Source organism: Pseudomonas turukhanskensis (assembly GCF_027922365.1).
GTDB classification, from domain to species: domain Bacteria; phylum Pseudomonadota; class Gammaproteobacteria; order Pseudomonadales; family Pseudomonadaceae; genus Aquipseudomonas; species Aquipseudomonas turukhanskensis.
In genome coordinates this window covers 341177-395912 of record NZ_BSFN01000002.1, presented here as the reverse complement: position 1 = coordinate 395912, position 54736 = coordinate 341177, and the positions used below count along the sequence as shown (strand labels likewise).

The 54736-nt window shown below is 59.7% G+C and carries 59 protein-coding genes, 1 tRNA gene and 2 pseudogenes (2 of these 62 cut by a window edge); 39 read left to right on the top strand and 23 right to left on the bottom strand.

The genetic code is table 11. The features are described 5' to 3' along the window. The 5 genes from PKE98_RS05695 to PKE98_RS05675 all read left to right on the top strand — a co-directional run. Window positions 1–214, top strand: the final stretch of a protein-coding gene (locus PKE98_RS05695) for a 16S rRNA pseudouridine(516) synthase (protein WP_271194295.1). The gene continues 479 nt to the left of window position 1, outside the view; 214 of the gene's 693 nt are visible here — the last part of the coding sequence; its start codon lies beyond the left edge, outside the window; it ends in the stop codon at window positions 212–214. A gap of 233 nt (window positions 215–447) precedes the next feature. Continuing rightward, the gene (locus PKE98_RS05690) at window positions 448–1479 is read left to right on the top strand and encodes a L,D-transpeptidase (protein WP_373877810.1); all 1032 of its coding nucleotides are present in this window, start codon (window positions 448–450) and stop codon (window positions 1477–1479) included. A 111-nt stretch (window positions 1480–1590) separates the two neighbouring features. Next, window positions 1591–2283 carry a murein L,D-transpeptidase catalytic domain family protein gene (locus tag PKE98_RS05685; RefSeq protein WP_373877816.1) on the top strand — a complete coding sequence of 231 codons (693 nt, stop codon included), beginning with the start codon at window positions 1591–1593 and terminating at the stop codon, window positions 2281–2283. Window positions 2284–2698: 415 nt separating this feature from the next. Continuing rightward, window positions 2699–3571, top strand: a complete 873-nt coding sequence (locus tag PKE98_RS05680) for an alpha/beta fold hydrolase (protein WP_271194294.1) — start codon at window positions 2699–2701, stop codon at window positions 3569–3571. 98 nt (window positions 3572–3669) lie between these two features. Further along, window positions 3670–3743, top strand: a tRNA-Gly gene (locus PKE98_RS05675). Between the two features lie 596 nt (window positions 3744–4339). On the opposite strand, the pseudogene PKE98_RS05670 reads toward PKE98_RS05675, so the two are convergent. Together PKE98_RS05670 and pflM are read right to left on the bottom strand one after the other, a co-directional pair. Beyond that, window positions 4340–4567, bottom strand: a pseudogene (locus PKE98_RS05670) (tyrosine-type recombinase/integrase); the annotation flags it as partial. Next, window positions 4568–4810 (bottom strand): annotated as a pseudogene (gene pflM / locus PKE98_RS05665) (lysogeny maintenance protein PflM); the annotation flags it as partial. It lies immediately after the preceding pseudogene. Window positions 4811–5351: 541 nt separating this feature from the next. Here pflM and PKE98_RS05655 point away from each other — a divergent pair. The 6 genes from PKE98_RS05655 to PKE98_RS05630 all read left to right on the top strand — a co-directional run bounded on the left by PKE98_RS05655 (window position 5352) and on the right by PKE98_RS05630 (window position 8745). Next, window positions 5352–5621 (top strand): helix-turn-helix domain-containing protein, encoded by a 270-nt coding sequence (locus PKE98_RS05655; RefSeq protein ID WP_271194293.1) that lies wholly within the window; start codon window positions 5352–5354, stop codon window positions 5619–5621. A gap of 379 nt (window positions 5622–6000) precedes the next feature. Then, window positions 6001–6807, top strand: a complete 807-nt coding sequence (locus tag PKE98_RS05650; protein ID WP_271194292.1) for a hypothetical protein — start codon at window positions 6001–6003, stop codon at window positions 6805–6807. Further along, window positions 6797–7126: an STAS-like domain-containing protein gene (locus PKE98_RS05645; RefSeq protein WP_271194291.1), complete on the top strand. Its 330-nt coding sequence runs from the start codon at window positions 6797–6799 to the stop codon at window positions 7124–7126. Before PKE98_RS05650 ends, PKE98_RS05645 begins: the two co-directional genes overlap by 11 nt. An 11-nt stretch (window positions 7127–7137) precedes the next feature. Beyond that, on the top strand, window positions 7138–7671 hold the full coding sequence (locus tag PKE98_RS05640; protein WP_271194290.1) for a hypothetical protein: 534 nt from the start codon (window positions 7138–7140) through the stop codon (window positions 7669–7671). A 24-nt stretch (window positions 7672–7695) separates the two neighbouring features. Continuing rightward, a complete protein-coding gene (locus PKE98_RS05635) occupies window positions 7696–7956 on the top strand; it encodes a hypothetical protein (protein ID WP_271194289.1) in 261 nt (86 codons plus the stop codon). A 444-nt stretch (window positions 7957–8400) separates the two neighbouring features. Further along, on the top strand, window positions 8401–8745 hold the full coding sequence (locus PKE98_RS05630; RefSeq protein ID WP_271194288.1) for a putative signal transducing protein: 345 nt from the start codon (window positions 8401–8403) through the stop codon (window positions 8743–8745). A 119-nt stretch (window positions 8746–8864) separates the two neighbouring features. On the opposite strand, the gene nadS is transcribed toward PKE98_RS05630, so the two are convergent. From nadS to souR, 3 genes are all read right to left on the bottom strand, one after another. Next, window positions 8865–9152, bottom strand: a complete 288-nt coding sequence (gene nadS, locus PKE98_RS05625; RefSeq protein WP_271194287.1) for a NadS family protein — start codon at window positions 9150–9152, stop codon at window positions 8865–8867. A 5-nt stretch (window positions 9153–9157) separates the two neighbouring features. Next, on the bottom strand, window positions 9158–9472 hold the full coding sequence (locus PKE98_RS05620) for a type II toxin-antitoxin system RelE/ParE family toxin (protein ID WP_271194286.1): 315 nt from the start codon (window positions 9470–9472) through the stop codon (window positions 9158–9160). Between the two features lie 78 nt (window positions 9473–9550). Then, complete coding sequence (gene souR, locus PKE98_RS05615) at window positions 9551–10558, bottom strand: transcriptional regulator SouR (RefSeq protein ID WP_271194285.1); 1008 nt, start codon at window positions 10556–10558, stop codon at window positions 9551–9553. A 209-nt stretch (window positions 10559–10767) separates the two neighbouring features. On the opposite strand from souR, the gene PKE98_RS05605 reads away from it, so the two are divergent. The 3 genes from PKE98_RS05605 (at window position 10768) to PKE98_RS05595 (ending at window position 13441) form a co-directional block, all read left to right on the top strand. Continuing rightward, entirely contained in the window at window positions 10768–11661 is an 894-nt protein-coding gene (locus PKE98_RS05605; RefSeq protein WP_271194284.1) for a LysR family transcriptional regulator, read from the top strand. A 99-nt stretch (window positions 11662–11760) separates the two neighbouring features. Beyond that, window positions 11761–12159: a hypothetical protein gene (locus PKE98_RS05600; protein WP_271194283.1), complete on the top strand. Its 399-nt coding sequence runs from the start codon at window positions 11761–11763 to the stop codon at window positions 12157–12159. Window positions 12160–12298: 139 nt separating this feature from the next. Then, window positions 12299–13441: a hypothetical protein gene (locus PKE98_RS05595; RefSeq protein WP_271194282.1), complete on the top strand. Its 1143-nt coding sequence runs from the start codon at window positions 12299–12301 to the stop codon at window positions 13439–13441. 106 nt (window positions 13442–13547) lie between these two features. Here the strand turns inward: PKE98_RS05595 and PKE98_RS05590 are convergent, their stop codons facing one another. Continuing rightward, window positions 13548–14303 carry a bestrophin-like domain gene (locus tag PKE98_RS05590; RefSeq protein ID WP_271194281.1) on the bottom strand — a complete coding sequence of 252 codons (756 nt, stop codon included), beginning with the start codon at window positions 14301–14303 and terminating at the stop codon, window positions 13548–13550. A 132-nt stretch (window positions 14304–14435) separates the two neighbouring features. On the opposite strand from PKE98_RS05590, the gene PKE98_RS05585 reads away from it, so the two are divergent. After that, on the top strand, window positions 14436–14924 hold the full coding sequence (locus PKE98_RS05585) for a DUF2846 domain-containing protein (RefSeq protein WP_271194280.1): 489 nt from the start codon (window positions 14436–14438) through the stop codon (window positions 14922–14924). Window positions 14925–14994: 70 nt separating this feature from the next. Here PKE98_RS05585 and PKE98_RS05580 read toward each other — a convergent pair whose 3' ends face one another. The 4 genes from PKE98_RS05580 to PKE98_RS05565 all read right to left on the bottom strand — a co-directional run bounded on the left by PKE98_RS05580 (window position 14995) and on the right by PKE98_RS05565 (window position 18699). Next, window positions 14995–15849 carry a tetratricopeptide repeat protein gene (locus PKE98_RS05580; RefSeq protein ID WP_271194279.1) on the bottom strand — a complete coding sequence of 285 codons (855 nt, stop codon included), beginning with the start codon at window positions 15847–15849 and terminating at the stop codon, window positions 14995–14997. A gap of 122 nt (window positions 15850–15971) precedes the next feature. Then, window positions 15972–16874 (bottom strand): alpha/beta fold hydrolase, encoded by a 903-nt coding sequence (locus PKE98_RS05575; protein ID WP_271194278.1) that lies wholly within the window; start codon window positions 16872–16874, stop codon window positions 15972–15974. A gap of 604 nt (window positions 16875–17478) precedes the next feature. Beyond that, a complete protein-coding gene (locus PKE98_RS05570) occupies window positions 17479–18009 on the bottom strand; it encodes a glyoxalase superfamily protein (RefSeq protein ID WP_271194277.1) in 531 nt (176 codons plus the stop codon). Between the two features lie 183 nt (window positions 18010–18192). Further along, window positions 18193–18699, bottom strand: a complete 507-nt coding sequence (locus PKE98_RS05565; protein WP_271194276.1) for a DUF4124 domain-containing protein — start codon at window positions 18697–18699, stop codon at window positions 18193–18195. A 347-nt stretch (window positions 18700–19046) separates the two neighbouring features. Between PKE98_RS05565 and PKE98_RS05560 the strand changes: the two genes are divergently transcribed. Beyond that, entirely contained in the window at window positions 19047–19634 is a 588-nt protein-coding gene (locus PKE98_RS05560; protein WP_271194275.1) for a flavin reductase family protein, read from the top strand. A gap of 4 nt (window positions 19635–19638) precedes the next feature. On the opposite strand, the gene PKE98_RS05555 is transcribed toward PKE98_RS05560, so the two are convergent. Further along, a complete protein-coding gene (locus tag PKE98_RS05555) occupies window positions 19639–20421 on the bottom strand; it encodes a DeoR/GlpR family DNA-binding transcription regulator (protein WP_271194274.1) in 783 nt (260 codons plus the stop codon). Window positions 20422–20558: 137 nt separating this feature from the next. Here PKE98_RS05555 and PKE98_RS05550 point away from each other — a divergent pair, with 137 nt between their 5' ends. The 5 genes from PKE98_RS05550 (at window position 20559) to PKE98_RS05530 (ending at window position 25769) form a co-directional block, all read left to right on the top strand. Next, window positions 20559–22406, top strand: a complete 1848-nt coding sequence (locus tag PKE98_RS05550) for a sensor domain-containing diguanylate cyclase (protein WP_271194273.1) — start codon at window positions 20559–20561, stop codon at window positions 22404–22406. A 98-nt stretch (window positions 22407–22504) separates the two neighbouring features. Further along, window positions 22505–23497, top strand: coding sequence for a DUF481 domain-containing protein (locus tag PKE98_RS05545; protein WP_271194272.1), 993 nt, complete (start codon window positions 22505–22507; stop codon window positions 23495–23497). A 156-nt stretch (window positions 23498–23653) separates the two neighbouring features. Then, window positions 23654–24055, top strand: a complete 402-nt coding sequence (locus PKE98_RS05540; protein ID WP_271194271.1) for a DUF3302 domain-containing protein — start codon at window positions 23654–23656, stop codon at window positions 24053–24055. A gap of 2 nt (window positions 24056–24057) precedes the next feature. After that, entirely contained in the window at window positions 24058–25017 is a 960-nt protein-coding gene (locus tag PKE98_RS05535; RefSeq protein WP_271194270.1) for an HlyD family secretion protein, read from the top strand. Between the two features lie 191 nt (window positions 25018–25208). Next, the gene (locus PKE98_RS05530) at window positions 25209–25769 is read left to right on the top strand and encodes a DUF3077 domain-containing protein (protein WP_271194269.1); all 561 of its coding nucleotides are present in this window, start codon (window positions 25209–25211) and stop codon (window positions 25767–25769) included. Window positions 25770–25796: 27 nt separating this feature from the next. Here PKE98_RS05530 and PKE98_RS05525 read toward each other — a convergent pair whose 3' ends face one another. After that, entirely contained in the window at window positions 25797–26249 is a 453-nt protein-coding gene (locus PKE98_RS05525; RefSeq protein ID WP_271194268.1) for a hypothetical protein, read from the bottom strand. 165 nt (window positions 26250–26414) lie between these two features. Here PKE98_RS05525 and csrA point away from each other — a divergent pair, with 165 nt between their 5' ends. Together csrA and PKE98_RS05515 are read left to right on the top strand one after the other, a co-directional pair. After that, on the top strand, window positions 26415–26588 hold the full coding sequence (csrA, locus tag PKE98_RS05520) for a carbon storage regulator CsrA (RefSeq protein WP_271194267.1): 174 nt from the start codon (window positions 26415–26417) through the stop codon (window positions 26586–26588). 16 nt (window positions 26589–26604) lie between these two features. Then, entirely contained in the window at window positions 26605–26847 is a 243-nt protein-coding gene (locus PKE98_RS05515; RefSeq protein WP_271194266.1) for a hypothetical protein, read from the top strand. Window positions 26848–26881: 34 nt separating this feature from the next. On the opposite strand, the gene PKE98_RS05510 is transcribed toward PKE98_RS05515, so the two are convergent. From PKE98_RS05510 to PKE98_RS05485, 6 genes are all read right to left on the bottom strand, one after another. Continuing rightward, window positions 26882–28834, bottom strand: a complete 1953-nt coding sequence (locus PKE98_RS05510; RefSeq protein ID WP_271194265.1) for a PhoX family protein — start codon at window positions 28832–28834, stop codon at window positions 26882–26884. Window positions 28835–28876: 42 nt separating this feature from the next. Further along, a complete protein-coding gene (locus PKE98_RS05505; protein ID WP_271194264.1) occupies window positions 28877–29680 on the bottom strand; it encodes an energy transducer TonB in 804 nt (267 codons plus the stop codon). Continuing rightward, complete coding sequence (tolR, locus tag PKE98_RS05500) at window positions 29677–30120, bottom strand: protein TolR (protein WP_271194263.1); 444 nt, start codon at window positions 30118–30120, stop codon at window positions 29677–29679. The genes PKE98_RS05505 and tolR overlap by 4 nt, the downstream gene beginning before the upstream one ends. Window positions 30121–30130: 10 nt before the next feature. Then, window positions 30131–30838 (bottom strand): protein TolQ, encoded by a 708-nt coding sequence (tolQ, locus tag PKE98_RS05495; protein WP_271194262.1) that lies wholly within the window; start codon window positions 30836–30838, stop codon window positions 30131–30133. 90 nt (window positions 30839–30928) lie between these two features. Beyond that, the gene (locus PKE98_RS05490) at window positions 30929–32863 is read right to left on the bottom strand and encodes a phytase (RefSeq protein WP_271194261.1); all 1935 of its coding nucleotides are present in this window, start codon (window positions 32861–32863) and stop codon (window positions 30929–30931) included. Window positions 32864–32929: 66 nt separating this feature from the next. Next, on the bottom strand, window positions 32930–35455 hold the full coding sequence (locus tag PKE98_RS05485; protein ID WP_271194260.1) for a TonB-dependent receptor: 2526 nt from the start codon (window positions 35453–35455) through the stop codon (window positions 32930–32932). Between the two features lie 463 nt (window positions 35456–35918). On the opposite strand from PKE98_RS05485, the gene PKE98_RS05480 reads away from it, so the two are divergent. The 13 genes from PKE98_RS05480 to PKE98_RS05420 all read left to right on the top strand — a co-directional run bounded on the left by PKE98_RS05480 (window position 35919) and on the right by PKE98_RS05420 (window position 48886). Beyond that, window positions 35919–36833 (top strand): GGDEF domain-containing protein, encoded by a 915-nt coding sequence (locus PKE98_RS05480; RefSeq protein WP_271194259.1) that lies wholly within the window; start codon window positions 35919–35921, stop codon window positions 36831–36833. A gap of 5 nt (window positions 36834–36838) precedes the next feature. Continuing rightward, a complete protein-coding gene (locus PKE98_RS05475; protein WP_271194258.1) occupies window positions 36839–37873 on the top strand; it encodes an AraC family transcriptional regulator in 1035 nt (344 codons plus the stop codon). A gap of 185 nt (window positions 37874–38058) precedes the next feature. Continuing rightward, window positions 38059–38337 carry a type II toxin-antitoxin system RelE/ParE family toxin gene (locus PKE98_RS05470; RefSeq protein WP_271194257.1) on the top strand — a complete coding sequence of 93 codons (279 nt, stop codon included), beginning with the start codon at window positions 38059–38061 and terminating at the stop codon, window positions 38335–38337. A 14-nt stretch (window positions 38338–38351) separates the two neighbouring features. Continuing rightward, window positions 38352–38639: a HigA family addiction module antitoxin gene (locus tag PKE98_RS05465; RefSeq protein ID WP_271194256.1), complete on the top strand. Its 288-nt coding sequence runs from the start codon at window positions 38352–38354 to the stop codon at window positions 38637–38639. 83 nt (window positions 38640–38722) lie between these two features. Continuing rightward, window positions 38723–39250 (top strand): GNAT family N-acetyltransferase, encoded by a 528-nt coding sequence (locus PKE98_RS05460; RefSeq protein ID WP_271194255.1) that lies wholly within the window; start codon window positions 38723–38725, stop codon window positions 39248–39250. Between the two features lie 186 nt (window positions 39251–39436). Further along, a complete protein-coding gene (locus tag PKE98_RS05455) occupies window positions 39437–39745 on the top strand; it encodes a DUF6482 family protein (RefSeq protein ID WP_271194254.1) in 309 nt (102 codons plus the stop codon). A gap of 97 nt (window positions 39746–39842) precedes the next feature. Beyond that, entirely contained in the window at window positions 39843–40706 is an 864-nt protein-coding gene (locus tag PKE98_RS05450; protein ID WP_271194253.1) for a LysR family transcriptional regulator, read from the top strand. Between the two features lie 143 nt (window positions 40707–40849). Then, window positions 40850–41905 (top strand): putative 2-aminoethylphosphonate ABC transporter ATP-binding protein, encoded by a 1056-nt coding sequence (locus PKE98_RS05445; protein WP_271194252.1) that lies wholly within the window; start codon window positions 40850–40852, stop codon window positions 41903–41905. Between the two features lie 11 nt (window positions 41906–41916). Beyond that, a complete protein-coding gene (locus tag PKE98_RS05440; RefSeq protein ID WP_271194251.1) occupies window positions 41917–43617 on the top strand; it encodes a putative 2-aminoethylphosphonate ABC transporter permease subunit in 1701 nt (566 codons plus the stop codon). 57 nt (window positions 43618–43674) lie between these two features. Next, the gene (locus PKE98_RS05435) at window positions 43675–44694 is read left to right on the top strand and encodes a putative 2-aminoethylphosphonate ABC transporter substrate-binding protein (protein ID WP_271194250.1); all 1020 of its coding nucleotides are present in this window, start codon (window positions 43675–43677) and stop codon (window positions 44692–44694) included. Window positions 44695–44882: 188 nt separating this feature from the next. Continuing rightward, the gene (locus tag PKE98_RS05430) at window positions 44883–46034 is read left to right on the top strand and encodes a TIGR03364 family FAD-dependent oxidoreductase (protein WP_271194249.1); all 1152 of its coding nucleotides are present in this window, start codon (window positions 44883–44885) and stop codon (window positions 46032–46034) included. A 414-nt stretch (window positions 46035–46448) separates the two neighbouring features. Continuing rightward, window positions 46449–47705, top strand: a complete 1257-nt coding sequence (locus tag PKE98_RS05425) for an OprD family porin (RefSeq protein WP_271194248.1) — start codon at window positions 46449–46451, stop codon at window positions 47703–47705. Window positions 47706–47893: 188 nt separating this feature from the next. Then, on the top strand, window positions 47894–48886 hold the full coding sequence (locus PKE98_RS05420) for an MBL fold metallo-hydrolase (protein WP_271194247.1): 993 nt from the start codon (window positions 47894–47896) through the stop codon (window positions 48884–48886). 2 nt (window positions 48887–48888) lie between these two features. On the opposite strand, the gene PKE98_RS05415 is transcribed toward PKE98_RS05420, so the two are convergent. Further along, window positions 48889–50235, bottom strand: coding sequence for a putative bifunctional diguanylate cyclase/phosphodiesterase (locus PKE98_RS05415; RefSeq protein WP_271194246.1), 1347 nt, complete (start codon window positions 50233–50235; stop codon window positions 48889–48891). A 178-nt stretch (window positions 50236–50413) separates the two neighbouring features. After that, window positions 50414–50755 carry a carboxymuconolactone decarboxylase family protein gene (locus tag PKE98_RS05410; protein ID WP_271194245.1) on the bottom strand — a complete coding sequence of 114 codons (342 nt, stop codon included), beginning with the start codon at window positions 50753–50755 and terminating at the stop codon, window positions 50414–50416. A gap of 127 nt (window positions 50756–50882) precedes the next feature. On the opposite strand from PKE98_RS05410, the gene PKE98_RS05405 reads away from it, so the two are divergent. Further along, the gene (locus tag PKE98_RS05405; protein ID WP_271194244.1) at window positions 50883–51827 is read left to right on the top strand and encodes a cupin domain-containing protein; all 945 of its coding nucleotides are present in this window, start codon (window positions 50883–50885) and stop codon (window positions 51825–51827) included. Between the two features lie 99 nt (window positions 51828–51926). Continuing rightward, window positions 51927–52196, top strand: coding sequence for a DUF1652 domain-containing protein (locus PKE98_RS05400; RefSeq protein WP_271194243.1), 270 nt, complete (start codon window positions 51927–51929; stop codon window positions 52194–52196). Here PKE98_RS05400 and PKE98_RS05395 read toward each other — a convergent pair. From PKE98_RS05395 to PKE98_RS05385, 3 genes are all read right to left on the bottom strand, one after another. Then, window positions 52193–52486: a helix-turn-helix domain-containing protein gene (locus tag PKE98_RS05395; RefSeq protein WP_271194242.1), complete on the bottom strand. Its 294-nt coding sequence runs from the start codon at window positions 52484–52486 to the stop codon at window positions 52193–52195. The genes PKE98_RS05400 and PKE98_RS05395 overlap by 4 nt on opposite strands. Further along, window positions 52486–52839 carry a type II toxin-antitoxin system RelE/ParE family toxin gene (locus tag PKE98_RS05390; protein ID WP_271194241.1) on the bottom strand — a complete coding sequence of 118 codons (354 nt, stop codon included), beginning with the start codon at window positions 52837–52839 and terminating at the stop codon, window positions 52486–52488. The genes PKE98_RS05395 and PKE98_RS05390 overlap by 1 nt, the downstream gene beginning before the upstream one ends. A 92-nt stretch (window positions 52840–52931) precedes the next feature. Further along, complete coding sequence (locus tag PKE98_RS05385) at window positions 52932–53528, bottom strand: DJ-1/PfpI family protein (RefSeq protein WP_271194240.1); 597 nt, start codon at window positions 53526–53528, stop codon at window positions 52932–52934. An 85-nt stretch (window positions 53529–53613) separates the two neighbouring features. Here PKE98_RS05385 and PKE98_RS05380 point away from each other — a divergent pair, with 85 nt between their 5' ends. Continuing rightward, window positions 53614–54736, top strand: the 5' portion of a protein-coding gene (locus tag PKE98_RS05380) for an aminotransferase-like domain-containing protein (RefSeq protein WP_271194239.1). It continues 212 nt past the right edge of the window; only the first 1123 of its 1335 coding nucleotides appear in the window; its start codon is at window positions 53614–53616; its stop codon lies off the right edge, out of view.

Sequence of the window (54736 nt, the reverse complement as noted above, 5' to 3'; positions counted from 1 at the left end):
CACCCTGCCCGCTGGCCTGGAAATCCTTACGCCTCACAGCGCACGGCTGACGCTGTATGAGGGCCGTTACCACCAGGTGAAGCGCATGTTCGGGCATTTTCAGAACAAGGTGGTGCGGCTGCACCGCGAAAGCGTCGGCCCACTGGTGCTCGACGCCGCATTGGCCCCCGGCCAATACCGCGCCCTGACCGCAGACGAGATTGCGCGGTTGTAGCTCCACGGCGTTTACGCGCCCATCGCCCGGTGCGCATAGCACACCCTACAAGATCAACAGCCGACCGATTTTCCGCTTTTGTAGGGTGTGCTATGCGCACCAAGGCGTACACGCGGTAATCGCCCGCTGCGCGGACCGGCCCACCCGACAAGAGCGGTTGGCCGACGAAAAAAATCGGGACTAAAGTCGCTACCAGGGGCTCCAACCCTAACCAGTCGTTGTGGAGGGCCGGTATGAAGGCGCTGTCGTTGTTTATGGGTTCGCTCGTGGTAATCAGCCTGATGGGCGCCGTCACCCTGCCGCCAACCTTGGCACCGCTGCCCTCGGCGCAGGACCTGCGCCAGCAGTTGCAAGACCTCAAACCGGGCCAGTTTCTCTGGTACCCACAGGTGTCCCCGCAAGGCCCCGTGACCGTGGTGGTGAGCCTCACCGAGCAGCGTGCCTACGTGTACCGCAACGGCATTGCCATTGGCGTCAGCACCGTCAGCAGCGGCAAGAAAGGCCGGGAGACGCCAACCGGCGTATTCAGCATTTTGCAGAAAAGCGTCGAGCACAAATCCGACCTCTACAACAGCGCGCCCATGCCCTATATGCAGCGCCTGACCTGGGATGGCATTGCCCTGCACGCCGGCAACCTGCCCGGCTACCCCGCCTCCCACGGCTGCGTGCGGCTACCGATCGAGTTCGCCAAGAAGCTGTTCGAGACCACCGGCTTCAGCTCCACCACCGTGATCGTCTCCGACGCCCATAGCGCACCGGTAGAGGTCTATCACCCCGGCCTGTTCGCCCCCTCCGTCAGCGACGGCAAACCGGTGGCCACGGCGGTGCTGAGCGGCGACACCTTCTGGAATGACCCCGGCGAAAGCGCAGGCCCCCTGTCGGTGCTGATCAGCCGAGCGGACCTGCGCACCTACGTGTTTCGTGGCGGCCAACTGGTCGGCAGTGCACCGGTGGTGGCGCTGGACAGCAACCAGCCCCATAGCGGCATGGCGGTGTTCTCGCTGCTGGAAAAACCGTCCACGAATGAGCTGCTGCCGGCGCAGCCGCTGCATTGGTCGGCCATTCAGGTCAGCAATCCGGAATACGGCAACTCGCCGCGCGAGCAACTGGGGTCCTTGAACGTGAACCCCGACTTTCTGAAAAACCTGCATGCCGCCATGGACGTGGGTACCACCCTGGTGATCACCGATCTGGCCTCCACCTCGGAAACCCGCAGCAACGGCAACTTCACCGTCATCACCACCGAAGCAGATAAAGGCAAATAACCGCTGGTCAAAAAATGATCGGAAGCATGCCGCCAATTGTGCACAATGCCCGCGCACAATTACTCAATCAGGGTTTTCTGCTTGTTTATTCAGACCATTTGGGGAAGCGCCCTGCGGCGCTGTGCGGGCCTGTGTGGCCTGCTCGTAATCACCACCAGTTTCGCCACCAGCGCGCAAACGCTGCCAAGCGCCACGGACCTGCAACGCCTGGCTCCCAGCGCCAACCTGACCGCACTCAAGCTCGCCCTCACCGCTTACCAGTGCGCTAGCGTCAGCGACCCGAACAAACTGCTCACCGTGATCGACTACTCCAAACCCTCGCGGGAAAAACGCCTGTGGGTGTTCGACCTGGCGCATAACAAACTGCTGTTCGAAGAGTGGGTCGCCCACGGCAAAAACAGCGGCGAAGACATGGCCACCTCGTTCTCCAACGTACCCAACAGCTACCAGAGCTCCATCGGCCTGTACCAGACCGGCGTCACCTACAGCGGCAAACACGGCCGCTCGTTGCGCCTGGTGGGCCTGGAGCCAGGCTTCAACGACAACAGCCAGTCGCGCGCCATCGTCATGCACGCCGCCGCCTACGCCGACCCGAAAGTAGTACCCGGCCTCGGCCGTCTGGGCCGCAGCCAAGGCTGCCCCGCCGTGCGCCCAGCGATTGCCGGCAAACTGATCGACACCCTGAAAACCGGCAGCTACGTCTTCGCCTACTACCCACAGAAAAAGTGGCTCGACACCTCTCGCTACCTCGGCGCGCAAAGCTGCCCGAGCACCGGCGAAACCCTGGCCGTGCTGCAAAAGTAAAAGCGGAGACAGGCGCGGCAACCGGTCACTCATCGGACCGGCCGCGCCAGAGCGTTTTAATTACCGAAAAAGACCCCGCCCACGCTTGCAGCTGAAAACTCCAAGTGCTTAACTCGAATCACAAGGTCAGAGCGTGACTTACCAGTCACAGCGACCATCTAAGCACGTCCCCGGTTACTGGCGCTGTGCGCCAATTGGATTCCTGCCTGGTTCACCCGTCTTTTCACACGCGTTCCCCGCGCGGTGTGGCAGCTGCGTTGTTCGATCCTAACCGCTTTAAAAACAATAACTTATAAATTTTCATGGCTGACATTCAGTTGTCATGTCCAGGCGTTTTGCTGTCTGCCCTACACGGCTCTTTTCAGCGGCTACCCCGCTTATGTGAGCACTACCTTGCGCCAAGGAGGAAGACGACATGAGGCCAGAAACCGCAGTCGTTCATGCATACAGTCACAATGTGCACACCGAGTACTACGCTAACCCGGCGGCGCGTAAAACCGTCATCCTGGTAAACGGCTCGTTGGCCACCACCGCCTCATTCGCGCACACGCTCAAATACCTGACACCGCAATTCAACGTGGTCTGCTACGACCAGCCGTACGCCGGCCAGTCCAAAGCCCACAACGCCCACGTGCACCCGCTGAGCAAAGAAGACGAAGCAGAAATTCTGCTCGAGCTTATCGACCACTTCGACGCCGACTACCTCTCCTCGTTTTCATGGGGCGGCGTGGCCTCTTTGCTGGCCCTCGCGCAGCGGCCCAAACGCATCGAGAAAGCGGTGGTCAACTCCTTCTCACCGCTGCTCAACGAGCCCATGCTCGATTACCTCGAAAAAGGCCTGTACTACCTGCAGACCATGGACCGCGACAACATGGGCCACCTGGTGAACAACACCATTGGCAAACACCTGCCGTCGTTGTTCAAGCGCTACAACCACCGGCACATCAGCAACCTGCACGACCACGAATACCGGCAGATGCACGCCCATATCCACAAGGTGCTGCACCTGGACACCCACTGCCACATGGCCTGCCTGCACAGCATCAACACGCCACTGCTGTTCATCAACGGCGAGCACGACGAATACACCACAGCCACCGATGCGCGCCTGTTCGGCAACCACCTCAACGACTGCCAGTTCACCACCGTGACCAATGCCGGGCACTTTCTCGACATGGAACACAAAGGCGCCTGGCAACAGACCCAGAACGCCATGCTCGGCTTTTTGCAAACCGGCAACCAACACCGCCGCCCCGTGCACGACACCACCACCGCCATCGCGGTATGAAACCGTGTGAATTGTCCGCCCGCCGTGAAAAATATTGCCCTGTTATCACGGCGGGCTTCAATTCCCCGCCGGCTTCTGGTACAACGTCAGCCGCAAAAGCGGGTGTCGTATAATGGCATTACTCCAGCTTCCCAAGCTGATAACGAGGGTTCGATTCCCTTCACCCGCTCCAAATACATAACGCTAAAGCCCTGATTATTCGGGGCTTTTTCGTTTCTAGAGTTTGGGGTGTCGAAAATGTGTCGAAAGTGAGATTGGATTGCCCACTTTCGGGGCTTCGCGATTACCACCTAGAGCACTCCGCCACTTAGAGAAATACCAGCACTCCAAAAGAGCAGCGGCACCGATAGCAATGAAGTACAACGCCTTTTTGGTATCGAATGTCTCAGGCTGATCCCACAGCCACAGAATAGGGACTGTGAAAAGCGCGCCGACTATCGCTCGCCAGACCCCGTGGAGCACCGTTCCAATTTCGGACCAGGTAGAAAGCCAGAAAGCGGAGCGGGCCTTCAATGCATCAGTGCCCTTCCAGAAATACCTACTAGTGAACGCACAAATTAGGTAAGGGACAGATAGAAAAGCTAAGTACCAAAAAATAGGCGTAGGCGGAAGCACGCCTTTGACGACCTCAATTAAGAGTTCCCCGCCCCCGCAGCCATAAGCCACGAGCAATGGAACACACCCCAGAAAGAGTGAAATCAGTATTTCCTGATACAGCCTTTGCTGCCACGTCATAGGAGTCCTTAGCGTTCCAATTCCAAGATGCCACTATAAGGTGTAATTCCCATCAGCTAGAGGACCTAGCCGTATCGCGTCATTGAGGTGCTCTGGCGCCAAGTGTGCATATCGCATAGTCATGCTCAGTGAGGCGTGCCCCAGGATTTCCTTTAGCGTCACGATGTGACCACCTCCCATAATGAAGTGAGCTGCGAATGTGTGACGCAGGATGTGGCTTGATTGACCGCGCGGCGGGTTGATCGACGTGGACAAAAGCACCTGGAGCGGTGGCGAATGTTTCTCGCAGGTAAAGGCCGGCGTTACTTCCCACTCCGACAACAAGACTTTCCAGACGCCAGCTACCCGGCCTATCTTTAAGGGACGTATTGGGCGTGCTGATGCGGGGCGGCAGTGCTCGAATCGTGTGGATAGGGAGGAAACAACGCTCACCATCACGGCCTTTGACCAGCAGACAGAGCAGACGCAATCCACGTAGTGCGACAGATGTAGATACTTGTGCATGAGTCATTGCTCACCTCTCAGGATTGCCACCACGTCATAGGCGGCTTCGCGCAGCTGAACTTGGCGTCACGTAGCGCGCCGGTTTCGCGGCTTTCAGGCTCTAAGACGCACAGGTCGTAGAAGTCTTGGGCGTGAACGAGCTGGAGCAACGCGCTTTGCGATTCAGGGGTTAGCTGGGCGATGGCGTTCACTAATCGTCGTTCCGTTCCAGAAGCCATTTGTTGTAAAGCGCAACGTTGACCATCAGGTACTTGCCGATCTTTACAGTCGGGATATAACCGCGTGCTGGCCAAGCCTGAACAATGCCCGTTTGGTCTCCCATCCCGATCCAATCCGCGAATTGATCCCATGGCAGTACTGAAGGGGCAACGCCGATTTTTTGAATGTCAGGTCCTTCCGATTACATAGGCTTTCCTCCACTATGTTCAGCTATAACCAGGCACCGGGCTATTTGTATCTAATACAAATTTTGTGGAGCAAATATAGATCGCCTTGCATATATGCGCTAGCATTATGTACAAATTAAATAGAACAAATTTGAATGATTCGAGAACGCCTTATAGCCGTTTGGGAGCACAAAGGCCTCACAGCTAAGAAGCTGGAGGCAGAGACCGGCATCGACCGTGAAAAGTGGTATGCGCTGAGAAACGGCAGAAGAAGGGCGAACGAGGAGGACATCGAAGCATTTGTGAAAATTGCCCCTGAGTACGCCTTCTGGATTGCCAGCGGGCTGGTGATACCCGAAAGCGGACAGACAAGCCCAGAATATGACGAGGCGAATAGAAACTTGAACAGTCCAAACGCGGGATAGCGATTACTAAAGAAGTAGCTAGGCGCTGGTACGCCGTGCGCGGGGCTTGAATTCAAGAGTGAGAAATTTAGCTTTATGACACGGATTTACATTAAGCAATGAAAAGAAGAACTCAAGCGGATTGGCTTAAACAAGACATATCATCTCGGAGATCGTTAAGCGTATCCAGGTCGCCTCGAATTTATAACCCGAATAAAAGTCTTGCTCCAAAACGAGTTTTTTCGAGAATTATAGTAGTAGCACCTAGTACAATTTCTTTTTTTGAAAAAAGCTATTCGGCATTTTCAAAATTTATTAGCGAATTAAACAAGCACTCAAAAAATAATAAAATATTGATAGATCTCAGCAATGTGAAAGCGCAAAAGCTGCAGCACTACTGGTGTTGTACGCGAACATTGAACAAATACAGAAAGAGCGCGAAGATTACTCCGTAATTAAAACGATTGCATGTAAATCAAAAGAAGTATCACTGCTGCTGAGAACATATGGCTTTTGGAATTTGACGGGGGAGTCACGGATAAGATCCAACAAGATCTATCCAGACTCGCTAGATATTTGCACAATGACTTACGCGTCACACCTTAGCTCAGACAAAAGCGCATTGAGGAAAATTTTAAAGTACGCCCAAGCTTCCGTAATAAAAACAGGAATGCAAGAAGGCAGAGTTTTAGCCTACAACGCCATTACAGAATCAATCTCCAACGTATGGCAACACGCTTATGACGACGTGTTTTTTACACAGCCAGTACCAGAAGAACTAAGAAACTGGTGGTTTATTGTGCAGTGCATACATGATCAATTTTATATCGCTATGTATGATATGGGTGCAGGCATCCCCACTACGATCAGTAAAAAACCCTGGGCCGCAGCATTAATTGAAACAATTAGTAGTCTTATTGAATTAAGAGGCTACAAAGTGGTCGTATCGCCAGATGCGAAAAGCATAAAAGCGGCTGTTGACTATGGTAGATCCCGCTTTAAGCAGGATAATCGAGGGAAAGGTCTTACAGAGGCTAAAGATTTTGTTCAACAGAACCCGCAGGGTTCAATGTTGATATTTAGTGGTTTAGGCCACTACGAGTACAAGACTGAAGGAGATGATGAGCTACTGGAAACACTGAGCTCTCCATTTCGCGGTACTTTGATTCAGTGGAATTTGAGGTTGGAGACAAAAAATGAATGCTGAAATAACCATCGACGTTGGGAATGATTTTTCCGACATGCCGTTTGGTAGAGACGACAAGGATGGAGATTCTAATGGCTACAGATTCAGAAAAGAATTTCTGTTGAAAGCGCTATCAGAATATGAACACGTAATAATCGACCTGACAAATGTTTTAGGCTGTCCGTCTTCATTCTCAGACGAAGCCTTTGCCGGACTTGTTATATACGAGGGATTTTCTAAGGAAGAGGTTTTACGACGAGTGTCGTTCATAACGGAATACGAAAGTATAAGATCAAATATAAAAAAATACATAACCGAAGCCAAGCCACAAAATAAATAAGGCTGAAAAAAGTGGAACTAATCAAACTTTTAGCCGAGTCTGGGGTGCTTGCGATTATTCTTGTAATTGCAGGCTGGCTATTTGTATTCAAAAATTCTAGAGCTTTAGCTCGACAATCTGAAATAAACACACTAGCAGCCGCTATCGAGAAAACACTGCAAGAGGTAGCTGATGAAAACTACAAATTCTGGAAAGATGTTAGCAGCGACGAAGACCATCTAGCGAAAAGTAGAATTTTTAGTTCATATATAGAGTATCGCTGCAACATTGCGGAGAAAAAGATAATTTTACTTTTCGACAAAAGCAAAGACTGCCTAAACCCTGCGGTCGAGAAGTCCGAATTCGTACTAGAGTCGATAAAGCTATTGGCAAAAATTAGAGATAGATCCACTATAAACTCTGAACGAACGGATCTAACACATGATAAATACGCCAGAATCAGCGCCATTAATCATTTAACGCTGAAACTAGCCAGCGAGATAACAAAATTTCTCTCAGTGAGATTCCAACCTTTTTCCGATTGGAAATGGCCAGAAAACTACTGATTAAATCAATAAGGAATCGTGAAAATGTCAGAATTCAGCTGGAAAAAATTCCAATTCATTTCTGAAGTGCAAACAGCCTTGATTGCAAATGCTATCAACGTAGCGAAGCACGATGAAGATAGCACCCAAAAGCACGATTACTCTGGAACCGGATTATTGATAGATATGGACAATGCTTTCTACGCAGCTGAGCGGATTCCATCTGGAATGACCGCGCACGAAGCTGCTTGTCAGTTCTACGGCGGGTGCAAAGGTGAGGCCTGGCCTTCGTGGGCATTGCGGTGAGATAAGTTATGTCATTGGCCGACATACTAGAGACTCAAGAAGTACGCTATAGAAGTGCCTGTCGAAAAGTGTCGAAAACAAAGCTATGCAACGCTGAATAAAGCGCAAAATGTGCGGAGCTCAGGCTAGATAAAGCAGGGCTTTGCATCATAAAGCATTGAAATTAAAAGGGTTCGATTCCCTTCACCCGGTCCAGAATCCGAAGTACCACAAAGCTCCGCTGATGCGGGGCTTTTTTGCCTACCGCGCCTATGAAAAGAGCCGGTAGACGCCGCCCCGTGCGTAAGTACTGTGCGCAAAAAATCATGTCGCGAACCTCCCCCCGCCGCACCTCGTGGTTACAGACACGCACCACAGGTCTACCCAGGAGCTACAGATGAACAAGGAACGTTATCGCACGCAAATGGCGAAAAGCTCGCTGCCGCTACCCAGACCCGTTGCCCGATGAAACTACTGACTCAGACGCTGGACCATAACGATGCCCAACGGCTCAAAAGCAGAATTGAGCGCGCCGGCATCCCGGTAGTCGTGGGCGGGGCTGAAGCGCGGCATGTGTTCAGGTCGGGCATGGTTTCGGTCTGGGTGGCCATCGACTCGCAGTTCGACGACGCCGTGCTTGCCCTTAGCAAACCCAACCATATGGCCGCCAACCCGGTGGACGTGGAGGCGTTTCACCTGGCGGTTCGGCAAACCAGTTTGTTCCCGGCGTGGAACTACCCTGCGCTGCTTACCTACGCGGGCGTTATTGGATTTACGGGTTTCCTGATCTGGGCCGTGCTAAGCGCTTAAGACAAAGAGCCTTTGGCTCGAAAGAATCAATGCTCGCCGGCTAGCGGTAGCAAGTGAAACAAGCAAGCCATGCGCAATTTCATAGCCCTTGCGACGATCCAATTCAGCGTGCACGTTAATTAGGAACTCAACGCCAAGATGACGTGTTCGGGGTCGTTATAAATTGCGCGTAACAGCGCTTTAGCCGGCCCGGTAGGTTCCCGACGGCCCTGTTCCCAATTACGTAACGTACCGAGTTGCACGTCGATCATGGCTGCGAACTTGGCTTGAGTCAGCCCAGTAGCCTTGCGAATTTCCTTCACCTGCATTGCATCCACTGTGAACTGCCGAGAAGGCTGACGCTTACCACGCTGGATTTCGTCCATCTGCTGAACGCTTTCCAGAAGCTCGTCAAAAAATTTGTTCATTTAAGCTAGCTCCACCGCTCGACAATTTGTTTGAGAGCTCTTCGCTCATCAGCAGACAAATCGTCTTTCTCGTTTTTCGGATAAATCATCAACATCGCTATGCGGGAAACAGAAGTGAAGTGGTAATAGATGACTCTGGATCCGCCCCGTTTACCATGCCCGTTGGACGCGACGCGCACCTTACGAACGCCGCCGGTTCCTTCGATCACATCGCCCATGTCCGGACGCTCAGCCAGCTGGCGCTGGAACTCTGCGTAGTTTTCATCGCTGAGTAGCTGGTGCAGGCGCTTGGTAAACACCGGCGTTTCTATAAAGAGCATAGGGGAATACTACGCCAATGGCGCACCTCCTTTCAATTGACCTGAAACGAGTATGCGCTCCGTTTTTCCCCTCCTCTCTCAAACCAACCGCTTCTCCTTCGAAGGCCGATACCCGTAATACGAGCTGTAGCACCGGCTGAAATGACTCCCCGTCACAAACCCGCACGCCAGCCCCACATCGGCCACCGACAGTTTGGTGTGTTGCAGCAGCCGCCGCGCTTCGGTAATGCGCAGTTCCAGGTAGTAGCGCTGCGGCGTGGTGCCGAGTTGTTCGCGGAACAGGCGCTCCACTTGCCGGCGCGAGCGGCCGACGTATTCGGCGAGTTGGTCGAGTTCCAGCAGTTCTTCGAGGTTGGCTTCCATCAGCTCCACCACTTGCCGGGTGGGGTCGCTGATTTTCAGCAGGGACTTGGGGTTTACTCGCCGGTAGCGGGACGCTTCGAAGGCGAGGATGTCTTCGATGCCGTCGACCAGCGCGCGGGTGTGTTGTTGTTTGATCCATTCCAGAATCATGGCCGGTGCACCGGAGGCGGACGATGCGGTCAGGCGGTCGCGGTCGATGACGTAGCTCTCGCTGGTCACTTCTGCCCGCTTGGCCACTTCCACCAACGCCGAGCGATGCTCGGGGTGAATGGCGCAGCGGTAGCCGTCCAGCAGGCCGGCAAGGCCGAGAAACCAGGCACCGTTCCACAGGCCGCCCAATGGCATGCCCAGACGACCGGCGTCGCGAAGCAGTTGCAGCAAAGCCTTGTCGGCGTGCAAGGGCGTGCGGTAGCCGCCGCATACCACCAGCATGTTCAGGTCGTTGAGCCCGGCGTGGTTGAGTTCGGCGTCGGGGCTGATAACCAGGCCGAGGTCGCTGATCACCTCGTTGCCGTCGAGGCTGAAATGGGTCACCGCAAAGGCGTTGGCTTGCAACAGGTTGGCAGTGACCAGGGTGTCCAGCGCCTGGGTAAAGGCTGGCAGGGAAAAATGTTCGAGCAGCAGAAACCCGACTCGCGCCTGTTTGCTTGAGGCTTTTTTGCCGTCCTCCAGGTAGCGGTAGTTTTTGTTTTTCATCACGTCACTGAAGTCACGACGCTCCATCGCTACCCGCCTCTGGGTTTAAAAATTGGCTCTGTCATGGTGATACTCGGTGTATCGATCATGCACCTGGATCGACGTGTCGCGCCCACCGAAACCCGACGCTTTATGTCCATCAAACGGCGTGGAGGCCTCACCTTCGCCGGAGGCATTGATAGTGACAATGTCGGCAAATGGCATAATCCCAACCAACTCATACCCGAGATAGATAAATGGCCAGCGAAAGCTACGACCAGATCGCCATCTTCACAGTAGTGGCGCAGGAGCGCAGTTTTACCCGCGCGGCCGCCAAGCTGGGCATGTCGCAACCGGCATTGAGCCGCGCCATGCGTCAGTTGGAGGAGCGCCTGGGCGTGCGTTTGCTGGCGCGCACTACGCGCAGTGTGTCGCCCACCGAGGCCGGCGAGCATTTGCTGAATGTGGTGGCACCGCGTTTTGAAGAGATCAACAGCGAGCTGGCTTTGCTTAGCGAGTTTCGTGACAAGCCAGCAGGCAAGCTGCGTATCACTGCGAGCGAGCATTCGGCCAACACACTGTTGCAGCCGGTGCTGGCCAAACTGTTGCCCGACCACCCGGACCTGAGTATCGAAATCAGCGTCGACTATGGTCTGACCGATATCGTCGCCGAAGGCTTTGATGCCGGCGTACGCCTGGGGGAGCAAGTGGCCAAGGACATGATCGCGGTGCGCATCGGCCCGGATATGTGCATGGCGGTGGTCGGCTCACCGGCGTATTTCCAGCGTTACCCACGCCCCCAAATTCCGCGTGATCTGGTGCAGCACAATTGCATCAATATGCGCCTGCCCACCTACGGCGGCGTATATGCCTGGGAGTTTGAAAAGAACGGGCAGGAGCTCAAGGTGCGCGTCGAAGGGCAGTTGGTGTTCAACACTCTGGCGTTGCGCCTTGAAGCGGCGTTGCAAGGCTTGGGCCTTGCCTATCTGCCTGCCGATGTTGTGCAACCGCACATCAGCACGGGGCACTTGGTGCATGTGCTGGCGGACTGGTGCGAACCCTTTACCGGCTACCATTTGTACTACCCGAGCCGGCGCCAGGCCTCGCCGGCGTTTACGTTGCTGCGCGAAGCGTTGCGGTATTCGGTGTAGTCAGCCACGCACACTGTATCGCACTGCCATTGAAGACGTTTTTTTGTTTTGATGTGTGGCTGGAAACCACGCCAGTGCCCACGGACGGAGCCGCTTCAGATGAATACCCCCTACAGCACACCCCAATCGACGTTGCCACTCGATGAGCCAGCCCTTAGCCAGCGGCCGGCCCAACCGCTGTGGAAAGCCTTCTGGCTGGTGTTCGTTCCAACGTGCCTGGGCGCCAACATCCTGAGCGTAATGGGCTTGCTGTTCTGGAAAACCCAAGTGCTGCAAAAGACGGTCATGCCGGTGTCGCCCTCCAGCCTGCCTTGGTTGCTTTGGCTTACCCTGGCGGTGCCCTTTCTGATAGCCACGCCCTTGGGGCTGCTTGCCATCTGGCGTGCCGCCCCGGCCCGGCGGTTTACGGTCCTGACTCAAATGGCGAAGCTCGTGGCCCTGGCTTACTTCGCCTACGTCGCCTACATGTTGACCAAGGGATTTTTGCGGGTGATTTGAACGCTTCGCCCACGGCAATAGCCAGCCCCCCGTCACGCAAACAGCTAAGCGGGCTACACGCCTGTAAAAACAGTCCGATTTTTTACCCCGCCCTGCTCCCCTACCGTGGTTGCTCCTCCCTTTTCAGTGGAGCAACACCATGACCGTGTTAACGATCTTCTTCTGTGGCACAGGCTCCAACAAGTACGATTTCGCCCATAAGAACTTCTGGAATGGCGAACTGGTTTCCACCCTGGCGGCCCACCATCCGGGCCGCGAATTTGCTGACTGGATCGTGGTCGATGGCCCCGGCAGCGGCAATCTGCAGGCCGACGAGCTATTCACCCGGACGCCGGACTATGGTCTGAGCGGCACCTTGTTCGGCAAGGGCTGGGAAGAGAACGTGCAGCACGCCAGGAACATCATCAAAGGCAAATGCGAGTGGGAGCGCAAACAGCTAACCGAGGCCGACTACAACCGCCTCAAGGCCGCCGGCATTCCGATAGAAGACGTGAAAGTGGAAGGCTCCTGGTTCTGGCGCACCTACAACTACGGCGACCGTAGCGTGACCCAGCAGCGTTTGCAGGAGCAGATCATCAAGACCTTTCGCAAAGACGGCATCATCCCCACACAGCTCAACCTGGTCGGTTGGAGCCGTGGCGGCATTAGCTGCCATATGCTCGCCAACGCGATGCTCGAAGACAGCGCGCTTGCGCATATACCGGTCAACATTTTCGCTATCGACCCGGTTCCGGGCCTGGCCAACTTTCAGGAACAGCGTGTGAGCCTGGGCGCCAACGTGAAAGAGTACGTGGCCTTCTACGCCCGTGATGAGCGGTCCAAAGGGTTCAGCTGCGTGATTCCGCATACCGCCTCGGGCACCAAAACCTGCATTTATCCCATGGCCGGACGTCATGCCACGCTGGTGGGCAACGCCACCTCCAGCGCAGATACCGCCAGAAGTAGCAACGATTTGAAAGCGCTGAGCGGCCCCGGCCAGATCGTTCGGCATTTGGCAGAAAGCTGCCTTAAACGCTGGGGCGTTTCATTGAAAAACTGCCTGAACCTCAGCGAGGACGAGCTGAACAGCCTGGCCAAAGGCATCGTCGCCGACGAGCCCAGGTATGAGCTGATGCACAAGATTTCCTATACCTACTTCACCGAGCTGGATGGGGGTGAGCGCTACGTCTCCCTGGGCAGCAAAGGCGTGCCGTTCTCGTCGGTAAAAGGCGCGCCGTACTTGCCTGCCACCGGGTTAGCCACGCCGCTATCGGATATTTCTGTGTATCGGCAACTGCTCTAACGCGCTCTGCCTACCCGAGCCTCAACGAAGCCGATCTGGCTGATGAAGCCTGCTGGCTCAGACTGCTACCAACCCGGGGTACGAAAAGGCCCTGACCTTACCTCACCTACATCTGAATCTCCGCCAACGCCCGGCGCTGCGGCGCGTCCGAAATCTGGATCGGGCCGCTGAAGGGAATATCCATATCCAGCACCAGCGCCACTGAGACGGCGATCAACAGCGCCGATACCCCAAACATCCCCACCATCATCGCGTTACGCGGCGCGTGGTAGCCGAAGGCAGCGAAAATCAACGTCATCCACGCCACCAGCATCACGATCAACGGCTGAGGTATAACCCCTTCGGACTGTTCCAGCACCTTCCAACGCTGCTCCATCAACCCGTGGTATTGCTGCCGGGCTTCCACCAGCATCGTTTCGTGATAACGATCCGGCGGTTTGATCACTCGCAACGCTTCGCCCACCCGGTCGAGGTACTGCGCGGTAACGCTGGGTTTCTGGTGCAGTGCGTCATCGCTATGTGAGGGGTGATCGATGGCTTGCTGTACGTACTCTTCCAGGCGTTTGCGTGCTTCGTCGGCGTTGGGACCGTAAGTGCGTAACGCACGGTCGAGAATGATCATCTTGGTCGCGAACACGTGCACATCCGCATCGATGGCCTCGAACGTATTTTTCGCCGAGTTGATCAGCAGGCCGAATACCAGTGACGTCATCACCACAAACAGGTTGGCCAGCAGCCGCACAACGGTGCTGGTTTCTTCATCCCGATGGCGCGACGGCAGCATGGGGCAAAAACGCATCATCAACAGCGCCGCCGAAAACAGGCAGGCAAAAATGGCAAAAGCCGTCCAAACCAACTCCATACGTGCACTCCTTAAGGTAAAGCAGGCTCACCGATCGAGGTGACCTCCCTGATTTCGCCCGCCTACTGGACGTTAGCCCATACGCTGTCTACGTTCGAACCAGCGCACTGCAAACCAAGGACTGCCAGAGCCATGCAAACAGCTCGTTCAACAACGTTATCGCTCATAACCCTAACGGTTTTGCTTGCAGGTTGCAGCAGCAGCCCCGGCTACTTTGAACCCCGTCAGGTTGCCTCCAATTCCAGCGTCATTTACTTCTACCGCCCCAAGGCCGACAACCCCGGCATGCAGCCGCTGCGCACGTCCTACCCCGACGTGCAGATCGATGGCGCCAGCGTCGGCCTGTTGAAATTCAACAGCCACTTCGCTGTCGACGTCACGCCTGGCAAACATAACGTGCGCATCACCGGCCTCAGCAAAATCGCCGACTGGCAGCCGCGCGACATCGAGCAGAGCGTTACGGTAAAAGGCGGCGAAGTGAAATACCTGAAGCTGGACGTGCGCTACAACCTCAGCGAAATGAACCTGGGCCAGCCCAAGGCCAGCTACCTGATTTATCTGACGCCGATGCGCGGGGAAGATGCGGTGTATGAAATTCGCGATACCGAGCCACTGAACTAAAAAGGTCGCGGCTCAACCCGCGTTCACGGGCACGCCCGTAGGAGCGGCTTGAGCCGCGATGCGCTAGAAATCAGCCCTTAGCACGTTGCTTGAACTCAGCCAGATCTTCCTCCGCGCGCTCCAGCAAATAGTCATCATCGGCCTCGCGCGCCAACACAATGCGCTGCTGGAAATACCCCAATGCCTGCACATTGTCGCCCTGTTCATGGGCCAGCACGCCGAGCTGAAACAGCCCATCAAGCTCGATATCCAGCTTGCCGTGCTGGCGTGACAGGCCGACCACCCGTTGCAAGTACGCCTCGCTCTGCGTCCAGTTTTTGAGCTCGTAGCTGTTCTGCGCGAGGTTGGTGAGCATGCCGGTGAGGTCGGCCTCCTCCTTGCCAAACACGGCTTCGGCGTCGGCCAGTAGCTGCCGGTTGTAAGCCAGCGCCCCGGCATAGTCACCGTGGCGATGCAGCCAGTAACCCAGCTCCTGGCGCAGACCAAATTGCTGGCGTTGGCTTAGCGTGTGGTCCTGCGGAATCAAAGCAATGGCGGCGCGTAAATGCTCGATCACCTGTTCCGGCACTTCCAGCTCAGCGGCGCCCATCGACAAGCTGTAATGCAGCGCCAGCACGCTGTCTGCCGGCAGTACCGGGTGGCGCTGCTGAATGGCCAGGGCCTGCAAACCGTAAGAGCGCTGGTCTTCCCACTCGTCACGCTTGCCCTGCAAGAGCGCCAGCGCCGCGTAGAGTTCGGCCAGCTCAACCGAGTTCTCGCCTTGGGCCTTGGCCAGGGGAATCAACGCGGTGAGGTCGGCGAGCATTTGCGAGCCGCTGAACAGGCCTTCAGGGTCGAGCAGGGTTGTTTGCAACGGGGTAAAGCGTTCGGCGAAGGTTTTTTGCGGCACGGTGATTACCTGCGCTGGAGGTGTGGAGTCTTGCATACGAAACGTCCTGTCATTGAATCGTTGCTTGGCGCAACCGTAGCAAGCGCCAGGCAGTGACGCGATCATTTCATGCGCAGGGCGGGCCAGCGAAATGCTGCCCCGCTTTTTTCGCGTTTGGCTTACTGGCTGATAAACGCGCGAATGGCTTTGGTGGTCGGCCCCGGCGCTTCTTCCATCAGCCAATGGCCGGCACCGGGCACCACCAGTTCGGTGACAGTGTCGGCGGCGTTGCGCATGACGATTGCTTCGTTGGCGCCGAAGGATTTTTCGCCGCCGATGGCCAGAACCGGCATGGTGAGTCGCGGCGCGCTTTTGTTGTCGACGGCGTCCTGGCGGATGGCGTGGAACTGGGCGAAGGCGGCGTGCATGGCGCCTTTGCGGGCGTAGAGTTTGGCGTAGTGCTGGCGGGTGGCTTCGTCGATTTTTTTCGGGTCGCCGGCGAACTCGTTCCAGAAGCGGTCAAGGTAGATGCGTTCACGGCCCGCTACCAGGCGCTCGGCATCGGGGCCGCCGAAGTCGAAGTGCCAGAGCATGGGTGCTCGGACGATTTCATCCCAGGGCGCGATGCCGGGCACGGGCGCATCCATCACCACCAGGCGGTCGGTGAGCTGGGGATAACGGGCCGCGTAGGCGAAGGCGACCATGGTGCCGATGTCGTGGCCGACGACAACTGCGTGCTCGATGCCAAGTTTGCTCAGCACGGCGCGGATATCACCGGCCTGGGTTTTCTTGTCGTAGCCGTCGGCGGGAATGGAGGAAAGCCCCATGCCGCGAAGGTCGGGCACTACGACGGTGTGGTCGCGGCTAAGGTCGGCAGCCAACGGCTCCCACATGTCGCCGGTGTCGCCGAACCCATGAATCAACACCACAGCCGGGCCGTTACCGCCGACGCGCACGTGCAGGGTGGCGCCTTCTACGGCGATGTCCAGGGTTTTGAAGCTGACGGGAAACGGGGTGATGCCGGCGTGGGCAGACAGGCTCAAGGCGAGCAGTGAAACGGTGGCTACCAGCAGTCGAATCATAAGGCGCTCCAGAAGGTGAAATGCCCGGATGGGCGTGGCGATCGGAGCTGAGCGTAGTTGGTTTGGGAGAAGGTGCACGCTTGCAAGATTCTGGATTCCCGCCTGCGCGGGAATGACGGTGGAGGTGTTGAAAGCACCGTCGTCCCCGCGCAGGCGGGGACCCAGAATTTCGGATCTTTATTACCCTCGCGACGAGCGCCTTTTAGCCTTGGTTAAACCGAATAAAGGTGCGCGCCTGCGCGGGAATGACGGCGTAGGTGTTGCATCACCGTCGTCCCCACGCAGGCGGGGACCCAAAATTTCGGATCTTTTACTGCACTCGCAGCAAGCGCCTTTTAGCCCTGGTTAAACCGAATGAAGGTACGCGCCTGCGCGGGAATGACGGTGGAGGTGTTGAAATCACCGTCGCCCCCACGCAGGCGGGGACCCAGAATTCCGAATCTTTTATTGCATTCGCGGCGAGCGCCTTATTAGCCCTGGTTGAACCGAATGGAGGTGCGCGCCTGCGCGGGAATGACGGTGAAGGTGTTGCAATCACCGTCGTCCCCGCGCAGGCGGGGACCCAGAATTTCGGATCTTTTATTGCACTCGCAGCAAGCGACTTTTAGCCCTGGTTAAACCGAATACGGTTACCGAACGGGTCATACACCTGCATGTTTTTGCCCCACGGCAGTTCCTCGATATCGGGCCGGCCATAGCCGTATTGCTTGCCGATCAACTCGTCCCGGTAGGCCTCAATGTTGTGCATGGGCACATACACGGTCGAGCCGGGGCTGGCATCGCCGTGGTGCTCGGACAGATGCAGTTTCAGCCCCGCCCGCTCAATGCCCATGTACAGCGGCAGCGAGGCTTCGAAGCGATGCTCGAACTCCACGGTAAAACCAAGAAAGCCCAAATAGAACTCGCGGGCTTTGGCTTCATCGAAAATGCGCAGAATGGGAATGGCCTTATCGAAGGCAATGCCAGTGGGCGCGGTGTCTTCGGGGAGCACAGCGCTGGCGGTGTTCCAGTCTTTGAAACCCAGTTGCTGGGCGACCAGTTCCAGCGCTGCCGAGTGAGAGATGTCGTGCTGTTGCGCGGCCAGTGCGGTGCGCAGCAGTTTGGCCATGGTTTTGGCTTGGGTGATGGTGCTCATTGGTCCTCCGGGTCGAAGCCTGTCAGTGCTCGCGTTGCCAACCTTCGACGGTTTGGAAGAACCAGAAAGAAGAAGTTTGTCGCAATGCTTTCACCGTACCCGAAGGTGCGAGCGGCAGGCAGCATCGGCCTGCCGGAAATCATAGGCATGTTGCCGGTGATTGCAAAGCGACGGTTCAGCCGCTTAGTTGAGAGTGCCCAGCGCGCCGGAACACACCAGCACGCCCGCGCCACCAGAAAGGCATTTGTACTGCTCGCGTTCTTTACCGGTGCTGGCCAGGCAGCCTTGCAGGGTGATTTCGCTCTGGGCCTGGTCGAGCGCTTGTATCGCCTGCTTGTATTGCTCGCTGGTGAGATCGCCCCGCTGTTTGCGTTCACCGGCGATTTCCTTGAGGTTGGGCAGGTCGATGGCGGTCCAGCGCATGGCTTCGCTGCACATCTTCTGGTCGTCGCTGCCCTGGCTGTCGGTACTGCTTTCGGCGGTAGCGCTGTTAGTTGCGCTGGCCGCTTGCGGGGGCGGGCCGTCGCTGACGTAGCCCTGGTTGATTTTGACTTCTTTGACCACCTGAGTGGCCGGCGGCTGGTTGCCGAAATGCTTCTGGCCGTTTTCGTCGACCCAGGTGTACACCTGGGCGTGAAGAGGCAGTACACAGCCAAGTAGCAAGAGGGGTAGCCAACGGCGAGCGAGCATTGATCAAGTCCTTTTGATGGGGCGCGGGTTGCGTATGGCGCACTTTAATCATTGGCTGGCTGTGCGCCAAGGGCTATGTGCCCACCCTGAGCGGTTGATCTGGTTTCACGCGTTCGTGCGTACGGCAACCAGTTGCTCGTCATAAATAATCGCTTGAGTGCTGCGCCCCTTGATATCGAAGCGCGCACGGTGGTTTGCAATACAGGCTGGCGTCGTGCGGTGGTTCAACGCCCCATCGGCAGCTTTGCAAACCTGAAGGCTCTGTAGGATGGGATAACGATTCAGCGCCCTTCCACTGCGCGACATCCCGCCGTTACCATCGCCTGCTCAGCCTTAGAGAACTGCCCATGTCCACCACCATCGCCCCCGTAGATCTCGCCAAAGCCTACCGTTTGCTCAATCACGGCCCCACCGTGCTGGTGTCTGCCCGTCACAACGGGGAGAGCAATGTCATGGCGGCCGCCTGGGCCTGCGCGCTGGATTTCAGCCCGCCCAAACTCACCGTGGTGGTCGACAAGATGACCCGCACCCGTGCCCTGCTAGAAGGCAGCGGCACGTTTGTTATTCAGGTACCCACCGCCGCGCAAGCCCAACTCACCCATGCCGTGGGCAGCCACAGCCTGGCGGACCAGCCGGATAAGCTTGAGCGCGCGGGCGTTGAGCTGTTTGAGTTTGCCGGGCATGACCTGCCCTTCGTGGCCGGTTGCTCGGCGTGGCTGGCCTGCCGATTGATTCCCGAGCCGCATAACCAGCAAACCTACGATCTGTTTATTGCCGAGGTGGTCGGCGCCTGGGCAGACACCCGCGCCTTCGCCGACGGCCATTGGCAGTTTGAGAACACCGACCCGAGCTGGCGCAGCCTGCACTATGTAGCGGGCGGGCAGTTTTACCTCACGGGTGACTCGTTGACGGTGAAGGTAGACGAGGCTCTGTAAGCCCTCACGCCACCACGACGTTAAGCCCCAGGCGCCGGTAGTCCTCGATATCGCCGGTCGGCACGCGGCTTTCGGTGTACAGCGTGTGTACGCGGTTGCACGGCGCAATCAAAAAGGGTTCGACGGCGCCGAGCTTGTCCGCCGTGGTTACGGCAACTACCTGGGCTGCGCTGTCGAGCAGTGCCTGCTTGAGCTCGACTTCTTCAAAGCGCGGCGAGGTCAGGCCTATTTCCGGGTGCAGGGCGCAGACGCCGGTAAACAGCAGGTCGGCCTTGATGCCGCGAATCAGCTCCAGCGCTTCGCGGCCATTGGCGGCCATGGTCGCCGGATTGAGTTGGCCGCCGGCCAGAATCACGCTGACGCCCGGGTACTCGGCCAGCGCCACGGCGGTCATGGGCGAGGCGGTGACGGCGGTCAGGCGAATATCCAGCGGTAAGGAGCGGGCGATATGCAGCGGCGTGGTGCCGGAGTCGAAAATCACCACCTGGCCGTTCTGCACCTGCTGCGCCGCCAACTGCGCGAGCTGGCGTTTCATCTCATCGGTTTCGTTAAGGCGGGCGAAATAGTCTTTGCCCGAGTCCTTCGGCCTTGGCAACGCGCCGCCGTGCACGCGCTGTACCAGGCCGGCATTGGCCAGCTCGGTAAGGTCGCGGCGAATGGTGTCTTCGGACACTTCGAAGTGGGTACTCAACTCACTCGCCAGCACCCGGCCATCGCGCTCCAGCAGCAGGAGAATTTTCTGTCGGCGTACTTGGGGTAAATCCGTGACTGCGTGGGTGTTCAGCATGGCCATGCCTGTATCTGCGTGTTTATGCGAGATTATCCAGCAAAACCCGCAAAAACAAGCATCGACAGATGGCTTTTGCCGTCTTCATCACCCCTCTTGTAGACTCCCCCAGCTTTACCGCCTGTGGTTTTCGTTAAATGGATGTTTCCCGCTTTCGTCGGTACATGCTTGGCTGCCTGCTGTTGCTTGTCAGCGTGCTGGGCTCCCCCACTTGGGCCGCCGCCTCCCTGGATGTGGCCACGCTCACCGACCAACCGGTGTCCCTCACCGCATTTATAGCCCTGCTCGAAGACCCCGAACGCGGCCTGACCCTGGCTGATGTGCAACGCCCCGACGTAGCAAGCCGCTTTCAAACCGACCTGCCAGCCAGCAACGCCCTGGGCCTGGGCTTTACCCGCTCGGCGTACTGGCTGCGTGTGCCGCTGCGTAACTCCAGCAACACCGCCGTGCAGCGCATGCTCGCGGTGGAAAACCCGCGCATTTCCCATATCCAGGCCTACCTCCCCGATGGGCAAGGTGGGTATCAGGCGATCGTCACAGGCTCCGATGTGCCGGCCAGCAGCAAGGTGTACCCCAACCGCAATTTCATCTTTCCCATCACGCTGGTGCCTGAATCAGAGCAGGTCATTTACCTGCGCATGGAGTCCAGCGTAGGCCTGCTGATTCCGTTGCAGCTGTGGACACCGCAGGCCTACCACGCCCATGAACGCGACGACTATGTTGGCCAGGCGTGGTACTTCGGCATCGCCACGGCCATGATTCTGTTCAACCTGATGCTGTTCGTGTCCCTGCGTGAGCGCATCTACCTGCTGTACGTCACCTTCGCCACGTGCACCTTCGCCACCCTGGCGATAAAAAATGGCCTGGCGCCGGACTGGCAGCTGGACAGCGTGCCGCTCAACTCCAATACGGTGTATTACTCGGGCACCTCGCTGGCGCTGGCGGCCATGCTGCTGTTTATGCGACGCATGCTCGGCACCGCGCAGTTAATGCCACGCGTAGACCGCGTGCTGCTCGGCCTGGTGGTGTTGTATCTGCTTACGCCCATTGCGTATGCCATTGCGCTGCCGGTGTTTTCCCGCGCAGCAATTGTGCTCAATCTGGCCACTGCCCTGGTGGTAGTAGCGGTGGGCGTTGCGGCTGCACTCAAGCGCCAGCGCAGTGCGTATTTCTTTCTCGGTGCCTTTGCCTTGCTGATGTTGGGTGGTGCCATGACCTCGCTGCGGGCCATGGGCATCATGCCCACCAACCTCTTCACCGTGGATGGTTTGCAGCTGGGCTCGGCCATGGAAATGCTGTTGCTGGCCTTTGCGCTGGCCGATCGCTACAACGTGATGCGCCGCGAAAAAGCGCGGGTGCGTGAACAACTTCTGCTCACCCAGCAGCAGCTTGTACAGACCTTGCAAACCTCCGAGCGCGAACTGGAACAACGGGTGGCACAGCGCACCGAAGAGTTGCAGGTGCTGAACACCAAACTGGAAACCCTGAGCCTCACCGACGCCCTGACCGGCATCGCCAACCGCCGCCACTTCGATGACGTGCTGACCCTGGAATGGGCGCGGGCGACACGCATCGGCTCGCCGCTGGCCTTGGCAATCATGGATGTGGACTGGTTCAAGCTTTACAACGACCACTACGGCCACCCGGCCGGCGATGCCTGCCTGCGGCAGATCGCCCAGACGCTGGCCAGCACGGTGAGCCGCTCCAGCGACCTGGTGGCCCGTTACGGCGGCGAGGAGTTCGTATTTCTCGCGCCCATGACCGACCCTGCCGGCGCCCAGGCCATGGCGCGCAAAGTGGTGCAGGCCGTAGCCGCGCTGAACCTGCCCCATGCGTATTCGCCGATCGGGCATGTCACCGTCAGCGTCGGTGTGGTCAGCCTGGAGCCGGGGGCCGATAACAGTATGCAAGCGCTGCTGCAGTTCGCCGACGCGGCGCTCTACGAGGCAAAGAAACAGGGGCGCAACCGCCTCGTGCCCCATTGAACAATTAGTGCCAATTCTCCTTTATATTCATGTAATTCCTACAGTCCAAGCACTGCTGCGCTGGGCATGCTCATCGCCCCTTCACAGACCGACCTGCCATGTTCTATCGCCTACCTGTTGCCCTGCTGCTGTTCGCACTCTCATCTTCACTGCCAGCCGATACTCTAACTTTGGCCAATGGTGACCGCCTGACTGGCACCGTGGTGCTGCTCGACGGCGGCAAACTGGTGTTCGACAGTGCGCTGGCCGGCCGAGTACGTGCCGATTGGTCGGGCGTGGCGGCGCTGTCGAGCGATAAGCCGCTGCTCGTTCGCCGCCAAGGTTTGGACAGCGTGTATTACAAACGACTGGTTGCGGCCGAGGACGGCAAGGTGCTGCTGGGCGATAGCGGCGTGGTAGCACCGTTGGCCAGCATCACCCAGTTGGTGCGCCCAAACCCGCTGGTGGGTGATCTGAAATGGCAGGGCACGCTGGACGCCAAGTTCGACACCAACACCAGTAGCGACAGCAAGGAGTGGCAGCTCAAAGGTGAAACCCGCGTTGAGCACAACCGCTGGCGGCACGTGGTTAACGCGGAAGTTCGCCATAAGGAAGCGAACGACAAGCTCACCGATGACAACTGGAAGATGGGCTACAAACTCGACTACTTCTACTCGCCGCATTGGTTTGTCCGCGGCAGCATGCTGCAAGATGAGGATCGGCTGAACGACCGGCAATTCGAGCGCGACATCGGGCTGGGGCCGGGTTACAGCTTCTGGAATGATGAACTTGGCCGGCTGGAGTTCACCGGCCAACTCACCCGGGTGAAACTGGCCAGCCGTGATTTTCGCCTTGAGTTCAACACCGTCGGCCTGGGTTGGGACTATGCGCGAAAACTGTGGGGAACGCGCCTGGAAGCGACCAGCAAGGGCCAGCTGCAAATTCCGCAAATCGAGTTAATCGATTACCTGTTCAACAGCGAATTTGGTCTGCGCTATCGCCTCAACGACTGGGCCAATCTGTCCTTGCTCTATGAGTTCGAGCAAATCAGCGCCAGCAATAAAGTCTTCTCCGATCAACACTCGTTGCTAGGTATCGGTGTTAACTGGTAGCACCGCACGCGAGCCTGACTGCGCCGTATAAATACTCGACTACGCTTGCTCTGAGTTGATCGGGGCATTGGACGCCGGCAGGTCTGAGCACGCGCTCGACCATAGATACAGTCAGCCCGTTTGGCTTTGCCAACTACCATTGGAGGCGCTGTATTTATGCTCGATTACTTCGCTCTGGGGTTATTGATTTTCGTCGGCGTGGTGCTGTTTTACGGCATCATCGCAGTGCACGACATCCCCTATGAAATTGCCAAACACCGCAATCACCCACACCAGGATGCCATTCACGCCACGGGCTGGGTCAGCCTGTTCACGCTGCATGTGCTATGGCCGTTTCTGTGGATCTGGGCCACCTTGTACCGCGAAGACCGAGGTTGGGGGTTCACTGATGGCAAGCCCGCGCAAGACCATGTGCAGCGCCTGGAGCAACAGGTGCTCCAGCTGCAGCAACGCCTGAGCGAGCTGGAAAGCACCGGCGCCTGCGCGCTCGCGACGGCCACCGAAACACAGCCGCCAAGCGAGCCGTTGCCACCCTCTCCCCGCGCAACCGAGGGCTGACCATGGACCTGTTATTGGTGCTGACCTACACGGCCATCTGCGTCGCGATCTTCAAGGTCTTCCGCATCCCGCTGAACAAATGGACCGTGCCCACCGCCGTGTTGGGCGGTGTGATTCTGATCGGGGCGTTGATCTTCACCATGAACTACAACCACCCCTATTCCGAGGTGGCACGCGCCTACTTTGTATCGACACCCGTGGTGCCGGCGGTCAGCGGCCTGGTGGTGGATGTACCGGTGCAGGGCAACCGCCCGTTGAAAAAAGGCGACATTCTGTTTCGCATCGACCCCACGCCTTTTACCAACAAACTGAAGTCGATCAAGGCGCAGCTGGTTTCGGCGCGTGCCGACCAATTTCGCGCCAGCGAACTGGTGAAGCGCAATGTCGGCAATCGGCGCGATGAAAACATCGCCACCGCCCGCGTGGATGACCTGCAAGCGCAACTGAACATTGCCCAGTTCGAGCTGGACAACACCACCGTGCGTGCGCCCGCCGATGGCATGGTGGTGCATGTGTCATTGCGCCCCGGCATGATGGCTGCGCGCTTGCCGCTGCGCCCCTCGATGGTGTTTATCCCTGCCGAAACCCAGTACTTCACTGCCTGGATGCGCCAGAACAGCCAATTGCGTTTGCAAGTAGGCGACGAGGCCGAAGTGGCCTTCGATGGCATTCCGGGCAAGGTATTTTCGGGCAAGGTGGCCAACGTGTTGCCGGTGATTGGCGAAGGCCAGGTGCAGCCCTCAGGCACGCTGATCAGCTACACCGGCTCGCCACCGGCCGGGCGAGTACCAGTGGTCATCGAGATCACCGACCCGGCCTACGAGCCCTACCGGCAACGGATGCCCGGCGGTGCCTATGGCCAGGCTGCCATCTACAGCCAGCATTTCCACCACGTGGCAATCATGCGCAAGATTCTGCTACGCATGGCCTCCTGGATAAACTACATCTTTCCGTTCCATTGATGGGCCAACGGCGCCCGCCGCCTCGAAATGTGGCGGGGCCGCACCGCGCCCATAGCAATGGAAAAATGCTCGAGTGGCCACCCGGTTAAAACGTCGGTCCTACAGGCTCCTGCTCACGTTCCTATTGGCCCGATTTTGCCGGCGGAGCAACCTCAATGCGCGCACTTTCGCGCTTGCATAAGGACACTCACATGAGCATGGACAGCATCAAAACCGAAGCCGGCCACCGTTTTCACCCCACGGGCGATGTGGCAAAAAAACATGGGTTATTCGCCGTCACTCCCGACATTCCAATCATCGATGCACTCACCAGCGTGTCCTGCCTGCTGAGCACACTCGAAGACGGCATCATGGATGCGGCAATGGGCAGCCAGCCGCTGCAAGACAATGCGGCCTGGCTAACGCACCACACCCTGCAATCGGCCAAGGCTGTAGTGGACTCACTGATCGGTTGCATGGAAGCGCAGGATTCGCGGCTTCACGTGGAGGACTGGGTGTGGAAACGTCAAGGCGGCTTCGTTCACTACTACATCCTTGACGAGGCGCATATCCAGCGAGCGCCCTTCGGCAAATACGGGCCGTTCCCCACCGCCAATGAAATGCGCAAGGCGCTGGACCGCCTTGAAAGCAAATATCCCGACGTGGTGCTGGTCAGCCGCAGGGCGAGCCTGGCGGCCGACTTGATTGGCGAAGGCGAGTTGAATGAAGAGCACGCCAAGACCCTGGATAAACTCGCAGAACTGGGCGTTTAACCACTGCGCAAAAAAGGCGCGTGCGGGTCAGTCCATCTGCTCGCGCAGCGCCTTTTCCTTGCCGCGGTAAAAACTCGCCGAGGCCGCATTGCCGGCCTTGTCGAACCGCGCTGCCGCGGCGCTTGCTGCTTGTGCGGCAGTCTCGAACGCATCGAGCACGGTTTGCCGGTCTTCTGTTGGCAGCACACTGCCCCGAGCAAAGCGACCGGCGATAAACCCTTGCTCCGGTGCGTCTATTACGCCCACTGCCAACTCCCCCTTATGCGCCTGGCCAAAAAACAGGCGCTTTACGGTGGCGCCTTGTTGTTCTTTCAGCACGCCAAGCCCCTCGGCCAGAGTGCCCGCACAATCGCCATCCCAGCGCGCGGCATCGGGTGCCCAGCCCTGCGGTGGTGTCGTGATAATGCAGGCGGCGAAAGTGAGTGGGCTGCAGGTTAAAACAGCCAACGCCATAGTCAGCGGATAGACGATCCGTTTCATCAAATGCTCCCTGCGTGGTGTAGATCGCGAAGATACCGCTGCCGGCCGGCCAATCAAAGATGTAGGAAAAAATCTTGAAACCTCTGCGCGAATTCCTAGGTCATAGCACTCAATGGGAGTGCCAACTGGCGGTGCTCCAGCATCGTGACCCACTGGAGCAGGCTCATGCTGATTCTTACCCGCCGCGTTGGCGAAACTCTGCAGATTGGTACAGATATCTCGGTGACTGTGGTCGAGGTCAATGGCAACCAGGTGCGTATTGGCATCGCCGCACCGAAAGACGTGCCGATCATGCGCGACGACGCCAAGAAACGACAACCTGCCGCCACCCCGGCCTGATATGGCGGACTGCGCCATGCCGCGCCGCATCCTGCATGAAGGCCCTGCCGACATCATTCTGTGCTTTGCGCAGGGCTCCATCGAGCTGAGCCAGGCCACGGTTATCCGTGAGGAGCGGCTGGGGGTGTACTCCGCCTCGGTGGCGGCCAATGACTCGGTGTTTCCCAGCGGCGCCAATTACGTGATTGTGCGATTTGCCGGCGAGCAACTCTCCGGCAATGTCACCCAGCAGGCCAAGGCCACCCTCTTTTTTTCCTGAAACACTCTATTTCTCTGCGTTTTCCAGCGCTTGCTTATGCGCCGATTACGCCGCCATCCACGCGAGTGATCAGCAAGGTGGTGGAGCGTGGCCGCGTTTTGCCGTCACTGGCTGGAAAGCTGATGCCCGGGTGCTGGATATTGGCCCACATCGCTTTACCGTCCGGGCTCCAGGCCAGGCCGGTGATTTCGCAGCCGCGCGGCCCCACCAGAAAACGGCGTACCTCGCGGGTGGAGGGGTCGGCACACAGCAGCTGATTGCACCCCATGTTCTGCATGGCCGGTTCCACGTCGTCGTAGTCGGTCTGAATCCACAGACGCCCCGCTTCATCAAAAGCCAAGCCATCGGGCGAGGACAGAATGTCGCCATTGATGGTGCCCGTGAGGTTGGCCGGCACCGGTTTGCCATCTTTGCCCTTGGTGCCCTGCGCCTCCCCTGCCAGCAAAAACAAGTCCCAGGTAAAGGCGGTCGCGGTTGGGTTGGCACCCTGCTCGTTGAATCGCAGGATGTGCCCGTGCAGGTTTTGTGCGCGTGGGTTGGCCTTGTCCAGCGGCTGTTTGCTGCCGCGCCCATCGTTGTTGGTCAGCGTGACGTACACCTCGCGGGTGCGCGGGTGCACGGCGGCCCATTCGGGGCGGTCCATCGGGGTAGCGCCGGCCTTGTCGGCGGCGGCGCGGGCGTTGACCAACACCTCGGCCTGGCTGGCAAAACCGTTCTCGGCGGTCAGGCCGTTTTCGCCATGCACCAGCGCCAGCCATTGGCCGTTGCCGTCGGCGTTGAGCTTGGCGGCATACAGGGTGCCGCTGTCGAGCAGGTCGCGGCTGGCCTTGGGGTTGCTTGCATCGTGCTTGCCGCTGGGCACGAATTTGTAGATGTATTCGCCCTTGGCATCATCGCCCGAATAGAACGCCATCTTGCCGTCATCGCCCAGGCTCAGGGCCGCGCATTCTCGGCTGAAGCGGCCGAAGGCGGTGCGTTTGATCGGCTGTGCCTTGGGGTCGAACGGGTCGATTTCCACCACCCAGCCAAAGCGGTTCGGCTCGTTTACATGGCCGCCGTGGGGCTGGCTGGCATCGGGAGTGGCGTCGAAGCGTGGATCGGCGCTTTCCCAGGCGTAGTTCTTACTGGTGCCGCTTGAGGCCAGGCCATAGCGTTTGTGCGAAACACGCTGGGCAAAGTCGGCCTGATCACGGTTGATAAAGTAGTTCGGCCAGTTCTCTTCGCAGGTCAGAAAGGTGCCCCACGGCGTCACGCCCGTGGCGCAGTTATTCAGGGTGCCGAGCACTTCCAGGCCCTTGGGGTCGCTGACGGTTTGCATCAACGCATGACCGGCCAACGGGCCCGCCAGGCGCATGGGGGTGAGCATGCTGATACGGCGGTTATAGGCCGAGTCGAGTACGCGCACCCATTGGCCATCGGCGCCTTTCTTCACTTCGATCACCGACACACCATGGGCCGCCTGCTCTTTGCGCACTTCATCAAGCGGGCGCGGTTTGCTCTGGTCGATGGTGCTGGAGGGGTGCAGGTACGGGTTGATGTATTCGTGGTTCATCACCAACAGGCCACGGTCGGTTTCGCCTTCGAAGGCAAAAAAGTCCATGCCGTCATGGTTGTCGCCGGCTTGCTTTAACTGGGCCTGCCAGTCGTCGCTGGCATCCGGACTCCAGGCCGGCGCGCCGGCTTCCACCGGGTCGCCCCAGGAGAAGAACGGCACCGCGCGGTAACCCTCGGCAACCACTACACGGTCGAAATGCGGGTCGAGCTGCACAGGCACGCCCTTGAAGTTCAGCAGTGGGCTGGCGCTGGCTTTGCTGCAGGCGCTGATGCCGCCGAAGAAGCCCAGAATCGCCACACTCAAACCGCCCTTGAGCACATTGCGCCGGCTGGGGTTGAGAATGTCGGCCAGGCTCGGGTTGCTGCTGGGGTTGATGGCGATGTCGTCGTGGCTTTCCAGACGGGTATGAAACTGTTCGTGATCGTGGCTCATGGCGGCTCTCGTAAAGGACGTGCCCGGCGCTGCGCGCCGAACTTACTCGATTCGGTAGTGAAAGGTGTTTTTGACGTTGTTCACGCTGATGGCCTGGCCATCGACAATGCGCGGCTGATACCGAAAGGTGCGCGCCGCCGCCAGCGACGGGCGTACCAGCAGCGGATGGCATTGGCCCAGCACCTGCGGGTTGTCTACTCGGCCTTGCGGGGTGACGGTGTAGGTCACGGTGCAATCGCCTTCGATGCCTTTTTCCAGGGCCTTGTCCGGGTACTCGGGGGCTTCCTTGCTGACTGGCAAGTAGGGCCGGCTCTCGGCAGCCAGTGCCTCGGCGGCAGCACGCGCCTTAGAGTCGGCCTGGGCTTGGGCATCGGCCCGGGCCTTGGCTGCGGCGGCGTGTTGCTGGCGCTGCTGCTCGGCTTGTTGCTCTTGTTGGCGCGCGCGCTCGGCTGCCTGCTGTTCTTGCTCTTGCACGCGTTTGCGCGCCAGGGCAGCGTGGTCGACCGCGGACTTGGGTTTGGCTTCGATGGGCTTGTTTACCACTGGCTGTGGCGGCGTCACGACTTGCGGCTGCACCGGTGTCGGAACTGGCAGCGGAACCGGCGCCGCAATCACCGGCTCAGGCGCCGGCGCTTGTGGGGGCGCCAGTGTGATCAGTTGCGTGGTCAGCACCTGACTCGGCGGCTCCGGCGGCGGCGTGGTTTGCCAGTGGCTGATCAATACGGCCACCGCCATTGCGTGCAGCCCCGCAGCCACGCTGACTGCCAACGCATGCCGGGACCAGGCGCGACTGGGCCAGTGCAAACGGGGCATCGGCTGGGCGGCAGGCATTAACGCAGCACTCATTGCGGCGCCTCGGTGATCAGGCCCAGGTTGCGCACGCCGCCTTTTTGCAGCGCCGCCATCCCGGCCACCACCGTGGCGTAGTCGGTGTTGTGGTCGGCGCGGATATACACCTGCGTATCGCCACGGGCCGCGATAATCGCGCCCACCTTGGCGGTCATTTCGTCCAGGCCCACGGCGCTGTCTTGCTGCTCATGGCTGTCGAGCTCGGCCCCTACGTTCCAGTAATAGCCGCCATCGGCCTTTACCGAGAGCGTGAGAATCTGCTGCTGGCTGTTGCTGGCCAAGGCTTCGGCGGCCACTTTCGGCAACTCGATTTTCACCCCCTGGGTGAGCATCGGCGCGGTGACCATAAAGATCACCAGCAGCACTAGCATCACGTCGATATAAGGCACCACGTTCATTTCGGCCTTGGGCCCGTGCTTGCGAACTGGCTTGCGCATACGCTGCTCCTCAGGCCGCTTGCGCGAGGCGCGTGGTGGCTTGCAGCGCACGGTGCAGACGCCCCTGCAGCTCGTTACCAAAGCTGTAGAAACGCGTGCTCAGGGTTTCTACCCGCGCGGCAAACCGGTTGTAGGCGATTACCGCGGGGATGGCCGCGAACAGGCCGATGGCCGTGGCGATCAAGGCCTCGGCAATACCGGGCGCCACGGTGCCGAGCGTTGCCTGTTGCACCTGCGACAAGCCGATAAACGAATTCATGATTCCCCATACGGTGCCGAACAGGCCGATGTAGGGGCTCACCGAACCGACCGTGGCGAGAAAGGCCAAGCCCTTTTCCAGGCGTTCCTGTTCCTCGCTGATGCTGACCAGCAGACGGCGCTCCACGCCATCCACCACTGCTTCCGGGGTAATGCCGGGTTCGCGGCGCAGGTGGCTGTATTCGCTGAAGCCTTGGTGAAAAATCCGTTGCAGGCAGGCGTCGTCATCCGGTTCCTCGCCACCTTCGCGGTACAACTGGGCCAGATCGCCGCTGTTGCGAAAATGCAGCTGAAACTGCTTGGCCAAGCGCTCGATACGGCCAAGCAACAAACTGCGCTGCACGATCAGGTACCAGCTGACCAGCGAGGCCAACAGTAGAATCAGCATCACGCCCTTAACCAGCAGCGAGGCATCGTTGATCAGGCTCCAGACGCTCATCTGTTCGAGTGTGCTGTGCATGGTGCGGCTCCTTCTTTTCCTAGCCCCGTAGAACGGGGCGTGTTGTACGGCTATTCGATTACCTAAGCGTTACCAACTGATGACAGTCGGTTACGGCAACCCAAGGGTTCTGGCCACATCGCGCCACGGCACCAGCTTGAAGTTCTGGGTGCTCTCGGGCATGCGCTTGCGCCCGTCCTGCACCACCAGCAGGCCCTGGCTCCATGCGCCGCCAAGGTTGGCGCCGGTCACTTCCAGGCCATCGGTTTCGGAGGCACCGTCGATGCCGAGCGCACCGTTGAGGCCAACGCGGAATGCGCCCTGCACGGCAAACGGCGGCTGCGCATCCAGCAGCACATAGCTGTCATTGCCTTGGCTGGACACCACCAGGTAGTTGCCGCGCGGACCGTGGTAGAGGCCCATGCCTTCCACGTCAGCCTTGAGCACATCGCCCACTTTGAGCACGCTGGTCAGTTCACCGGACGCATCCGGTCGCGCATCCACTGCCCACACGCCAACGTCTTCTTCGCCGATAAACAGGCGCTGTTGCTGGTCATCGGCGACGCAGCCTTCGGGCTGGCTGTTCACGTTGAAGCGACGTACCTGCTTGCCTTGAATCTGCCCTTGCTCGTCGGTCAGGCGGTATTGCACAAAGGTGCCGTCCTTGCCGTTGGCGAAGGCATACAGCTCGCCCGGCGCCGGCTGGAACAGGCAGATGCCGTAGATTTGCGCCAGCGGCGTGCGCACTTCCCCGGCCTCGCGCAGCTCGCCGCTGGCGCGGTCGATGGCGAACAGGCTGATGCTGTTGTTATCGCGGTTGCTGGCCACGGCCAGGTCAATCGGTTTGCCGGCCAGGGTGAAGCCGGCGCGCACGTCGACGTTGTTCAGGCGCCCCACTGGCAACTCTTGCAGCAAGCGGCCATCGAGGTCATAGGCCAGCAGGCCCTGCTTCTTGTTGGTGCCGAGCACACGCGACAAATGCGGCTGGGTCGGGTGCAGCCAGATCGCCGGGTCATCGGCGGCATCGCCCTGGCGGCCGACCGGTTCGGTCTGGCGCAGCGCCGGCACATTGGGCAGCGGTGGCGGCAGCAGTTGCGGCGTCGGTTTCCAGTTCAACTGGCCTTGGTAGATGCGCTTTTGCTCGCCGTCCTCAATCAACAGATCAAGGCCGTTGGCGGTAACGCGCGCGTCAAGGCGCTCGGGTTCCTGCAGGCCGTCGAGGGCCAGACTGGCGACGTTTTTCCACTGCTCGCCGTCTTGCTGATACAGGTGCAGCGTGGCGTCTTCGCTGTCCAGCGCCACCAGGCCGCCGGGTACGCTGACCATCGCTTGCGGGCTGCCGGCGAGCGTGCCAAACGGCGCCCGCAAGTCCACCGGTGCGCGTGCCGTGTCGGCTTCCGGCGCTGCCGAGAATGCCCACAGGCCCACGCCCTCTTCATTCACATACAGGCGATTGGCCGCGTCATCGGCGTGGCAATATTCGGCGCCCGGCGGTGTGGGTACGCCGCGCAAACGCAGCGGTTCCTTGTTCAGGGATGTGCCACTGCCCACCAGCCATTGCTCGCCCTTGCCGTCTTCGCCGAGCAGAAACAGATGCAGGTTGGCGGCTTCGTCGCGGTACAGGCACAGGCCCGACATCGGGTAATCGCGCGCCGGCAACAACAGCGGTGTGGCCCACTGCCGGGTTTGCGGGTCGAGCAGCACCAGCGCCGCTTGCTGGGTGGCACCATCAATACTGGCGACCAGCACCTGTTTGCCGAGTGTGCGGCTGTCCAGGCCGCTGTAGTTGCCCGGCACACGCGCCAGCTCAGCACCGTCGGCACTGGTCAACAACAGGCCATTGCGCTCACTGGCAGCCACGCGCAGGTCGGTGCTGTTGGCGGCATCAGCGGGCAGAAAACGGACGTCCTCGGCCTTCACTTTTGCCGAAGCGCTCCAAGGCGAGAGGCTAACGACAGGTTTGGCCTCGCTGGCATTGGGCAACACATCGCAGCCGGCCAGCAACAAACTGGCCGCCAGCAGCGTTCGGGTAAACAACGGGTTCATCACATCGGTGTCCTTGTACAAAACGCACAGGCCAAGCGCGCCACACGCTGGGGCGCGCGGGCATTATCAGAAGTGGGTAAACGTCAGGCCGAGCTTGTAGGTCGGGCCGTATTCTTCGTATTGACCGTTGTAGGCACGGCTGCCGGTGTACACGTAGTACGACTCGTCGGTGAGGTTCTGCGCCTCGAACGACAGCTGCAGGTTCTTGGTCAGGAAGTAACGCGCGGTGAAGTCGACAAAGGTCTGGTCGTCCACGTGCAGGTCGTGGGCCTTGTCATCGATGGCCGCCACCTCATAGAGGTAGTCGGATTTGTAGTTGGCCGACAGGCGCAGGCTGACGGTGTCGTTTTCCCAGCCGAGCATCACGTTACCCACGGTGTCGGACTGGAACGGCAGGTCGATATCGCGCTTCTGCCCTTGCCCTTCAATGTGTGCATCGGAGCGGCTGAAGGTGGCGTTGGCGCCCATCAGCACACCGTTCCAGGGCGCCGGCAGGCTGGTGAACTTCTGCTGCCAGGCCAGCTCGACACCGTACAGCTCGGCACTTTCGCCGTTGGCAAAGGTGTTGGCTTCATCGAAAGCAGCCCAGCGTCCAGTGCCGGCGAGATCGGCGTTGTAGACGAAGTTTTCGATGTCTTTGTAAAACACGAACGCCGACACCACGCCGTCCTTGTTCAGGTAGTGCTCGATGCCCAGATCGAAGTTGCTCGACTCCAGGGCGTCGAGGTCCGGATTGCCAAATTCGGCTTCGGCGCCGTCGATCACAAAGCCCGGTGCCAGTTGCTCGAAACTTGGGCGCACCACAGTGTTGGTCCAGGCAAAACGCACCTGGGTCTCTTTGTCGAGCTGGTAGCGCACATGCAAGCCGGGCAGCCAGTGGTCGTATTTGCTGTCGGCCTCGCTGGCCACGTAGTCGCCATCCTGAATACCGGTGCCCTTGGCCTTGAACTCGGTGCCCTCGTAACGCAGGCCGGCGATGATGCGCCAGGCGTCCACATCCACGGTGTGCATCAGGTACGCGGCGTTGATGTCTTCACTCATGGTGAAGTCGTTTACCCGTGACTGCTCTTCGTCGTAGAACGCGTTGCGGTCCAGGCGGCTGAGCAGCTTCTTGATGGCGCTAGCGCTGATGCCGGGGCCGAAGTTGTCGAGGCTGTAGTGCACCGAGCCTTTGGTGTATTGGGTAAGGGACAGCTCGTCGTCGGTGATGCCGAAATTGTCGAAGTCTTCGTATACCCAGCTATCGAGGTCGTTGTCTTTGTCGCGACGACTGAGCTTGCCGCCGAATTTGAATTGGGCGCTGTTACCCGAAAGCTCGTAGTCGCGGGCGAAATCGAGCTTGATGTTCTTCTCGGTGTCGGTGGTGTGTTGTTCTTCCCACTCCACGCTGTCGAGTTCGAAGTTGGCCGGGTTGTAGAACTCGCTGCCGATATTCAGACGCGGCTTGGTGGTGCTGCTAAAGCCGCTGTTGAAATCATCGGTGCCCTCGAAGGTGGCCGAGGCGATGTGGCCTGGGCTGTCTTCACTGGACTCACTCCAGCCCGCCTGGGCGTTGATGGTCCAGTTGCCGCGCAGGTGTTCGCTGCCCAGCACGTAGCTCTGGATTTTCTGGGTTTCTTCACGGCTTTTCAGCTCGCGCCAGCCTTCGCTGTCGCCGCTTTCACCGGCGGCCTGGGCATCGGCAAACTCCACCCCGGCGGCGTTGCGGGTTTCGCTGTCTTTGTAGCGGCTGTAGAGGGTGCGCAGGTAATAGCTGTTGTAGTCGTCGGCCTGGTAGTCGAAGTTAAGACCGGCACCGGTGCGCTCGCGGGTGATGTCGTAGTCGCGCTGTTCGAATTGCTCCAGCTTGGCGCCGTCTTCAAAATCCCAGTCGCCGCCGGTTTCCACGTTGTCGGAACCGAAATCGCGCTTGCCCCAGCTTACGGCAGCGGCCACACCGAAGTTGTCGGTGCCATCGCCCAGGCTGAAACGGTTGCTGGCGGCGCCCGATACTTTCGGGCTGTTCTGCCCGGTGTTGTCGTCGTGGCTGCCTTCCACGCTGCCGGTGTAGAACAGCCCCTTGTGGTCGAACGCCGACAGGCTCTTGACCTCGATGGTGCCGCCCAGGGAGTTGGCGTCCATGTCGGGGGTCAGGGTTTTGATCACGCTGAGCGACTGCACCAGCTCAGACGGCAACACATCCAGGGCAACGGCGCGGGTATCGCTGTTGGGCGAAGGGATGAGCGTACCGTTGATGCTCACGCTGTTGAGGTCCGGGCCCAGGCCGCGCACGCTGACAAAACGGCCTTCGCCCTGGTCGCGCTCCACGCTCACACCCGGTAGCCGCTGTGCGGCTTCGGCCACGTTCTCATCCGGCAGTTGCGCCACGCCGTCGGCACTGACCACGCTTTTGACCGTGTCGGCCGTGCGCTGCTCTTTGATGGCCTTGTCCATGCTCACGGCCTGGCCGACCACATTGACGTGTTCGGTATCACCGTCGGCCGCCACTTCGGCGACCGGTTCGGCAGCGAGCACGGCACTGGCGGCGATGGCCAGGGTCAGGGCGCTGAGGGCATGCCCGGCACGGCGGGCCTGGCGGAAATTCAACGTCATCGGTAACTCCCCATGTAGTCGCAAAGGCCAGGCTGGAACCCGGCAAGTGGAGCGACACGCTAGGCAGCGGCCATGACGCTTCTGTGACAACACCCACGGCAAAGCCAGCAAAACCGGGGGTTTGGCGGGTTTTGGCAAGGTGAATGGGCTGAAATGACCCGGCATTGAGAAGGCGCAAACCCATTGGCTACGGTGGGCAGACCACGCCACGCAAAAAAACCGCACGCTTGCCTGAGCCCAATTGACCTCCCCCACTGCAACCTCTGCGTCATAAAGCGCTGGTTAGCTGGGCGGCATTGATACGTCGTAGCCTTCACCATTCTGGATTCCGAATCGTCGGACCGCCGCCTTCGCGGGAATGACAAAGGTGTTTGCCACTCCACCGTCATCCCCGCGCAGGCGGGGATCCAGTATTGCGCGACGTACACGCAAATGGCGGTGCACCCAACAGGAAGCCCAGATGATGCCCAGCCTGCTTCACCACCACCGCCTGAAACTCACGGCGCTGTTTCTCGCCGCCAACCTCGGCCTGCTCTTGCACCTGGCCGTCGGCGACCTGAAAGCGGTAGCCGAATGGGTGTGGCTGGATATCGTCGGCGAAGGCGGCTCCACCGTATTGGCGCTGGTGTGGCTGGGGCTGATTCTGAAAAGCCGCCCCGCCGGGCGGGTGACCAACCTGTTGGCGATTGGCCTGAGCTGCGTGTTCTTTTCCTGGTGGATCGACCTGCTCGACGAATTTATCCGCCTGCCCGACGCCATCACCTGGGACCACTGGCTGGAGTCGGCGCCAATGCCGGTGGGCTTGCTGTTTCTCACCTATGGCATCTACCACTGGCACCACGAACAACTGGCCATTTCGCAGCAAATGGAAAAACGCGAGAGGCTGTTCCGTGAGCACCGGCTGTTCGACAAACTCACCCCGCTGGGCGGCGCCGATTACCTGCGCAAGCAGCTCGAACTCAGCCTGCAGCAGAGCGCGCGGGAGCAGCAGCCGTTGTCGCTGTTGGTGGTGGATATCAACGCCTTCGACGGGATCAACCAACGCTTCGGCCATGGCGAAGGCGACCGCGTGTTGCAAGCCGTCACCCAGTTACTGCTGCTCAACCTGCGCCAGCAAGACTTGCTCTGCCGCCTGGCTGGCGACCGTTTTGTGGTGCTGCTGCCCAACACCGGTGAAACCCTGGCCACGCAATTGGCAGGCGAGCTGGCCGAGTCGCTGCGCCACCTGGCGCACAAGTCGCGTCAACATGGCGAACGCATCCAGTTGAGCGCCACGGCGGCCACGGTCATGGCCTTGCAGGAGACGCCGGAAAACCTGTTGCAACGCCTGAACCTGGCGCTGGCCAAAGCCAAGCGCCCGCTGGCCCTGAGCGCCTGACGGCCATGACGCTGCCCTGCCCCTGGTACGAGTGCGACAGCCGCATCATCGCCGCGCACCAGCAGCCCGCCACGCTGATAGAGCTGTGCCTGTCGCGCGGTATCGACAGCCATCGCCTGCTGCGCGGCACCGGTTTGTTTGTGGAAGACGTGCCCAAGGCCGACACCCTGATCAGCCCCGCGCAATTTCTTACCCTCATCGACAATGCCCAGCGGCTGCTGGGTGCCGACGACTCCAGCTTTCTCTTCGGCCAACGCCTGCTGCCCGGCCATCACGGCGCCGCCAGCCAGGCCCTGGCGCTGGCCAATAACCTGCAGCAGGCACTGGAACTGCTGGGTGAGTTGCGCGCCCTGCTCTCGCCACTGCTCACCCCACGGCTGCTGCTGGATGAGCACCATGCGTACCTGTACTGGCTCGACAGCTGCGGCGCCGGCGAGCAACAACGGTTCCTGCTCGAAGCCAACATGACCGCCGTGGTTGCCATGAGCCGGCGTCTGGGCGGCGAACACCTGCCCTGGCAATGCCACTTCCGTCAGGCACCGCCGCGCTATATCGAACAGTACTGGGTGAACCTGGGCGAAGACCTGCACTTCAACCGCCCCTACAACCTGCTGCGCTTACCGCGCGAACACCTCACCCGGCCCTGGCCGCAAACCGTGCAAAGCACCGCCCAGGTCGCCTGCCAGCAAGCACGTGCGCAACTGCACGGGCTGGGCGCCGATGCCAGCCTGCTCGATACCCTGCAACGCTGGTTGTTTCGCCATGTGCGCCAGGCCCCCAACCTGGACCACGCCGCTGCCGCCTTCGCCATGAGCCCGGCCACGCTCAAACGCAAACTGCACAAACACGGCACCAGCTACCAGGAACAACACGACCAGATCCGCATGCTGGTGGCGCTGTACCTGTATCAGCTCAAGGGCTACAGCAACGACGAAGTGGCCAGCCATTTGCGCTTTCACGACGCCACCAACTTCCGCCGCTCGTTCAAGCGTTGGACGGGGTTGGCACCGAGTACGTTGTTGGCGTTGTTGCGCGGCTAGCGGATTTCCGCAGCAGGGTTGGGCAGCGTCCTCCAGACGCTCATTTTCATCCCTCCCTATAGTTGATCGCCGCTGTCAGCGCGGCAGCGGCGCACTTAGGGCCAGGGAGAAAAGACGGAAATGGATGCCAACTACCTGCAAGCACGCCTTGCAAAGTGTGATGCAGTACATCACACTCAACGCACATGATCGTCAGTTTTCAGCACAAGGGTTTGCGCCTATTCCACGAAACAGGCTCTACCCGCGGAATACGCGCCGATCATGCGAAACGACTGGCACGTCTGCTGCAACTTATGGACGACGCTGCGACACCCGCCGAATTGGAAATTCCCGGCCGGCGGCTGCACCCGCTCAGTGGTGAGTTGGCTGAATTCTGGTCGCTCAGTGTCAGCGGCAATTGGCGGCTGATCTTTCGCTTTATCAACAACGATATCGAGCTGGTCGATTATCTGGATTACCACTAAACAGGAGTACCGACATGGGCATGTTCAATCCGCCTCATCCGGGCGAAACCCTGCTGGAAGATGTTCTACCAGCGCTGAATATCAGCATCGCCGAATTCGCCAGACGCTTGGGTTTTGCCCGCGAAACACTCTCGCGCATTCTTCACGGCCATGCCCCAATCAGTCCTGACTTGGCTGTGCGCCTAGAGCGCGCCGGCATCAGCACCGCACGCCTTTGGCTAGCGGTACAAGCGAGCTACGACATCTGGCAAGCCGAGCACCGCCCACAGCCGCCGATTGAACGATTTGCATCGGTGAATTAATCGATTGCGCAGCAACTCATGGCATCCCCGCTAAAGCAGGCATTAAAGTTGCCGCTACCAAAGCCGTGCTGATGCGCTTACCCATGATCAACACCACCGTCCGCCTGTTATTGCGCCCGCCCACCCTTGCCGACCTGGAGGTGTTCCACGCCATCCATGCCGACCCCGCCACCAATCAATTCAACCCCGCCGGCCCCATGACCGACAGGCAACACGCCGAACACGCGTTGCGCGCCTGGTTGGGCCACTGGCAGCACTACGGCTACGGCCAATGGGCCATCTGCACGCACCACGACCCGGAGCAGGTGATTGGCTTTGGCGGCATCGCCCCGCGCCTGTACGGCGAGGTGGAACGCCTGAACCTGGGTTACCGTTTTGCCCAACACGCCTGGGGTAAAGGGTATGCCAGCGAACTGGCGGCGGCGTCACTGGCCTTTGCCTTCGAGGACCTGCGCAAGCCCGAAGTATTTGCCATCGTTCGCCCTGCTCACCTGGCCTCGATACGGGTTCTGGAGAAGGTCGGCATGCAGCGACTCGATACGCTGGACGATGTGCCGGGGCAGGCGCCGAGTTGGGTGTATCGAGCCGAACGCACCTCGCCGAAGGTTTAGTGCTGGCGCTCATTTCCAATAGAAGGCCCTGGAATGGGCCTTACAGCACAGTTTTTCCGCTCGCAAAAACTATACAAACCGAAAAACTCGAATAGGGTTAAAAACAGGCACTCCGGTTTGTGTCGTACCGGTATCTGGCGGCGAGGCTTGTGCTATCGCGGCAGCATGCGAGCGAGGGACGCGAACATGAATATTCAGGATATCTACGAGTACGCCTCGGTAGGTGATCTGCAAGCGCTGGAATTGTTGTCGCTGGAGGGTGGGATTTATCTGCTGCAGGCCCAGGTCGACGGGCAGATTCATTCAATCAGGATGCAAGACGGCACCATGCTGCGCTTGCGTTCAGTAACCCACGCCAGGGAGCTGTTGGAAGGGTTGCCGGCGACGGTGCCATTTCATCTGGTGCACTGCGAAGTGCACACCGAAATGTGCGGTTGCAGCCTGGGCACGACGCCGCCCTTTCGCGAACCCATTCCGCTGGGCTCGGCGTGGTAATTATCGCCCAACGCACTCACCCCGGCGTCACATAACCGTCATGATTTTTTAATACTGTTGCCACCTCGGGCATCCTGCCCTTGGTGACGACTCCCCCATGCTCTGCGCCGAACTCAAATCCTTCCACATGGTGGCCCGCCTGGGCAGCATCACCCAGGCGGCGAAAAAACTCGGCCTCAGCCAGCCCACGGTGACCACGCAGATTCGCAATCTGGAGGGCCAGTACGGCGTGGAGTTGTTCTACCGCGGCGGCCGCCGTCTGACCCTGAGCGATGAGGGCGTACGGTTGTTGCCCATGGTGCAGACCCTGTTGCAGCAGGAAGCCGATATCGAGTTCTTTCTGCGCAACAGCGGCCAGGTGCAGGGGGCGTTGCGCATCGGCGCGACGGCGCCGTATTACGTGTTGGATCTGGTGCGCGGCTTTCGTGAGCAGTTTGCGCAGTGCGAAGTCACCCTCACCATCGGCAATTCCCAGGAAGTGATCGAGGCGCTGGAGGACTACCGCGTCGACCTCGCGGCTTCCTCTCAATTGGTGGACGACACGCGCCTGACCCGTCTGGTGCTGGGCCACGACCCGTTGGTGCTGGCCGTGCATCGCAGCCATCCCTTGGCGGTGCATAACCGAGTGCCATTGAGCGCCTTGGCCGGCCACTGCCTGCTGATGCGCGAGGTCGGTTCCACCACCCGTGCGCTCACGGAAACCCTATTGCGCGAGGCAGGCATTGCCCCGGGGCCACTGCTGGAAATCGGCAGCCGCGAGTCCATTCGCGAGGCCGTGCTGCGCAACATCGGCATCAGCATCATCGCCCGCCACGAGGTGCCGGATAACCCGCAGCTTAAGGTCGTGGAACTTGAAGGTGCGCCGTTGATTGCCGAGTATCTGTATTGCCTTAAAGAGCGCCGTCATGCGCGGTTGCCAGCGGCGTTTCTGAAGCTGGCGTGGGAGAAGTGCCCGGCCTAGGGCAAATATCTCGATGGAAATATCCGCCCTACAAAAATAACCAATACCGCTATCGCCAGGTTTTGCCTAACTGCCACAAAGCCTTCGCATCACTTCCTTAGCATGACCCTGGTCTAGCCCAGTCGCGCCAAGAGGTTTTTGCAATGGCCCTTTCCCACTCCGTGAACATGCAGGTCCGCAACATCCATAAAGGCTTCGGTGCCTTCAAGGCACTGGATGGGGTGTCACTGGATATCGCCGCCGGCGAACTGGTATGCCTGCTGGGCCCCTCGGGGTGCGGCAAAACCACCTTGTTGCGTTGCATCGCCGGGCTGGAGCGTCAGGACAGCGGCAGCATCGTGATCGGCGCTCGCGATGTGTCCGAGCTGCCACCTCAGGCCCGCGACTACGGCATTCTTTTTCAGTCGTATGCGCTGTTCCCCAACCTGACCGTGGAGCAGAACATCGGCTACGGCCTCCATGGCGACGGCCGCGCCACCATCAAGGCACGCGTGGCCGAGATGCTTGAACTGGTCGGCCTGCTGGGCAGCGAAAAGAAATACCCCGGCCAACTGTCCGGCGGCCAGCAGCAGCGCGTCGCTCTCGCTCGTGCCTTGGCGCCGGCGCCGTCCCTGCTGCTGCTCGATGAACCGATGTCGGCCCTGGATGCCCGCGTGCGCGAACACCTGTGCGGTGAGCTGCGCGAGCTGCAAAAACGCCTGGGCATTACCACCTTGATGGTGACCCACAACCAGGACGAGGCCATGTTGATGGCCGACCGCATTGCCGTAATCAACCACGGTCGCGTGGAGCAATACGCCAGCCCGCAGGAGATTTACCGCAGCCCGGCCTCCCCATTTGTGGCCGAGTTTGTCGGGCAGGGTAACTGGCTGCCGTTCGAGCGCAGCACCGATGGCCATGCGCAGGTGGGCGACATCAGCTTGCGTCTGCCCACCTTGTTATCGGGCGATGCCCGTGGTCGGTTGTTCTGTCGGCCGGAGTCAGTGGTGGTCAACCCGTCCGTGCATGAAGACAACCTGTTTTCGGCACAGATGCGCGAGATGACTTTCCTCGGTAACCGCTGCCGCCTGCGCTTTGAGCTGGATGCCCTGCCCGGCCATTCGCTGCTGGCCGAACTTGCGCCTGAAGCCATGCCACGCCTGAACGGTGCCGATATCTGGGTCGCCTTGCCGCCGCGCAGCCTGCAGGTGTTCGCCTGATGGAGCGGGCCATGAATATCGCTGCCGCACCGTACCGTCGTCAGGCACCTGCCGACCTGGCCGACCGCCTGTTTGTGCGCGGTGGCCAATGGCTGTTGTTGCTGCTGTTAATGCTCACCGTATTGCTGCCGCTGCTCGCCATGCTCTGGCGCGGTTTCGCCGGTGATGCCAGTCAAGGCGGCGGCCTGACTGCCGCGGCCACACTGTATAGCAGCGCCAACTTCCGCTGGCTGCTGGGCAACAGCCTGAAAGTGTCGCTGACCGTGGCCCTGATTGTGGTGCCGCTCGCGTATGCCTTTGCCTATGCATTGCAACGCACCTGCATCGTGGCCAAGCCCCTGTGGCGCGGTATTTCCCTGCTGCCGCTACTGGCACCGTCGATGCTACCGGGCATTGCCTTGATCTACCTGTTCGGCAACCAGGGCGTGCTGCGCGGGTTGATTGCCGACAATATCTACGGCTTCTGGGGCATCGTGATTGGCCAGGCCATTTACACCTTTCCCCATGCGCTGATGGTGTTGCTCTCTGCCCTCGCGCTGGCCGATGCGCGGTTGTTTGATGCGGCCTCGAGCATGGGCGCGTCGCCCTGGCGAGCCTTTCGCAGCATCACCTGGTCGGGCAGCCGCCAAGGCGTGTTCGCCGCCCTGTGCCTGGTGTTCACCCTGTGCATCACTGATTTCGGCGTGCCCGTAGTGGTCGGTGGCGACTACCAGGTGCTGGCCCTGGAAGCTTACAAAGCCGTGGTGGGTCAACAGCAGTTCGGCCGCGGTGCGCTGATCGGCCTGGTGCTGTTGTTGCCGGCCCTGCTCAGTTTCTCCGTGGACCTGTGGCTGCGCCGTCGTCAGCGCGATGCCATGAGCGGCCGCGCGCAGGTGTATCACCCCCAGCCGTCGCTCAACCGCGACCTGGCCTTTCTGGCCATCACGGTGCTGATATGCCTGGCCCTGCTCGGCGTCTTCGGCATGGCCATCTACTCCTCCCTGGTGAAGTTTTGGCCGTATAACCTCTCGCTCGCGCTAGACCATTACGCCTTCTCCGAACTGCCCGGTGGCTGGCTGGCGTACCGCAATAGCCTGCTGCTGGCGGTGTGCAGTGCGCTGTTTGGCAGCGTGGTGATTTTTACCGGCGCGTACCTGATTGAAAAAACTCGGCAAACCGTTCTCACCCAGGCCCTGCGTTTACTCAGCTTTGTGCCGATGGCCGTGCCGGGTTTGGTGTTCGGGCTGGGCTACGTATTTTTCTTCAACCAGCCCCATAACCCATTAAACGGCCTGTACGGCACCCTGACGTTGTTGGTGCTGTGCACCATCGCGCACTTCTTCACCACCGCGCAGATGACCGCCGCTGCCGCCCTGCGCCAGCTCGACGGCGAATTCGAAGCGGCAGCGCTGTCGCTCAAGGTGCCGCTGGTGCGCCACTTTCTGCGGGTGACGGTACCCATCTGCCTACCGGCACTGCTGGACATTATTCGCTACCTGTTTGTGTCAGCAATGACCACGGTGTCGGCGGCAATCTTCCTCTACAGCCCCGACAGCGTGCTCGCCGCCGTGGCCGTGTTGAACATGGACGACGCCGGCAATGTGGGCGGCGCGGCGGCCATGTCCACCTTGATTTTGCTTACCTCGGCCGGCGTCTCCTTGCTGCTGGCCGGGCTTTCCCACGGGCTATTGCGCCGCTCCCAAGCCTGGCGTCAGCCAGCGCCGGGGCATTGAGCTGCAGCTGTTAACCGAATAACCAACGCCAACGCAACACCATCAGGAGTTTGCCCCATGTTCAAACGCACCGCCCTGGCCGCCGGCCTACTCGCTGCTTGTGCCTTTCACGCTCAAGCCGCCACCGAGCTGACCGTGTACACCGCCCTCGAAGTGGAACAACTCACGGCATACAAAGCAGCGTTCGAGAAGCAGAACCCGGACATCGAAATCAAATGGGTGCGCGATTCCACCGGCATCGTCACCGCCAAACTGCTGGCCGAAAAAGAGCGCCCGCAGGCGGATGTGGTCTGGGGGCTGGCCGGCTCGAGCCTGGCCATTCTGAAACAGCAAGGCATGCTCGAAGCCTATGCGCCGGCTAACCTCGACAAGATCGGCAGCAACTACCGCGACGCTGCCAATCCGCCGTCGTGGGTGGGCATGGACGTGTGGGCCGCCACCATTTGCTTCAACACCGTAGAAGCCGAAAAGCAGGGCCTGCCCAAACCGACCAAATGGGAAGACCTGACCAACCCGGTCTACAAAGACAAGATCGTGATGCCTAACCCAGCCTCCTCCGGTACCGGTTACCTGGATGTAAGTGCCTGGCTGCAAACCTTTGGCCAAGCGCAGGGCTGGGCCTACATGGACAAGCTGCACGCCAACATCGGCCAGTACACCCACTCCGGCTCCAAGCCGTGCAAGCTCGCCGCCGCAGGCGAATTCCCGATTGGTATCTCGTTCGAGTACCCCGCTGTACAGCTCAAACGCAAAGGCGCGCCGCTGGATATCGTGTTGCCCAAAGAAGGCCTGGGTTGGGAAATCGAAGCCACCGGCATCATCAAAGGCACCGCCCACCTGGCCGCTGCCAAAAAGCTGGCTGACTTCTCCGCCAGTCGCGAGGCCATGGACCTGTACAAAGCCAACTTCGCTGTTTTGGCCCAACCCGGTATCGCCGAGCGCTTTCAGGAACTGCCAGCTGACTACGAGCAGCGCCTGATTAAGAACGACTTCAACTGGGCCTCGGAAAACCGCGACCAGATTCTGGCCGAGTGGCGCAAGCGCTATGACGGCAAGTCGGAACCGCTGCCGCAATAAAACTACTGCGCTCGGTCAGGCGGCGTTAAAAGCAGGCTCAAAAATGCTCATTGGCTACAGCCAACTCCGCTTTTTTCGCCCGCTTTTGCCTTGCCTGACCTTCGCTCGCTACGTTTTAGAACCCTTTCAATTACCAGGCTGTAACAAAGGCAGGTCTTTTTTTTCTGCACCCGCATCTGGAGTTTTTTATGTCCGAGCAAGACTGCGATCTGCTTATCGTCGGCGCCGGGATTCTGGGCCTGGCCCATGCCTGGGCTGGCGCCAAACGTGGCCTCAAGGTCAAGGTATTCGAGCGCAGCCATACGCCGCTTGGCGCCTCCATCCGCAATTTTGGCCAGGCCCTGGTGGGCGGCCAGGCGCCGGGCGCGATGCTCAATCTGGCGCGCCAGGCGCGCGGGCTGTGGGCCGAATTGGGCGAGGCCGCCGGGTTGCATATGTACCAGCAAGGCTCGCTGCTGTTTGCCCGCACCGAAGCGGAGGAGGCGCTGGTGCAAGCCTTCGTCGACGGCCGTGGCGAAGAGCTGGGCTACCGCACTGAACTGCTGCGCGGTGAAGCGCTTAACGCCCTGTATGACGGCCGTTTCAGCCACCACCGTGCAGCATTGCACGGCCTCGATGACCAGCAGCTGTATTCGCGCGAAGCAGTACCGCAAATCGTGGATTACCTGGCCCGCGCCCATGGCGTAGCGTTTCACTTTTCGACCTTGGTTCGCGACGTGGAACCGGGCAGCGCATTGACCAGCGCCGGGCGGTTTACCGCACGGCATATTCTGGTGTGCTCCGGCCACGACTACCAAACCCTTCTGGCCGAGCAGATGGCTCGCCTGCAACCGCAGGTGTGCCGTCTGCAGATGTTGCGTGCACGCCCCAGCCAGCCGCTGGCGCTGAAACACGCCCTACTCACCGGCCTTAGCTGCACGCACTACGGCGCCTTCAGCGACCTGCCCGAGGCCGATGCCATTCGCCGCGAGGTGCGTCGCGAACAGCCGCAATTGGAGCGCCTGGGTATTCATCTGCTGATCAGCCCCACGCCCTATGGCGAGCTGATCATCGGCGACTCCCATGACTACGGCAGTGACGCCTCGCCCTTCAATGCCCAGAGCACGGACGACATCATGTTGGAGCTCGCCGAAACCACCTTGGGCATGAAGGTGGAAGTGGTCGAGCGCTGGCAAGGCGTGTACGGGGCACGCGGGCCCGGCCCGTTCAGCGTACTGCGCGCCGCCGATGGCGTGACCGCCGTATTGATGCACACCGGGCTGGGCATGAGTGTGGGGCTCGGTCTGGGTGAGCGCACGGTTGCGGCATTGTTGGGTGAAGGTCCCTGGCCACATGCGTGAACCCGGGACGGCCCGTCAGCGGGGTAGCCTCTCGCCGTATAAATCGAAAAAACTGATAATCTTTTGGGCATAAAAAAGCCGCCCCAATTGAGGCGGCAAATAAAACCAAAGGTTGATGAAGGGAGCAAAGTACTGAATAAGTCTCGTAATTCAGTACCTTGGAGATTTCATCGAGGCCAAGGGTAATCCTCTTGGGCCAAAATAGACCATCAATACTGTCGATAGTAAAAATTGAAATAAGCAGTTTTACCGATGGTTATTGAACGCGTATTTATCCCAGCCACTGCATAGGCTGGGAATTCCTATAGCTAATAACTTCCCGCACGAAGTCGGCTGTCTCGCTACGCTGACTTCCCATGGCCGTGCAGTCTCCTGCCACACCTTTACGCCAAGAACCTGATATGGGGAGCACCTATGTTCAATCGCACACGCATCGCGCTGGCCTGCGCGCTGGCCTCGCTGAGCCTTTCGCAGGCGTACGCCAGTGAGCAATCCGACGCCAAGGGTTTTGTCGAAGACAGCAGCCTGAACGTTCTGCTGCGCAACGCTTACTTCAACCGCGACTACAAGAACCACACCAACGATGCCAAGGTCTGGGGCCAGGGTTTCATTGGCACCTTCGAGTCCGGTTTCACCCAGGGTACCGTGGGTTTTGGCGTTGACGCCTATGGCCTGCTGGGCATCAAGCTGGACAGCGGCCGCGGTCGTAACTACGGCGCGTTTTTTGATACCGACAGCGACGGTCACCCGGTCGATGACACCTCCGAAGCCGGTGGTGTGGTGAAGATGCGCATCTCCAACACCGTGCTGCGCTACGGCAATCAGTTCCCGTCGCTGCCGGTGCTGGCGTATGACGACTCGCGCCTGCTGCCGCAGTCCTTTACCGGCACCCTGGTGACCAGCAAGGAAATCGAGGGCCTGGAGCTGAACGCCGGTCGCTTCACCGCCGATAGCCCGATGGGCGATTCGTCTCGCGACCCTAACCGCCTGAAAAGCATCGACGTCATCGGCGGTACCTACGCGGTCAACGACGCGCTGAGCGTGGCGGCCTATCACTCCGACGTGGAAGACACCTTCAAGAAGTACTACGGCAACGTAAACTTCACCCAGGTGTTGAGCGATGACCAGGCGTTGAATTTCGACTTCAACATCTACCGCACCGACTACGACGACAACTCCACAGCTGCCCTGGATTTCGGCGGTGACGGCAACAACGACAGCAACACCCTGTGGAGCCTGGCGGCCAAGTACAGCGTGGGTGCCCACGCCTTTATCATCGCCCACCAGCGTAGCAGTGGTGATGCCGGTTACGCCTACGACTACGGCGATGGCGGCAGCACCATCTACGTGGCCAACTCCTACTACTCGGACTTCAACCTCAAGGACGAGCAGTCCTGGCAGGTGAGCTACGAGCTGGATTTTGCCGAGTACGGCATTGCCGGTCTGAGCTACAAAACCGCCTATGTACGCGGCAGCAATATCGATGCCGGCGGCGAGCAGGACGGCACCGAACGCGAGTTCTTCAACCAGGTGAAATACGTGGTGCAGGATGGCTCGCTCAAAGACCTGTCGCTGAAGCTGCGTAACTCGATCTACCGTGCCGACCGCGATGTGGGCCCGAACCTGAACGAGATTCGTGCCTTCGTCGAGTACCCGCTGGAAATCTTCTAAGCACCTCACGCCCAGAAAACCTGCGCCGGGGCAACCCGGTCAGGTATTGGCATGACACGGGGCGAGCACGCGTAAAGGCAGTGCTCGCCCCGTTTGCGTTTCACCGCCGCTCAGCACATCCATGCAATGCGTAGCGCGCGCGGGGCGCCACTATCGAGTCTCCTGACCGCTACTCTGGAGACCCTTGCATGCGCACGTTCAACATCCTCTTCGCTCCCCTGCTGGTGTTGGGCGCCAGCCTCGCCCCCCTTGCCGCCCAAGCCACGCCGCCTGCGCAGCTAAAAACCCAGGCGCCCGGCTATCAACGTCTGGCCGTGGGCGACTATGAGGTGACTGCGCTGTTTGACGGCTACAACGACCTGGGGCCGACGCTGCTAAAAGGCTTGTCGCAGAAAGAAATCCACGCACTGCTGGCGCGCAAGAACATCACGGGCGCGGGCGTGCAGACGGCCTTCAATGCTTTTCTGATCAACACTGGCAAGAATCTGGTGCTGGTCGACACCGGTGCCGGCCACTGCATCGGCGCCACTGCCGGAGGGTTGCCGGCGGCCATTCGCGCCGCGGGTTATAGCCCCGAGCAAGTCGACACGATTCTGCTGACCCATATGCACCTGGATCACGTCTGCGGGTTGGTGGATGACAAAGGGGCGGCCGTATTTGCCAATGCCGTTGTGTATGCGGCGCAGGCCGAAGCCGATTTCTGGCTGAGCAAAAGCAACCTGGAAAAAGCACCTGAAGAAGCCAAGGGCTATTTCAAAATCGCCCAAAACTCGACCGCGCCTTACGTAACCGCCGGCCGCCTGAAAACCTTCGGCCTCGGCGAGGCTCCACTTGCCGGGGTTTCCACGGTGAACCTGGCCGGGCATACACCGGGCAGCACGGGCTACCAGTTCACGTCGAACGGGCAAAGCATTCTGTTTATGGGCGACATCATCCACAGCTTTGCCGTGCAGTTTGCTCACCCTGAAGTGAGCATCGGCTTTGATAACGACAGCAGCAAAGCCATCGCCGCGCGGAAAAAACTCTTTACCCAGGTGGCCCACGACAACATCTGGGTTGCCGCCGCCCACCTGCCCTTCCCGGCTATCGGTCACATTCGCGTCGAGGGCAAGGGTTTCGCCTGGGTGCCGGTGGAATACGGCCCGTACCAGCGAGCAGCGAACGTGCCGCTGCTCAAATAACTTCAGGCGTTGCAGCCCAGGGTGAACTCGGTAAACGAAACCAGCGGCAACGGTTTGCTGAAGAAGTAGCCCTGGAATTGCTCGCAGCCGTTGTCGAGCAAAAATTGATGCTGAGCGGCGTTTTCCACACCCTCGGCAATAACCGTCAGGCCCATGTTGTTACCCAGGCCAATCACGGTGCGCACGATGGCTTCGCTGTTGTGGTCGGTGAGCACATCGAAGACAAACGACTGGTCGATTTTCAGCTTGTTCAGCGGCAACCGCTTCAGGTGGCTCAAGGACGAATAGCCGGTGCCAAAGTCATCCAGTGCAAAGGTAATACCCAGGCTGACCAGATTGGTCATCTTGCGAGACAGCTCTTCCATATCCTTGACCACCATGGTTTCGGTGATCTCCAGTTGCAGGCGGCCGGGTTCGATGTCGTAACGCTTGATCAGTGAGAACACTTCGGTTTCAAAGCTGCCCTGGTTGAATTGCTTCTGGCTGATATTCACCGCCAGACACAGGTGCGCGAGTGCGGGGTCATCCTTCCAGCAACGCAACTGAGCGCAGGCCGTTTCCAGCACCCATTTGCCGATGGGGATGATCAGACCGGTTTCTTCGGCATGGGGAATGAATTTGCCGGGCGGGATCATGCCGCGCTGCGGGTGGTACCAACGCAACAAGCCTTCGGCGCCGATGACTTTGCCGTGGCTGTCCAGTTGCGGCTGGTAGTGCAGCTGAAACTGCTGGGCGGACAAGGCTTCAAGCAGTTCGCCCTCCCAGGCCGAACGCTGCACCGCATCGGTTTGCAGTACGTGCAACATGGCGAACAGACAGAGCATGGCCGCACCGGTGTTCACCCAGGTGCCGGGGCTGCGGGTGGTATCGGGCAGGCTGAAGCCAGGCAAGGGCGTCCAATAGCTGGCGGCCAGGCCGACAAAACTCAGCAGGCACACGGCAATCACGCTGTAGCGCAGCCAGGTGGGTTCGTCGCGAAACGCCATCATCGCGGCGACGCCCAGCGGCAATAGATACAGATGCGTGGAACGTGGGATAAACGCATTGGGCACATCCAGCACCAGCGAGATGCCGACAATCACCAGCAGCAACACACCAAACAGCAGCAGCCGGGCACTGCGGTCAAAATGCAGCCAGCTGAGGGTGAAAACGGCCACCCCCGTGCCCATCAACACCAGGTCGATCGCAACAATAAGCCAGTGGCCTTGCAGGGAAAAAAACACCGCCCAGATACCACCCAATACCCACATCACAAAGCTGGCGAGCACGCGCATACGCCGTTCGCGGCGGTGGTGAATCAAGGCAAGGTCTGCTGAGTTCCAGAACTGCTGAAGGCGTTTGGGAGCCATCAGTTTGGACCAGTGAGGGGGAAAAACATGGGAACAAGGCTCCGATTAACGCCACCTACGGCACAGGAGCCGGCACCGGCGCGGCAACTGGAAGGGGCTACAGACAAGGCGACCGTCGCACCTCGTTTGTTAAGGAATATAGTCAGCCCCATCCATTGCGCCAAGTACGGACGTGCTATCAGCCCTCCAGTTGCTCAAAGGCTTCCAGCGCGCGCAGCGAGTAAACGTAAGCCGCCCCGGCGTTGAGCGAAATGGCCGTTGCCAGCGTTTGCGCAAGCTCTGCCTCGGTGGCACCCGCCTTGCGGGCGGCCTGCACGTGCACGCCAATACAGCCGTCGCAGCGGGTGGTGATGGCCACGGCAATGGATATCAGCTCGCGGGTTTTCTCATCCAGCGCATCACCCTCGGCCGCCGCTTCGCTGAGCGCGCCGTAGGCCTGGAGCATTTTGGGGTGGGCTTTGCCGAGTTTGCCGAAGGCTTTCTTTACGGCAGGAACGTATTCGGACCAGTTGAAGAGCATGATTGATTCTCCTACTTTGGGGGGCTTGGTTTGCCAATGGCCTGAACGTGGCCGACATACAGAGTCTGGCCTCTGCTTAGCGGCCCGGCTTTTCCACAGCGCTCATTCACTTGTCGAATCGTCTCGAATGCATGCCTTTGACCACCTGATCACCCTGGCCAACCTGCGCGGCGTGCTCGACCTGAACTGCCACCTGCAAGGCGACTGGGCGCTGGACCACCCGCCGCTGGCCGCCGGGCAGGCGAGCTACCACCTGATACTGGACGGCGCCTGCCGTCTCGAGGTGCCGGGCCAAACGGCGCAGCCACTCACGGCTGGCGATATCGTGTTGCTGCCGCGCAGTGCGGTGCATGTGTTGGCGGCTGGCGCGAGAGCCGCGTCGCAGCCAGGCACGCTGCGCAAAATTCAACAGACCGGGCGCATCACCCAATTGCGCCAGGACCAAGGCTCGGGCGTGCTGAATATGCTTTGCGGGCGCATCCAGTACACCCCACACGCCACCTTGTTGGCGGCGCTGCCGGAGGTGTTGGTGATCAACGCCAACGCGCCTGCCGACCGCGACCGGCTGCAGGCAATCATCACCCTGATGCGCCTGGAGGCTGAAGGAGACGAATTGGCCAATCAGTCGGTGGTCGATGGGCTGTCGGTCATTCTGTTTACCCTGGTGCTGCGCTATGTCTGCGAACAACAGCAAGGCCTGCCGGGGGTATTTGCGCTGCTGCGGGACAAGCGTCTGGCCAAGGCGGCGATGGCCCTGCTGGAAGATCTGAGCCAGGACTGGAGTGTTGAGGCATTGGCGGCCACGGCCAGCATGTCGCGCGCCAGTTTCGTCCGCGCGTTTACCTCCGCTGCCGGTGTGGCGCCGGGGACCTGGCTGCTGCAATTACGCGTGGCGCGTGCTCAGCTACTCTTACAGCGCAGTGCCGCTTCGATTGGCGACATTGCCGCGGCGGTGGGTTATCCCACCCTTAGCTCGTTCAGCCGCGTGTTCAAGCAACAGACCGGTGAAGCGCCTGCCCATTACCGGCAACGCCTGACCCTGGCAAGACAGATAACGCGGCAGAGCATTTAGATACGGATCAAATTAACCGCAGCCAGAATGCGCAACCTGTCACAATTCACGTGATTGAATTATCCTTTGCGCCGACGGTTTTTTCCCAGAGGGTCATTAATGGCCAGAATGATCTTCCCCGCCGCCTGTGCACGGCTGCAAAACCACTTCGCGCCACTGGGCTTTGAAGGGGTGTTGAGCTCGCCGACGTCCATGACCGCCAGGGTGTACGACCCGCAAAGCGGTGAAAACTTGGTGGTTATCACCTGCATTCCTTGCGGCACCACGCTGTCCGAAGACGACGTGATGATCATCGCCCATGCCATCGAGATTGAACTCGAAGTGCTGGAATTCCGGGCACAGCGCACAACGGACAGTAACGCCGGTTAAGCAACAGGCTCCGGCACAAAGCGTATTTCCACCCGCTGACCTAACGCTCGGGCCGCGTTGGCCAGGGTCGCAAGGGTAAGCCCGGCATCGTCAGCATCCAGCACGCGCCCCACCACAGTACGGCTGGTTTGCATACGTTGCGCCAGCGCGGACTTGCTCACGCGCTGAGCCTTCATCAACTGACTGATCTGCCAGGCCACCACACGTTTCAACGCCGCAGCTGTGACCTCTTCCAACAACTGCTCTTCGGCCAGAAAGGCGTCGAAGTCACTGCCAACGTGCTTGTTCATCAGGAATCACCTCGAAGAATGGAATGGCGTTTTTTAGCCACGGCCAGATCGGCTGCCGGTGTGGCCTCGGACTTTTTGATAAACCCGTGGAGCAAAACCATTTCGGTGCGCACCACCGTAAATAGCACCCGGGCGATACCGGCTGGAAAACGGCTACGAATTTCCCAGAGGTCGGCAGCCATTTTGCGCACCAGCGGCATACCTAACGGCCAACCGATTTGCACGGTTTTAATATCCGTGCCGACCGCCTTGCGAATTTCAAGACTCTGATCTCGCAACCAGTCGAGCACCGGCTCCACACCCGATGCCGTCCGGTAAAACCGGACCGTCAACTTCACTCCATCGATGCCCACTGCAGCACTCCTTGCGCTTGGCCCTGAGCAAAACTGTACCTATTTAAGTGCAACCCTGCAAGCACCAGACGCCGGTACAGCGGGTAGCACCGTTAAAGGTACGGCGAGATATTCCCCATCGCCCGCTCCACATACACCTCCTTCTCCCCCACCGGCGCCACGTAGTGCATGGCGCTTTTCGCCGCCTCCAGGCCTTCCAGCCGGGCAATCATCCAGGTCGCCAGATACTGCGAGGCCAGGCAGCCTCCCGCGGTGGCGACATTGCCGTTGGCGAAGAACGGTTGGTTCAGCACCTCGACACCCGCTTCCACCACCCACGGTTTGGTGGTCAGGTCGGTGCAGGCGACGCCGCCTTCCAACAAGCCGAGCTTGGCCAGAATGAGCGTGCCCGAGCATTGCGCGCCGATCAGTTGGCGTGTCGGGTCCAGTTGCAGCTGCGCCATCAGCGCCGGGTTGGCCACCACCTCGCGGGTCGCCATGCCGCTGCCAACTAACACCGCATCGGCGCCGCAGGCTTCTTGCAGCGAAATCTGCGCGTGCAGCGTTACACCGTTCATCGACACCACCTGCGGGGTGGGGCTGGCAATCGACACCCGCCAGCCCGGCGTTTTTACCCGCTGCAAAATGCCGAAAGGAATCAGTGAGTCGAGTTCGTTAAAGCCGTCGAACGTGAGGATGGCGATGTGCATGGCGGGCTCTTTGGTGGGTTGCGAAAGCCGATCTTAGTCAGCCATATTCAGCACAATCAAAATATTGTCATGGATACATTCACCCATGCCTCGAGCCCGCTATAAGCAAGTGGTAGACCGCCTGGCCGCCGACATTCGCGGTGGCCAGTTAATTCCCGGCACTCGTCTGCCGACCCACCGCCAGCTGGCGCGGTCGCACGGCATCGCATTGGCCACGGCCACACGCGTGTACAGCGAACTGGAAAGCATGGGATTGGTAAGCGGCGAAACCGGGCGGGGCACCTTTGTCCGCGAGACGGCGCTGCCACCAGGCTTGGGCATCGATCAGCCGGCCAGCAACCCGGATATGCTCGACCTCAACTTCAACTACCCCGCCCTGCCCGGCCAGGCCAACCTGCTGCGCAAAGCCCTGCGCGAGCTCGCTGTGGCCGGTGATATGGAAGCGCTACTGCGCTACCAGCCGCATGCCGGGCGCCAGCATGAGCAACAGGCGGTGGCCGCCCATTTGCGCGACCGCGGCATAGACGTCCAAGCCGAGAACGTCCTGCTGGTGAGCGGTGCCCAGCATGGCCTGGCAATCACCGCGATGGCGTTGCTGCACCCCGGTGACGTGATTGCGGTGGATGCCCTGACCTACTCCGGTTTCAAGGTGCTGGCCGAAACCTATCGCCTGGAACTGGCGCCCATTGCTGCCGGCGCCGATGGCCCGGACCTCAACGCTCTGCGCCAGCTGTGCAAAACCCGTCGGGTGCGTGCAGTGTATTGCATGCCCACCCTGCACAATCCTCTGGGCTGGGTGCTGGACCTGCCTACCCGCGAGCAGTTGGCGACCATTGCCCGCGAGCACGGGCTGCTGATTATCGAAGACGCGGCGTACGCCTTTCTCGCTGACAACCCGCCGCCACCGCTTGCCACGCTGGCACCGGAGCGCACGGTGTATATCTCAGGCTTTTCCAAAAGCGTGGCAACGGGTTTGCGTGTGGGCTTCGTCGCAGCGCCCAGCGCCTGGGTGCCGGCGCTGGAGCGCTGCATTCGCGCCACTACCTGGAATACGCCAAGCGTGATGACGGCTATTGCCTGCCGCTGGCTGGAAGACGGCACCGTGGCGCAACTGGAGGCGCAGAAGCGCGACGACGCTTGCCAGCGCCAGGCGATCGCTCGCCGCGTGCTGGCAGGGCTGCCGCTGGTGGCCCATCCCGCATCCTATT

What these genes read in the sequence shown, in the direction of transcription:
- PKE98_RS05635 (WP_271194289.1), top strand. Translation starts at nt 7,696, where the DNA reads ATGTCAGAATTCAGCTGGAAAAAATTCCAATTCATTTCTGAAGTGCAA.
- nadS (WP_271194287.1), bottom strand. Translation starts at nt 9,152, where the DNA reads ATGAACAAATTTTTTGACGAGCTTCTGGAAAGCGTTCAGCAGATGGAC.
- souR (WP_271194285.1), bottom strand. Translation starts at nt 10,558, where the DNA reads ATGGAGCGTCGTGACTTCAGTGACGTGATGAAAAACAAAAACTACCGC.
- PKE98_RS05545 (WP_271194272.1), top strand. Translation starts at nt 22,505, where the DNA reads ATGTTCTATCGCCTACCTGTTGCCCTGCTGCTGTTCGCACTCTCATCT.
- PKE98_RS05540 (WP_271194271.1), top strand. Translation starts at nt 23,654, where the DNA reads ATGCTCGATTACTTCGCTCTGGGGTTATTGATTTTCGTCGGCGTGGTG.
- tolR (WP_271194263.1), bottom strand. Translation starts at nt 30,120, where the DNA reads ATGCGCAAGCCAGTTCGCAAGCACGGGCCCAAGGCCGAAATGAACGTG.
- PKE98_RS05425 (WP_271194248.1), top strand. Translation starts at nt 46,449, where the DNA reads ATGTTCAATCGCACACGCATCGCGCTGGCCTGCGCGCTGGCCTCGCTG.
- PKE98_RS05515 (WP_271194266.1), top strand. Translation starts at nt 26,605, where the DNA reads ATGCCGCGCCGCATCCTGCATGAAGGCCCTGCCGACATCATTCTGTGC.
- PKE98_RS05580 (WP_271194279.1), bottom strand. Translation starts at nt 15,849, where the DNA reads ATGCAAGACTCCACACCTCCAGCGCAGGTAATCACCGTGCCGCAAAAA.
- PKE98_RS05645 (WP_271194291.1), top strand. Translation starts at nt 6,797, where the DNA reads ATGAATGCTGAAATAACCATCGACGTTGGGAATGATTTTTCCGACATG.
- PKE98_RS05470 (WP_271194257.1), top strand. Translation starts at nt 38,059, where the DNA reads ATGATCGTCAGTTTTCAGCACAAGGGTTTGCGCCTATTCCACGAAACA.
- PKE98_RS05445 (WP_271194252.1), top strand. Translation starts at nt 40,850, where the DNA reads ATGGCCCTTTCCCACTCCGTGAACATGCAGGTCCGCAACATCCATAAA.
- PKE98_RS05630 (WP_271194288.1), top strand. Translation starts at nt 8,401, where the DNA reads ATGAAACTACTGACTCAGACGCTGGACCATAACGATGCCCAACGGCTC.
- PKE98_RS05690 (WP_373877810.1), top strand. Translation starts at nt 448, where the DNA reads ATGAAGGCGCTGTCGTTGTTTATGGGTTCGCTCGTGGTAATCAGCCTG.
- PKE98_RS05395 (WP_271194242.1), bottom strand. Translation starts at nt 52,486, where the DNA reads ATGAACAAGCACGTTGGCAGTGACTTCGACGCCTTTCTGGCCGAAGAG.
- PKE98_RS05510 (WP_271194265.1), bottom strand. Translation starts at nt 28,834, where the DNA reads ATGAGCCACGATCACGAACAGTTTCATACCCGTCTGGAAAGCCACGAC.
- PKE98_RS05605 (WP_271194284.1), top strand. Translation starts at nt 10,768, where the DNA reads ATGGCCAGCGAAAGCTACGACCAGATCGCCATCTTCACAGTAGTGGCG.
- PKE98_RS05430 (WP_271194249.1), top strand. Translation starts at nt 44,883, where the DNA reads ATGTCCGAGCAAGACTGCGATCTGCTTATCGTCGGCGCCGGGATTCTG.
- PKE98_RS05655 (WP_271194293.1), top strand. Translation starts at nt 5,352, where the DNA reads ATGATTCGAGAACGCCTTATAGCCGTTTGGGAGCACAAAGGCCTCACA.
- PKE98_RS05460 (WP_271194255.1), top strand. Translation starts at nt 38,723, where the DNA reads ATGATCAACACCACCGTCCGCCTGTTATTGCGCCCGCCCACCCTTGCC.
- PKE98_RS05595 (WP_271194282.1), top strand. Translation starts at nt 12,299, where the DNA reads ATGACCGTGTTAACGATCTTCTTCTGTGGCACAGGCTCCAACAAGTAC.
- PKE98_RS05420 (WP_271194247.1), top strand. Translation starts at nt 47,894, where the DNA reads ATGCGCACGTTCAACATCCTCTTCGCTCCCCTGCTGGTGTTGGGCGCC.
- PKE98_RS05455 (WP_271194254.1), top strand. Translation starts at nt 39,437, where the DNA reads ATGAATATTCAGGATATCTACGAGTACGCCTCGGTAGGTGATCTGCAA.
- PKE98_RS05465 (WP_271194256.1), top strand. Translation starts at nt 38,352, where the DNA reads ATGGGCATGTTCAATCCGCCTCATCCGGGCGAAACCCTGCTGGAAGAT.
- PKE98_RS05590 (WP_271194281.1), bottom strand. Translation starts at nt 14,303, where the DNA reads ATGGAGTTGGTTTGGACGGCTTTTGCCATTTTTGCCTGCCTGTTTTCG.
- PKE98_RS05600 (WP_271194283.1), top strand. Translation starts at nt 11,761, where the DNA reads ATGAATACCCCCTACAGCACACCCCAATCGACGTTGCCACTCGATGAG.
- PKE98_RS05560 (WP_271194275.1), top strand. Translation starts at nt 19,047, where the DNA reads ATGTCCACCACCATCGCCCCCGTAGATCTCGCCAAAGCCTACCGTTTG.
- PKE98_RS05680 (WP_271194294.1), top strand. Translation starts at nt 2,699, where the DNA reads ATGAGGCCAGAAACCGCAGTCGTTCATGCATACAGTCACAATGTGCAC.
- PKE98_RS05620 (WP_271194286.1), bottom strand. Translation starts at nt 9,472, where the DNA reads ATGCTCTTTATAGAAACGCCGGTGTTTACCAAGCGCCTGCACCAGCTA.
- PKE98_RS05450 (WP_271194253.1), top strand. Translation starts at nt 39,843, where the DNA reads ATGCTCTGCGCCGAACTCAAATCCTTCCACATGGTGGCCCGCCTGGGC.
- PKE98_RS05585 (WP_271194280.1), top strand. Translation starts at nt 14,436, where the DNA reads ATGCAAACAGCTCGTTCAACAACGTTATCGCTCATAACCCTAACGGTT.
- PKE98_RS05440 (WP_271194251.1), top strand. Translation starts at nt 41,917, where the DNA reads ATGAATATCGCTGCCGCACCGTACCGTCGTCAGGCACCTGCCGACCTG.
- PKE98_RS05385 (WP_271194240.1), bottom strand. Translation starts at nt 53,528, where the DNA reads ATGCACATCGCCATCCTCACGTTCGACGGCTTTAACGAACTCGACTCA.
- PKE98_RS05490 (WP_271194261.1), bottom strand. Translation starts at nt 32,863, where the DNA reads ATGAACCCGTTGTTTACCCGAACGCTGCTGGCGGCCAGTTTGTTGCTG.
- PKE98_RS05410 (WP_271194245.1), bottom strand. Translation starts at nt 50,755, where the DNA reads ATGCTCTTCAACTGGTCCGAATACGTTCCTGCCGTAAAGAAAGCCTTC.
- PKE98_RS05530 (WP_271194269.1), top strand. Translation starts at nt 25,209, where the DNA reads ATGAGCATGGACAGCATCAAAACCGAAGCCGGCCACCGTTTTCACCCC.
- PKE98_RS05525 (WP_271194268.1), bottom strand. Translation starts at nt 26,249, where the DNA reads ATGAAACGGATCGTCTATCCGCTGACTATGGCGTTGGCTGTTTTAACC.
- PKE98_RS05535 (WP_271194270.1), top strand. Translation starts at nt 24,058, where the DNA reads ATGGACCTGTTATTGGTGCTGACCTACACGGCCATCTGCGTCGCGATC.
- PKE98_RS05555 (WP_271194274.1), bottom strand. Translation starts at nt 20,421, where the DNA reads ATGCTGAACACCCACGCAGTCACGGATTTACCCCAAGTACGCCGACAG.
- PKE98_RS05435 (WP_271194250.1), top strand. Translation starts at nt 43,675, where the DNA reads ATGTTCAAACGCACCGCCCTGGCCGCCGGCCTACTCGCTGCTTGTGCC.
- PKE98_RS05415 (WP_271194246.1), bottom strand. Translation starts at nt 50,235, where the DNA reads ATGGCTCCCAAACGCCTTCAGCAGTTCTGGAACTCAGCAGACCTTGCC.
- PKE98_RS05505 (WP_271194264.1), bottom strand. Translation starts at nt 29,680, where the DNA reads ATGAGTGCTGCGTTAATGCCTGCCGCCCAGCCGATGCCCCGTTTGCAC.
- PKE98_RS05400 (WP_271194243.1), top strand. Translation starts at nt 51,927, where the DNA reads ATGGCCAGAATGATCTTCCCCGCCGCCTGTGCACGGCTGCAAAACCAC.
- PKE98_RS05575 (WP_271194278.1), bottom strand. Translation starts at nt 16,874, where the DNA reads ATGATTCGACTGCTGGTAGCCACCGTTTCACTGCTCGCCTTGAGCCTG.
- PKE98_RS05475 (WP_271194258.1), top strand. Translation starts at nt 36,839, where the DNA reads ATGACGCTGCCCTGCCCCTGGTACGAGTGCGACAGCCGCATCATCGCC.
- PKE98_RS05550 (WP_271194273.1), top strand. Translation starts at nt 20,559, where the DNA reads ATGGATGTTTCCCGCTTTCGTCGGTACATGCTTGGCTGCCTGCTGTTG.
- PKE98_RS05485 (WP_271194260.1), bottom strand. Translation starts at nt 35,455, where the DNA reads ATGACGTTGAATTTCCGCCAGGCCCGCCGTGCCGGGCATGCCCTCAGC.
- tolQ (WP_271194262.1), bottom strand. Translation starts at nt 30,838, where the DNA reads ATGCACAGCACACTCGAACAGATGAGCGTCTGGAGCCTGATCAACGAT.
- PKE98_RS05570 (WP_271194277.1), bottom strand. Translation starts at nt 18,009, where the DNA reads ATGAGCACCATCACCCAAGCCAAAACCATGGCCAAACTGCTGCGCACC.
- PKE98_RS05565 (WP_271194276.1), bottom strand. Translation starts at nt 18,699, where the DNA reads ATGCTCGCTCGCCGTTGGCTACCCCTCTTGCTACTTGGCTGTGTACTG.
- csrA (WP_271194267.1), top strand. Translation starts at nt 26,415, where the DNA reads ATGCTGATTCTTACCCGCCGCGTTGGCGAAACTCTGCAGATTGGTACA.
- PKE98_RS05405 (WP_271194244.1), top strand. Translation starts at nt 50,883, where the DNA reads ATGCATGCCTTTGACCACCTGATCACCCTGGCCAACCTGCGCGGCGTG.
- PKE98_RS05480 (WP_271194259.1), top strand. Translation starts at nt 35,919, where the DNA reads ATGCCCAGCCTGCTTCACCACCACCGCCTGAAACTCACGGCGCTGTTT.